Below are 57,423 nucleotides of genomic sequence, written 5' to 3' on the forward strand. Positions count from 1 at the left end.
ATATTAATTGGCGGGGATGCTCTCATTAGCCATATTTCTTCGAATCCCATATTAGAACCACCATATGAAGGACAAACAGAAAGGGCGCGCCCGTTATTACAATATAATCAAACATTAAAGCGTTTAAGTGAAATGAATATTTCGCGCATTTTATCAGGACATGGAGAAGATGTTCTAAATGTGAAACAACTTATTGAAACGAGATTACAAAAGCAAGAAACACGTGCGTTTAAAGTGCTTGAGTTATTAAAGGAAAAACCAATGACAGCATTTGAAGTATGTGTAAAACTATTTCCGGTATTATATAAGGAGCAATTGCCGCTTACTATTTCAGAAACTGTTGGACAATTAGACTTTTTAGCATATAATCAACAAGTGATGATTGATGAATCTTCGCAACAATTGATTTATTATGCAAAGTAGGTGACAGCAATGACGGGACGTTTACGAGATAAAGTAATCGTCATTACAGGTGCTTCTAGTGGAATTGGAGAGCAAGTTGCAATGCAAGTTGCAGAGCAGGGGGCGACTCCAGTATTAATGGCTAGAACAGAAGAGAAATTAAAAGCGTTAGCAGAGAAAATTAAAGAAACTTATAATACGCCTTGCTATTATTATGTATTAGATGTAAGTGAAGAGATGGAAGTACAATCTGTTTTTTCAAAGGTATTACAAGAAGTGGGACGTATTGATATATTAGTAAACAATGCGGGATTTGGTATTTTTAAAACATTTGAAGATGCGTCAATGGATGAAGTGAAAGATATGTTCCAAGTAAATGTATTTGGATTAGTAGCTTGTACGAAAGCGGTACTACCCTATATGGTGAAAAGGAACGAAGGACATATTATTAATATTGCTTCACTTGCTGGGAAAATTGCAACTCCAAAATCGAGTGCGTATGCAGCGACGAAACATGCAGTATTAGGATTTACGAATAGTTTACGCATGGAGTTGTCTAGTACAAATATTTTCGTAACAGCGATTAATCCAGGTCCGATAGATACAAACTTTTTTGAAATAGCGGATCAATCCGGTACATATGTGAAAAATATGGGACGGTACATGTTAAAACCAACATATGTAGCAGAGCAGATCGTAAAATCGATGCAAACGAAAAAGCGTGAAGTAAACTTACCGAAGTGGATGGGCATTGGTCCGAAACTTTATGCACTATTCCCAGGTTTATTTGAGCGTGTTGCAGGTAAATCATTAAATAAAAAATAGGAGATTTCCATATGGAAATCTCCTATTTTTTATTTTCCAGTCACATAATCGTAAACGATATCCTCAACTGCCTCGTATACATCAATTTCAGTATTTGAATGAATTATCGTTTAAATATGTTTAATTAGCATTTCCTGATCCTCATTTGACATAGGATTACATTGATATTGTTGAAAACTTTTTATGATCATTTTCTCAATTAATTTTTCATTCATGTTTTTCCCCGCCTGTATGTACGTATGTATTGTTTTATTGTACTTGAAGTGAAATGAAAAAACTACTATACATTGTTATTGTATAAAAATCCGGTTTTGTATATTGTTTTTCTAGTAAAATTAAGTTTTTTAAGTTTGTAAAATTTATAAATATTTAATTGACTCTATAAATATACAATATTATAATCATACTTAATTTAAAGAATCGATATGAGGAGGAGCATATGAAAGTCGCGATTATTGGAGCAACTGGGTATGGAGGTATTGAGTTAATTCGGTTATTAGAGCAACATCCATATTTTTCGATAGCATCTCTTCATTCTTTTTCGCAAGTTGGCGAGTCTATAACAAATGTATATCCGCATTTTCAAAATGTTCTTGTTCATACGTTACAAGAAATTAATGCGGAGGAAATAAAGAAGAAAGCGGAAATTGTATTTTTAGCAACCCCAGCAGGAGTATCAGCAGAGTTAACTCCAAAATTATTAGCAGTAGGTTTAAAAGTAATTGACCTATCTGGAGACTTTCGTATGAAAGATCCTTTCATATATGAACAGTGGTATAAAAGGGCAGCTGCAAAAGAAGAAGTTCTTAGTGAAGCTGTATATGGGTTAAGTGAATGGAAAAGGTCCGAGATTCAAAATACAAATTTAATTGCAAACCCAGGATGTTTTGCTACAGCCGCATTATTAGCGATATTGCCGTTAGTACGTAGCGGCATGATTGAAGAAGATTCCATTATTATTGATGCGAAATCAGGAGTATCTGGAGCTGGAAAAACGCCAACAACAATGACTCACTTTCCTGAGTTATACGATAACTTGCACATTTATAAAGTAAATGAGCATCAACACGTTCCTGAGATTGAGCAAATGCTTGCAGAGTGGAATAGGAAAACGAAGCCAATCACGTTTAGTACACATTTAATACCGATATCACGGGGGATTATGGTTACCCTTTATGCGAAAGTAAAACGAGAAATGGAAATAGAACAACTTCAAAAATTATATGAAGAAACGTATGAACAATCGGCTTTTATTCGAATTCGCACGCAAGGAGAGTTTCCAAGTCCGAAAGAAGTGAGGGGCTCAAATTATTGTGATATGGGGATAGCTTACGATGAAAGAACAGGAAGAGTGACAGTCGTTTCTGTTATAGACAATATGATGAAAGGTGCGGCTGGGCAAGCGATTCAAAATGCAAACATAGTTGCGGGACTAGAAGAAACAACAGGCTTACAACATATGCCGCTTTATCTATAAGGGGGACATGATGATTAAAGTAGAGTCTATAACAAAATTGGAAAATGGTTCAATTGTAACGCCAAAAGGCTTTTTGGCAATCGGTACTGCAAATGGTTTAAAAAAAGAACAAAGAGATTTAGGTGTGATCATTTGTGAAGTGCCAGCATCATGTGCCGCTGTCTATACAACGAATCAAATACAAGCAGCCCCGCTGCAAGTAACGAAAGACAGTATAGCAGCTGAGGGGAAATTAAAAGCGATTATCGTCAATAGTGGAAATGCAAATGCTTGTACAGGAATGAAAGGCTTACAAGATGCCTACGAGATGCGTGCATTAGGGGCGGAACATTTTGGAGTGAAAGAAAATTACGTTGCAGTAGCTTCAACAGGTGTAATTGGTGTTCCTTTACCGATGGATATAATCCGAAAGGGAGTTGCAAATCTTATCCCGACGAAGGAAGTAAGTGAAGCTCATTCTTTTTCTGAAGCGATTTTAACGACGGATCTTATAACGAAAGAAACGTGCTATGAGATGATGATTGATGGGAAGAAAGTGGTGCTTGCTGGTGTTGCTAAAGGTTCAGGGATGATTCATCCGAATATGGCAACGATGCTGAGTTTTATTACGACAGACGCTCATATAGAGCATGATGTATTGCAAATAGCATTATCACAAATAACGAATCATACATTTAATCAAATTACGGTGGATGGAGATACTTCTACGAATGATATGGTCATCGTTATGGCAAGTGGATTATCAGAAACGAAACCAATCAATATGGAACATGCAGATTGGGAAACTTTCGTATTTGCTTTACAGAAGGTATGTGAAGATTTAGCAAAAAAAATTGCACAAGATGGTGAAGGTGCTACGAAGTTAATAGAAGTAAATGTGCTAGGAGCTCGAACGAATGAAGAGGCAAAGAAAATTGCAAAGCAAATAGTCGGTTCGAGTCTTGTGAAAACAGCAATACATGGTGAAGACCCAAATTGGGGGCGAATTATTAGCAGTATGGGACAAAGTGAAGTAGTGATTAATCCAAATACAATTGATATTACTCTTCAATCTATCGCTGTGTTAAAAAATAGTGAACCTCAAATGTTTTCTGAAGAGGAAATGAAAAAGAAATTAAAAGAACATGAAATTATGATTGATGTGTATTTACATTTAGGAGAAGAAACCGGATCAGCTTGGGGCTGTGACTTAAGCTATGAATATGTGAAAATAAACGCTTGTTATCGTACATAAGGAGAGGGAAGATGAGCGATTATATTGTAGTGAAATGCGGCGGTAGTATGTTGGATCAATTAAATGATGTGTTTTTTGATTGTATAAAGAAATTGCAACAGAAGTATAAAGTAGTGATTGTCCATGGTGGCGGCCCAGAAATTGATGCGCAATTAAAAGATTGTAACATCAAAGTAGAAAAAAGAGATGGGTTACGAATAACACCAAAAGAAGTTATGGATATTGTTCAAATGGTGCTATGCGGAAGTACGAATAAAAAATTTGTAATGAAGTTGCAAAGGCATAATTTACTTGCGGTAGGTTGTTCAGGGTGTGACGGCAATTTACTTCAAGTTCAACCTGTCAGTGAAGAAATAGGATATGTGGGAGAAGTAAGTTATGTCGAAACAGCCTTACTAAAAGGATTGATAAATTTGAATTATATTCCTGTTATTGCTCCAATCGGGATAAATGATAATGAGATTTATAACATAAATGCGGATACCGCTGCAGCTGGAATTGCGTCCGCGTTATCCGCAAAAGAACTCATTTTTATTACGGATGTAGATGGGATATTACATGAAGGAAAATTAGTAAAGAAAACGGATGAATTTGAAATTGTTACTTTAATAGAAAAAGGAGTTATTACAGGCGGGATGATTCCGAAAGTACAGGCGGCACTAGCTTCATTAAAAATGGGAGTGCAAAAGATAAGTATTGTGAACGGTACAAAAGATTTTACTGAAGTTACGGGAGAGTGTATCGGAACGACGGTAACGAAAGGGGTAAGTATCGTATGACAAGTCATCTTTTTCAAACATATGGGAGAAGAAATATTGAGTTTGTAAAGGGAAGTGGAACGAAAGTTATTGATAAAAATGGTAAGCAATATTTAGATTTTACATCAGGAATTGGCGTATGTAATTTAGGGCATTGTCACCCTACTGTTATGAAAGCTGTACAAGAGCAACTTCATGATATATGGCATATATCTAACCTGTTTACAAACAGCTTACAAGAAGAAGTAGCGTCATTATTAACAGAAAATATAGCGTTAGATTCTGTTTTTTTCTGTAATAGCGGGGCAGAGGCGAATGAGGCTGCGTTGAAGCTGGCTCGTAAGCATACTGGAAAATCTCTCGTCGTAACATGCCAGCAGTCTTTTCACGGTAGAACATTCGCAACGATGAGTGCGACGGGGCAAAATAAAGTGAAAGAAGGATTTGGTCCACTCCTTCCGTCTTTTTTACATATCCCTTTTAACGACGTGAAGGTGTTAGAGGAAGTAATGAATGAAGAAGTAGCGGCGGTAATGGTAGAAGTTGTTCAAGGAGAGGGAGGAGTCATACCTGCTAATCTATCTTTTTTGGAAGAGATTGAAACATTATGTAATAAGTTCGGCTCCTTATTTATTATAGACGAAGTACAAACGGGGATAGGAAGAACAGGAACACTATTTGCTTACGAACAAATGGGAATAAAACCTGATATCGTTACCGTTGCAAAGGCACTAGGAAATGGTATTCCTGTTGGAGCGATGATCGGCCGTAAGGAACTCGGAACGTCGTTCACTGCAGGGTCACACGGTTCAACGTTTGGCGGGAATTATATTGCGATGGCTGCAGCGAAAGAAGTATTGCAAGTAAGTAAGAGACCATCGTTTTTAAAAGAAGTAAAGGAAAAGGGCGAATACGTATTAGAGAAGTTGCGAGAGGAATTACGACATGTCGACTGTATTCAAAATATACGTGGTAAGGGGCTTATGATTGGGATTGAGTGTAAGCATGAAGTTGCAAGTTTTATAGAACAACTAGAGAAAGAGGGACTTCTCGTATTACAAGCAGGATCTAATGTGATAAGACTATTACCACCACTTATTGTAACGAATGAAGAGTTAGAACAGGTAGTATATATGATAAAAAAAGTAGTTTGTACAAAAAACGTATCAATCATATAAGGGGGAAATTCCATGTCAACTGTACAAGTACCGAAATTAAATACGAAAGATCTGTTAACATTAGAAGAACTGACGCAAGAAGAAATCATTTCTTTAATTGAGTTCGCTATATATTTAAAAAAGAATAAGCAAGAGCCTTTATTACAAGGAAAAATATTAGGGCTTATCTTTGATAAACATTCAACTCGTACTCGCGTATCTTTTGAAGCAGGAATGGTACAGCTCGGAGGACATGGCATGTTTTTAAGTGGGAAAGAGATGCAAATTGGAAGAGGGGAGAGCGTTTCAGATACTGCGAAAGTATTATCTCATTATATTGACGGGATCATGATACGTACATTCTCACATGCCGATGTAGAAGAGCTTGCAAAAGAATCGAGCATTCCTGTTATTAATGGATTAACGGACGATCACCATCCTTGTCAGGCGTTGGCAGATTTAATGACAATATATGAAGAAACAAATACATTTAAAGGAATAAAATTGGCTTATGTAGGTGATGGGAATAACGTATGTCATTCATTGTTGTTAGCGAGTGCAAAAGTTGGAATGAATATGACTGTTGCAACGCCTGTAGGGTATGAACCGAATGAGGAAATTGTAAAAAAAGCGTTAGCGATTGCTGAAGAAACAGGAGCTGAAATTGAAATTTTGCATAACGCTGAATTAGCAGTGAGTAAAGCAGATTTCATTTATACTGACGTTTGGATGAGCATGGGGCAAGAGGGAGAAGAAGAGAAATATACTTTATTTCAACCGTACCAAATTAATACCGAACTTGTTATGCATGCGAAGCAAACGTATCGTTTCTTACACTGTTTACCTGCCCATCGTGAAGAGGAAGTAACAGGAGAAATTATAGATGGACCGCAGTCTATCGTATTTGAGCAAGCGGGTAATCGATTGCATGCGCAAAAAGCATTATTAGTAAGTTTATTTAAAAATGTAGAAGAGCTTTCCTAAATGATGTGCACCCCAATTGTTAAGCACGAATAACAATTGGAGGTGTGCTTTTTAGAGTGAAATGTCGTATGTATATTTGGTTAACCATCTCTATATCATTTATAATAAAAAGAGTAAACTAAATTTGTTTTTCATATCATGTAAGGACATACTAGATAGAAAAAATATAGTTAAAGAGATGATGAATTTGAAAACAACTAAGAAAACATATTCGTTTTTTCAGCGGATGTGGAGAATATTAAAGTTTCAATATTATAAGTTGCTTCGATCACCAGAAGGAGCAAAGAAAGTATCATTAGGTTTTGCGATTGGTTTTGGTTTAGAGATGTTGGTTATATATACGGCATCGCTCGTATACGTAATATTTTATCCGATCGTCCGATTAGCAAAGGGATCTTTTCCTGCTGCGGTTATTGGCAATATTATTGGGAAAATATCGTTTCTACCGATATTTTTATTTCCATTTGCTTATGCGTTAGGAAAAATGATATACCCATTTCATGTACAAAAAATACATCATGAACCATTTACGATATCTGACTTGTTTTCGAGTCATATTTTTACGATATTAAAGGGTTTAGTGCAGAGTGAAGTGTATGTATTAATTGGAATGACGATTTTAGGAGTGGTGTTTGGGGGAATTTCATATTTCGTTGTGCATTATTTATATGAAAAGAACCGTAAGCTACGTTTGAAGAACAGAAAGAAACGAGTGAGAGAACCACTCGTGCAAATATAAAGAGTGTCACATTCATTTTCTCCTTTGAATATGTTTAAGAAAAAGGGGGAGAGAATGAATGTATTATTATTACGTACCGCAAGTATACCCATATGTAAATTATTATCCGGTTTATGATATGAGTAGACAATACGAATTATATCGACAACAACAATTACAGCAATTACCACAAATACCACAACAACAGCCTACGCAAGAACAAAAACCATATTTAACGACATGGCCATATTCAAATGTATACTATGGTAATTATTACGAATCATAAAGCTGCTTCTATGTAGAAGCAGCTTTATGCGTTTGTTTTCAAAATTAAATTTTGAATGGTTTGAAGAGAGTGAATGAGCTTTTCGCGCTCTTCCTCAGATAATGTTTGGAAATTTTCTTTTAATTTGTCTAAAATGAATTGTTGATATTGATTTACTAACAATTTCCCTTCAGCTGTTAGGGAAATTAAAATGACCCGTCGATCTTTTTCGCTATAATGACGCTCTATTAATTCTTCTTGAATCAGTTTGTTTAATAGAGGTGTCATGTTAGGCCGTGAAATCGCTAGCCGCTTGCCGATTTCGGAAACTGCTAATGTGCCATTTTCATGCAGAAGTAGCAATACTTGTGTATGTGATGGCGGCATATGTCTTTGAGAAGAAAATTCTCCAGGAAGCATAAATTTGCGATAAAAAAGAGGCACTAGCGAAAGAAGATGATCAACAATACGTTCCCACTCGCGTGATTCCATATAAAGGCCCCCTTCCACTATCATTGTAACAAAAAAGACATGTTATAAAAATAGAATTGTTTCATGGAAATTTTAATATTTGTAGGCCAACACTTTTTTTGTAAATGAATCGGCAATAATCGCGTAGCCATCATCATTTGGGTGTACTTGGTCAAAGAGTAAATCTTTTTTATCATTTGATATTAATTTACGAATTGGTAAAACGATAGATGGTTGATTTGCTTTTGAAATGGAATAAACGGATTCATTCCAGCCATCTAAAAACATATCTGCATAACTGGCGATGGAGTCATCGAGTTGTAACGGATTATAGAGTTCTGAGAGAATGAGTAAAGCGTTCGGATTTTGATCTCGAACTGTCTTTACAATATTTTTTATATCCGCTTCAAAATGAGCTTTTTCTTTATTTAACATTTTAATACCATCTATAACACCGACATCACGATTTAAACGGAATAAATTATTTCCTCCAATATTAATTGTAATGATATTTGCTGCTCTAATTTTTTGCTTTACATCTTCTGATTGCACTTTTTTAGCGAGACGATCTGTTGTAAGACCGTTTATCCCAAGGTTTTCTACTGTAATTGGTTTATGAATTTGTGCTTCTATTTGTCTAGAAGCTAATTCAGAAAATCCCCCTTGTGTCGATCCATATCCTTTGGCGAGAGAATCACCTAGTACGAGATGGTAAAAGGAATCGTTTGTTTGCTTATCAATCCAACTTGGAGTAGATGTTTTTTCTGTATTTTTTTCGGGTTCATTTTGTTTTGTCTCATCGTTCTTTTCAAAATAAGAATAAGAAATGATTAGAAGGAGGAGACAAACAATTGTTAAGATGACTTTTTTCATAAATTCATCCTCCTTGTAATTGGTAATTGTATCATATTCAGCAGTATTAACAATGTAAGGGCATATTATATGTTTATGAAAAGTTTACAACAACTTTACAGAAAATTTGTAGAAGTATGTCAAAAAATATTGACGATATGAAAGTACATTATATATGATAATGTCAGATAAGGTGAAATTTTAATGAGTAGGGCTTTATTTCCCACTAATTAAAGTTTCACTAATCGGGCGTTTAAGGGGACTACTCATTAGCGCAGGATGAAATGAAAATCTTGTCTCTAATAGAAGAAAAAAGGTATGTGGTTAGAGGCAAATAGAGGTTTATTTCATTATTTTTGGTAATTGTATAAGGGGGATTTTTTGTGAAAAAGTCAAAAAAAATGCTAGCTGGAGCAACTCTTGCTATAGGTGTAATAGCGCCGCAAGTATTGCCAACAACAGCTCATGCGGATGAGCAAACTGGGGAGAGTACGGTTAACTTACGAATTCTAGAAACATCAGATATTCACGTTAACTTAATGAATTACGATTATTATCAAACGAAAACAGATAATAAAGTAGGTCTCGTGCAAACGGCAACACTTGTTAATAAAGCACGTGAAGAAGCAAAGAACTCTGTCCTATTTGATGATGGGGATGCATTGCAAGGGACACCACTTGGAGATTATGTAGCGAATAAAATAAATGATCCGAAGAAGCCTGTGGATCCTAGTTATACACATCCATTATATCGTTTAATGAATTTAATGAAGTATGACGTCATCTCTCTTGGGAATCATGAATTTAACTACGGTTTAGACTATTTAAACAAAGTAATTAGTAAAACAGAGTTCCCGGTTATTAACTCGAACGTCTATAGAGATGATAAAGATACTAATGAAGAGAACGACCAAAATTACTTTAAACCATATCATGTTTTTGAAAAAGAAGTAGAAGATGAATCAGGACAAAAACAAAAAGTGAAAATTGGCGTAATGGGATTTGTTCCACCTCAAGTTATGAACTGGGATAAAGCAAATTTAGAAGGAAAAGTGAAAGCGAAAGATATAGTTGAAACAGCGAAGAAAATGGTGCCAAAAATGAAAGCAGAAGGTGCAGATGTTATCGTTGCACTAGCGCATTCGGGCGTTGATAAGAGTGGATACAACGTTGGCATGGAAAACGCTTCGTATTATTTAACAGAAGTTCCTGGTGTAGATGCAGTATTAATGGGACATTCACATACTGAAGTGAAGGATGTATTTAATGGTGTTCCAGTTGTAATGCCTGGTGTCTTTGGAAGTAACTTAGGTATTATTGATATGCAATTGAAAAAGGTAAACGGAAAATGGGAAATACAAAAAGAGCAATCGAAGCCGCAACTTCGTCCGATTGCTGATAGTAAAGGGAACCCATTAGTACAATCTGATCAAGAATTAGTTAATGAAATTAAAGATGATCATCAAGCGACAATTGATTATGTGAATACAGCTGTAGGAAAAACGACAGCGCCAATTAATAGTTATTTCTCATTAGTACAAGATGATCCTTCTGTACAACTTGTGACAAATGCACAAAAATGGTATGTAGAAAAGTTATTTGCTGAAAATGGACAGTATAGCAAATATAAAGGAATTCCAGTTTTATCTGCAGGCGCACCATTTAAAGCAGGTGGCCGAAACGGTGCTACATATTATACGGATATTCCAGCTGGAACGTTAGCGATTAAAAACGTTGCAGATTTATACGTATATCCAAATACGTTATATGCTGTAAAAGTAAATGGGGCACAAGTGAAAGAATGGCTTGAAATGTCTGCAGGTCAGTTTAACCAAATTAATCCAAAGAAAACAGAAGAACAGCCGTTAGTAAATATAAGCTATCCTACATATAACTTCGATATTTTAGATGGCTTAAAATACGAAATTGATGTAACACAACCAACGAAATACGATAAAGATGGAAAAGTTGTAAATGCAAATACGAATCGTATTATAAATATGACATATGAAGGTAAGCCAGTAGCTGACAATCAAGAGTTCATCGTCGCTACAAATAACTATCGCGGAAGTAGCCAAACGTTCCCAGGTGTAAGTAAAGGCGAAGTTGTATACCAATCACAAGATGAAACACGTCAAATCATTGTGAAGTATATGCAAGAAACACCAGTTATTAATCCAGCAGCAGATAAAAATTGGACGTTTAAACCGATTGTTGCAGATAAATTACATACAACATTCGATTCTTCACCAAATGCACAAAAGTATATAAAGAAAGATGGGAAAATATCATATGTTGGACCATCTGAAAATGAATTTGCTAAATATGCAATTGATATAACGAAGAAGAACGATGATGATAAGGAAACTGGTGGAGAGAATCCAACGACACCGCCAACAGGTGAAGGAAATAATGGAGGAAATCCAACGACACCACCAACAGGTGAAGGGAATAATGGAGGAAATCCAACGACACCACCAACAGGTGAAGGAAATAATGGAGGAAATCCAACGACACCACCAACAGATGAAGGTAGTAATGGAGAAAATCCAACGACACCACCAACAAATGAAGCAAATAATGCAGGATCTGGACAAACTACAACGGATAATCAAAACTCAAAAGAAACAACAACTGTAAGTGAAAATAAAGAAGACCGTGATTTACCGAAAACAGGTACAAGTGTTGCTTCTACAATTAGAGCAGGCTTGGCGTTTGTTGGAGCGGGATTACTTCTGTTATTTAGAAGAAAGAAAGCAAATAGATAGTGGAGAAATATAAAAAGGATTACCGATTCAGGTAATCCTTTTTAATATATTATGAAAGTGTTACAGCTTTTTCTTTCTTCCATGAAAGGCCAAATCCAGTGAAACCAACAATAATTGTTAAGACTGGGCAAGCTAAACAGAAAATTGCGAATGGAAGGTAATCAAATGTCGGAACGCCAAGGACGTTCGATAAGAATACACCACTTACTCCCCATGGTACGAGCGGGTTAATAACTGTACCTGCATCTTCTAGTACTCGTGATAAATTCCGACGTTCTAAACCGACTTCATCGTATTTATTAGCAAATGCTTGTCCTGTTAAAACGATGGATAAGTACTGCTCACCAAGTAAGAAGTTTACACCAATTGCAGTTGAAGCAGTAGAAATAATTAAACGTGTGCTATTTTTTACGAAGCTAGAGATGATATTCATGAGCTGCGTAATAATACCCATTCCTTGTAATAATCCTCCCATACAAAGAGCCAGGAAAATAAGTGCAATCGACATCATCATACTTTGTAGACCACCGCGAGATAGTAAGCTATCAATGTCTTTAATACCAGTTTTAGAAACGTATCCGTCTTGCATAATTTTCATTAAATCAGCTAAAGAAGTGCTAGGTTTAAAAATAAAGAGAATAATAATTCCTACCACAATTCCTGCAAGTAATGTTGGAACTGCTGGAACTTTTTTAAATGCGAATAGGAACAGTAATAAAATTGGAATTAGTGTAACGATAGAAATCGTCGTATTTTTCTCTAAAGTGCTAATAAAGTTTGTGAAGTCAACGTCTCCGCTAATACCGCCTCCTAAAATGAAAAATGCGATAAAAGCAATAATGAAAGCTGGAACTGTTGTCCAAAGCATGTTACGAATATGCTCAAATAAATCTACACCCGTTACAGCAGGAGCTAAGTTTGTTGTATCAGATAAAGGAGACATTTTATCTCCAAAGAATGCACCAGAAATAATTGCACCAGCGATTAGAGCTGGATCGTATCCGAGAGCACTACCCATACCCATAAAGGCAAGTCCTACAGTTGCGGCAGTTGTAAAGGCACTACCGATACTTGTTCCAACAATTGCACAAACAACAAAAACAGTTGGAACGAAAATCTTTGGAGATACAAGCTGGAAGCCGTATACCATTAAAGTTGGAATTGTTCCAGCAGCGATCCAAACACTAATTAATACGCCTACAAGCAAGAAAATAAAAATAGATGGAATACCAGCTGAAATACTACTGATCATCCCTTTTTCCATAGTAGACCAAGAGATTTTTTTCATAAATCCAAATGCTAATAAAAGAACGATACCAAATAAAATTGGGATGTGTGGTGAAACTTCTAATTGAATAACACTAAAGCCAATACAGAAAAAGATAAATAATGTTAAAAGAACAGATTCAATTTTTGAAACCATTGTTTTCCCCTCCTAAGTAATTTAAAATAGCTCTTTTTTATATAAAATTCGCCAATATTGTGTATTTCCTTCTAAAATTTAGAATTTTGTGACAAATTATCGGTAATTGTTGGTCCTTCAATATGATACGGAAATGATTGGATAAAAAAACGTCCCTGCATATAATTATGCAGGGACGAAGATATCGCGGTACCACCCTAGCTTGTGAAATGAATGTATCACAAAATAAAGGGTCGTATGATATGCGCTAATAAAATAAAAACGCCCCTGCAATATATGCAGGGACGAAAAATTCGCGGTACCACCCTAAATTGTGAAACAGTTTCGTTTCACCACTCTTTAGATATAACGGTCTATAACCGTCTTTCACTACTCCTTACGTTTCGCAAAAGAAGCTCCAGGGGGTAATTCATAATTCGCTCTGTACTGGTTCGCACCGACCACCAGCTCTCTGAAATCAGAAATCGAAATACTACTAAATCCTATCAATGCCGATTCATATGATGTTAGTTAAATTTTTATCACATTTTCATCTTATATGTCAATAAAAATGTTCAATATTTTTTTAGGGAAATAAAGGTTAAATGTTTTTAATGTTCTAAATTTGTACGTTATAATGAATTTGAAAGGGGAGGAAAGAGTGAAGAAAAAAATAATTCTTTTTACCACCTTACTAGTCATTGGCGGAAGTGCTGGAATTTACACAGCTTTTGCAGCTGAATCAGAGCAGGCGAAACAAAAGCAAATACAGCAGTTAGAAGTGAAGAAAGCGAAAGAAACGGAAGAGAAGAAGTCGATGGAAAAAGCAGCTGAGAAACTAGGAGTTTCTACTGAAGGGAAAACAAAAGAAGAGGTTACGAAAGAAGTAAATACCGCAAGATTTGAGAAGCGCCATGATTTATTAATTGAACATGCAAAACAACTTGGAATTGATACAGAAGGAAAAAAAGATGAAGAGATTATTTTAGAAATCGGAAAGGTACAACACGGAAAGTAGAACAACTTATCGTATGATAAGTTGTTCTTTTTTAAGAACTATTTGATTTAAAAATAATTGACAGTCATTTAAATTTAATGTTAACTTTATTTATAAATTAGTTAACATTAGGGGTGACAATTGTGACTGTTAATAGTAATACGACTGAAAAATCGTCTTATACATATGAAGAATTATCGGAGAAAAATAAAGCTTATGTATGGCATCCGTTTACACAAATGAAAGATTATTTAGAAGAAGACCCTGTCATTATTGAACGTGGAGAGGGAAGAAAGCTATACGATGTAAATGGAAATGAATATTGGGATGGTGTTTCATCTATTTGGTTAAATGTTCACGGACATCAAGTACCAGAATTAGATGAAGCAATTCGTGAGCAATTAAATAAAATTGCCCATTCTACTATGTTAGGACTTGCTAACGTTCCATCTATTTTATTAGCAGAAAAAATAATTGAAGTTGTGCCAGAAGGTTTGAAGAAAGTATTCTATTCAGACTCCGGTTCTAGCGCCGTTGAAATTGCAATTAAGATGGCCTTTCAATATTGGCAGCATAAAGGAAAACCGAAGAAACAAAGATTTGTTACATTAAAAGAAGCGTATCACGGTGATACAATTGGAGCTGTTTCAGTAGGAGCGATAGACTTGTTTCACCAAGTGTATAGTTCACTTTTATTTGAGGCAATTAAAATGCCGTATCCATATACATATCGTTCTCCTTATGGAAATAATAAGGAGGAAATTGTGAAAAAACATATAGAAGAAATGGAAGAGCTGCTGAAAGAAAAGCATGAAGAAATTGCGGCGATTATTGTAGAGCCTTTAATGCAAGGTGCTGGCGGTATGATTACAATGCCAAAAGGATACTTAAGAGGGCTCCGTAATTTATGTACAAAATATAATGTTTTATTTATTACAGATGAGGTAGCGACTGGATTTGGGCGTACAGGGAAAATGTTTGCATGTGAACATGAAAATGTAACGCCGGACATTTTAACAGCCGGAAAAGGTTTAACAGGTGGATATTTACCAGTTGCAATCACCGTAACGACAGATGAAATTTATAATGCCTTTTTAGGAGACTATGAAGAACAAAAAACATTTTTCCACGGTCATAGTTATACAGGGAATCCGTTAGGGTGTGCGGTAGCCGTTGCGAATCTAGAGCTATACGAGAAAACAAATTTAATAGAAGAAGTGGCAAGTAAGACAGAATATGTAGCGACGCAATTAGAATCGCTCTTTGCGTATAAACATGTAGGGGATATTCGTCAGTGCGGGTTAATGGTTGGAATTGAACTTGTGAAGAATAAAGAAACGAAAGAAGCGTTTGAATGGACAGAGAGAGTCGGTGTTCAAGTATGTAAACGTTCAAGAGAGCTGGGCATGATTTTGCGACCACTCGGTAATACGATTGTATTTATGCCTCCTCTTGCTTCTACAATTGATGAGATTGATGATATGTTACGTATTTTGTATAAAGCAATCTCGGATGTTACGGAGGGAGAATAATGGGCGGTTTTTTTGTTACAGCAACGGATACTGAAGTGGGGAAAACTGTAGTTGCGGGTGCATTAGCAGGTGTATTTAGAGAATTGGGATATAACATCGGGGTATATAAACCGTTGCAAAGTGGACATGTTGCATCAAATCCAGAGGGAGATGCAGCAAGGTTAAAAGCATTATCGGGTGTACCAACAAAAGAAGATGAAATTTGCCCTTATTCTATTGAAGAACCTCTTGCTCCGAGACTTGCCATGAAAAGAGCTGGAAGAGTAGTACATTTAAAAGACATTATGGATCATTATAATGAACTATTGAAAGAGTTTAATAGCCTATTTGTAGAAGGAGCAGGTGGACTGGCTGTTCCATATACAGAAGACGCTTTAGTAATTGATTTCGCAAAGGAATTACAGCTTCCTCTTATTATAGTCGCACGCCCTACATTAGGAACAGTAAATCATACAGTTTTAACAATTGCTTATGCAAAGGCACAGGGCTTAACAGTAGCAGGTGTAATTTTATCCGGCTGCAAAGAATGTGAAATGGAAAGAGTACAAGAAAATAAAGAAATGATTGAAGAGCTAAGTGGGGTACCGGTTTTAGGTTTATTACCATTCTTTGAAGGTGCGTTTACAAAAGAAGAAGTCTTGGAATCTGCAAAAGAGTATATAATGATTTCAAAATTAGAGGAGTTCATCCGAAATGAATCAAACGTGGCGCACACATCTTCAATCTAAATTGCAACAATTAAATGAGCAAGGACAGTATCGCAATTTGCATGTAACAGAACAAGCAGAAGAGACATGGCTTATTCGAGATGAAAAAAGGATGCTAAATTTAGCGTCAAATAATTATTTAGGGTTAGCTGGAGATGAGAGGTTAAAAGAAGCTGCTATTGCATGCACAAGAAAATATGGAACTGGAGCGACAGCATCAAGGCTCGTTGTAGGAAATTATTCACTGTATGAAGAGGTTGAGAGAAGTATATGCGATTGGAAAGGCACTGAAAAAGCCTTAGTTGTAAATAGTGGATATACCGCAAATGTTGGAGTGATTTCTTCATTAGCCTGTCGTCACGATATTGTGTTTAGTGACAAATTAAATCACGCAAGCATCGTTGATGGGATTATATTAAGCGGAGCAGAGCATAAAAGGTATCGTCATAATGATTTAGATCACTTAGAGAAGCTGTTGCAAGTAGCACCGCCAAAAAAGAAAAAATTAATCGTAACAGATACTGTTTTTAGTATGGATGGTGATACTGCATATTTAAGAGATTTAGTGCAAATGAAAGAGAAATATGGAGCAATGATTATAGTCGATGAAGCACATGCGAGTGGAATATATGGAATTGATGGAGCAGGGTTGTCTCATATAGAAAAAGATATTGCTCAAAAAATTGATATACATATGGGGACGTTTAGCAAAGCTCTAGGGTGTTATGGTGCGTATTTGACAGGTGATGCAATGTATATAGAGTATTTACAAAATATGATGAGAAGCTTTATTTTTACAACAGCTTTACCACCAGGAACGTTAGGAGCAGTGCAAAAAGCAATTGAAATTGTGAAAGAAGATAATGAAAGAAGAGAGAGACTTATAGAGAATGGAGCATATTTTAGGACACATTTGCAAGAAGCTGGTTTTGATATTGGGAATAGCTCAACTCATATTGTACCGATTGTAGTCGGTTCAAATGAAGCAGCTTTACGGTTTAGTAGAAGGCTGCAAGAGGTAGGTATTGCAGCAATTGCAATTCGTCCACCAACGGTTCCAGTTAATAGTTCACGGGTCCGTTTTGCAGTTACGTCCCAACATACAATAGCTGATTTGAAATGGGCTATTCAGCATATTATACGCATTGGTAAAGAAGAGGGGTTTTTCGTATGAAAGAGCTAAAGGTTATTTTTATTCCTGGATGGGGAATGGAAGAAGGTGTTTGGACTTTAGTTCTGCCGTATTTTAAAGGATATTCTGTTCAATGTATCAATTGGCGTAATGTGAAAGAACAAAGTGAATTTGCGGGGCGAATAGTAGATGTAGCAAAAGATGAAAATGTAATTTTAGTTGGATGGTCACTAGGAGCGTTAGCAGCAGTTCAAGCTCATAAAAAGGTTAAGGCAAAAGGTATCGTACTAATTGGTGGTACTGCCAAATTTACAAATACGAGCGATTATACGAGTGGATGGAATACTCTGCATGTAGAACGGCTGAAAAAGAATTTAGCGAGAAAGAAAGAAGATACGCTCAAGCGGTTTTATGAAAATATGTTTACAAAAGATGAGCTGAAAGAGAATAAAAGGTTTGAAGATATGATAAAACGCTTTAAAGGTGATTCTATTCAGTCTTTGCAATTAGGTTTGGAGTATTTAATAGAAGCAGATATGAGAGAAGAACTGAAAGAAATTAAAGTCCCTATACTACTTATTCACGGAGAGCAGGATGTAATTTGTCCATTGTCTGCAGCGCGTAGTATGGCTGAGAATGAGACTGCCACGCTCAAGGTAGTAAGTGAGGCTGGACACGCATTATGCGTAACGAATTTCGAATATTGCGGAAATGAGATAATTCAATTTGTAGAGGGGATACGACATGATCAACAAAACGTTACTTCAAAAACGGTTTAACGCGGCATCTGTATCCTACGATCAATATGCAAATGTACAAAAAAAGATGGCACATTCATTACTTTCTACATTGAATCGGCGATATAGTGCAAATTCATCGATACGTATTTTAGAACTTGGATGCGGAACAGGATATGTTACAGAGCAATTATCAAACTTATTTCCGAAAGCACATATTACAGCCATTGATTTTGCTGAAAGTATGATTGCAGTTGCGAAAACTAGACAAAATGTGAAAAATGTAACGTTTTACTGTGAGGATATCGAAAGATTACGACTAGAAGAAACATATGATGTCATTATTTCAAATGCCACATTTCAATGGCTAAATGATTTAAAACAAGTGATAAGAAATTTATTTCATCATTTGTCTATAGATGGGATATTACTCTTTTCAACGTTTGGACAGGAAACATTTCAAGAATTGCATGCTTCGTTCCAGCGGGCGAAAGAAGAAAAAAATATACAAAATGAAACATCGATTGGGCAACTTTTTTATTCGAAAAATCAGTTGCGCCATATGTGTGAAATAGAAACAGGGGATGTGCATGTTTCTGAAACATGTTACATAGAGAGATTTACAGAAGTTAGGGAGTTTCTACACTCTATTCGAAAAGTAGGAGCGACCAATAGTAATGAAGAATCATATTGTCAAAGTCCCTCACTCTTTCGTGCGATGCTTCGCATATACGAAAGAGACTTCACGGAAAATGAAGGGATAATGGCGACGTATCATGCTTTATTTATGCATATAACAAAAGAGGGGAAGAGATGAAATGAAACAAGTACAAACAAAAAGGGATTGGAAAAAACTTGCACATGACGTAGTAGAAGAGAAAATGATTACGAAAGAGGATGCAATTGCAATATTAGAAGCTGATGATACAGAAGTGTTAGAAATTATGAATGCAGCTTACATCATTCGCCATCATCACTTTGGTAAGAAAGTAAAATTGAATATGATTATTAATACGAAATCTGGATTATGTCCTGAAGATTGCGGATATTGTTCACAGTCTATTATTTCAGAGGCGCCGATTGATAAATATGCATGGCTAACGCAGGAAAAGATTGTAGAAGGAGCACACGAAGCAATTCGCCGTAAAGCGGGTACATATTGTATTGTAGCATCTGGTCGTCGCCCGACGGATAAAGAGGTGAATCACGTAATTGGAGCAGTTAAGGAGATTCGTGAAACGACAGATTTGAAGATTTGTTGTTGTTTAGGTTTCTTAAACGAAGATCAAGCAGGACGTTTAGCAGAAGCGGGTGTACATCGTTATAACCACAACTTAAATACACATGCAAATAATTACGAAAGTATTTGCTCCACTCATACGTATGACGATCGTGTTGATACAGTTCAAAAAGCGAAACAAGCAGGCATTTCACCATGCTCTGGGGCAATTTTTGGAATGGGGGAGACAATAGAAGAACGTGCTGAAATTGCATTTGAATTACAACGTATAGATGCAGATTCAATTCCATGTAATTTCCTTGTTGCTGTAAAGGGTACGCCGCTTGAAGGACAAAAAGAATTAACGCCGATAGAATGTTTAAAAGTACTGGCGATGATGCGTTTTGTAAACCCAACGAAAGAAATTCGTATTTCAGGAGGACGTGAAATCAATTTACGCTCTGTGCAGCCAATCGGTTTATTTGCAGCAAATTCTATTTTTGTTGGAGATTACTTAACGACAGCTGGACAAGAACCGACTGCAGACTGGGGTATGATTGAAGATTTAGGGTTTGAGATTGAAGAATGTGCATTATAAGATAGATAAAAAGCAAACTTGTAAAAGAGTTTGCTTTTTTTGTAAATAAAATGTAATAAATAGTTGTGAAAGCTTGATACTATTGGTTTTTGAGCGAAAAATAGAATTTTGGTGGACGAATTTTCCAAGCCCCAATTGTACATAGTAAATATGTAATTTATATTGGGTTGGAGGATTTTACATGCACAAATATATATTAGCGATTATGACTTGTCTAATTTTACTAAAAGCAATAAGTGCTGATCCAGTTAAGGCTGCCGAAAATCCTGAACAAAAAGAAATGCAACAACGAATTGAACAACATTTTCGAACGAAAGCTGAACATTTTGGATTGAAAACAGAAGGGAAAGATTTAAAGGAAGTGCGAAAAGAAATTACTATTATAGAAGAAGCGAAGAAAAGAGAGAATGTATGGAGAACAGCACAAACGCTTCGTATACAAACAGAAGGAAAAACAATGGATGAATTAATAAAAGATGTACGGAAAAAAGTAAAAAAATAAAAAAGAGGACGCAGCCTCTTTTTTATTTTTTATGCCCAGTGTTTTGATAAATGAGCCATTTCAATCGCAGCAACGGCGGATTCATAGCCTTTATTACCTGCTTTCGTGCCCGCGCGTTCAATCGCTTGCTCGATCGTTTCAGTCGTTAATACACCGAAAATAACTGGGATGTCTGTTTGTAGTGATAAAGATGCAACTCCTTTTGCTACTTCATTACAAACGTAATCGTAATGTGTTGTAGCACCACGAATTACAGTACCTAACGTAATTACAGCATCATACTTTCCGCTATTAGCCATCTTTTTAGCGATTAAAGGAATTTCGAATGCGCCAGGAACCCAAGCAACATCGATATCAGTTTCTTCTACACCGTGACGCTTTAATCCATCTAAAGCTCCGCCGAGTAACTTACTTGTAATAAATTCATTAAAACGTCCAACAACAACCCCAACTTTTAATCCTGTACCAACTAAATGACCTTCGAATACCATAATAAACCTCTCCCTTAATTATAAGTTTAATAAATGTCCTAATTTGTTTACTTTCGTTTGTAAATACGTTTTATTCTCTTCTTTTGTTGGCATTTGCAATGGTACACGCTCGATTACTTCTAAATCGTAACCATGTAAGCCAGCAATTTTTCGTGGATTATTTGTTAATAATCGTAAATGTTGTAAACCTAAATCTTTTAAAATTTGAGCGCCAATACCGTAATCACGCAAATCAGCTGGGAACCCAAGTTTTTCGTTTGCTTCTACAGTATCGAATCCTTCTTCTTGTAACTTATAAGCGCGAAGCTTATTAAGAAGGCCAATGCCTCGTCCTTCTTGTCTCATATAGAGAAGAACGCCTTTTCCTTCACGCTCAATTTGAGCAAGTGCAGCATGGAGTTGTGGTCCGCAATCACAGCGGCACGAGCCAAATACATCTCCTGTTAAGCACTCTGAATGAACGCGTACAAGTACAGGCTCTTCTGTTGAAATATCACCTTTTACGAGTGCGATATGTTCTTTCGTATCTAATGAATTAGAATAGCCAATTGCATGGAAAGTACCGAAATCTGTAGGTAATGTAATTTCCACTTCTCGCGTCACTAGTATTTCATGGTGGCGGCGGTAAGCAATTAAATCTTCTATTGTAATCATTTTTATATCAAATTGTTTTGCACACTGTAGCAAATCGGGTACGCGTGCCATCGTACCGTCCTCATTAATAATCTCGCAAATGACTCCAGCTGGTTCTGCTCCGCAAAGTCTGGCTAAATCGACAGCAGCTTCTGTATGACCAGCTCGGCGTAGGACACCGCCTTCTTTCGCGATTAATGGAAAGATATGTCCAGGACGATTGAAATCAGCACCTTTTGATGCAGGGTTTAATAATTCTTGTATCGTAGTTGCCCGTTCGTGAGCGCTAATCCCTGTTGTTGTAGAAACATGATCAATACTCACTGTAAATGCAGTATGATGCGAATCTGTATTATGAGCTACCATTGGTTCTAATTGTAGACGTTCTGCGTATTCTTCCGTAATCGGTACACAAACGAGACCACGCCCATGTGTAATCATAAAGTTAATCGTTTCTGGCGTAATATACTCTGCTAAAGCGATAAAGTCGCCTTCATTTTCACGGTTTTCATCATCGCATACGATAACGACTTTTCCTTGTTTTAAATCTTCTAGAGCTTCTTCAATACGATGAAACATAATGCTTCCCCCTTATAGAAATCCGTTTTCTTGTAAAAAGCTTTCGCTCATTGAACCTGTTCGTTTTACAGGTTTAGAAATAAAGCGTTCGATATATTTACCGATCATGTCACACTCAATGTTTACGATGTCACCGGCATTCTTTGCTCCGATAATAGATTCACTTACTGTGTGCGGGATGAGTGAGATTGTGATGGAAGATTTGTCTATATCAAATATTGTTAAACTCGTTCCATCAACAGCAACGGATCCTTTATGCAAACAATAGCGCAGCAATTCATCAGCAATAGCTATTTTGTAATAGACGGCATTATAGTGTTGTTTTTTGTTTAATATCGTTCCGATGCCATCAATATGTCCTGAAACGAAATGTCCACCGAATCGTCCGTTTGCAGCTATCGCCCGCTCTAAATTTACTTTAGAGTGTTGTTTAAGCATGCGAAGTGATGTTGATTGCATCGTTTCAGGCATTGCGTCCACTGTGAATGAAGTTGTTGTGAAACTCGTTACAGTTAAGCAAATACCGTTAACCGCGATACTATCACCTAAGTGAACATCTGATAAAATATTATTTGCATGGATCGTTAACTTCATCGCTTCTCCGCTTTGTTGCATGTTTGCAATCGTTCCTAATTCTTCTACAATTCCTGTAAACATTCCGTCACCTCACTTCGGGCATTCGCAACGATTTTTATATCATCACCAACTTGTTTCATCTCTTGAATTTCCAAGGAAAGTGCATCATGTAATGCTGCGAAACCATTTCCCCCAAATAAAGTAGGGGCATCTTTCCCGCCAATTAATTTGGGGCTTATATAAGTTACAATTTCATTGAGATGCTTTGTTTGTAAGAAGCTTGCGTGAACTGTTTGACCACCTTCAACGAATAGAGAAAGAATTTGCTTCTCTCCAAGAAAGAAAAGGAGGTCCTTGATTTCTATATGTTTTGTTTTCATTTGGAATATAGCTATATTTTCAGATTCATAAGAAGCTATTTTCTCTTTATTTACATCCTTACCGACAATAATCCATGTCGGTGCTAAACCATCTGTTATGACATGAGAAGATGGTGGCGTTCGTAAATGGGTATCTAAAATAACACGAATAGGATGTTTACCCCCGTTAGGAATTCTTGTCGTTAAATGCGGATTATCAGCTATAACTGTATTCACTCCAACGAGAATCGCATCATGTGTATGACGATATTGGTGAACATCAGCTCGTGCTTCTTCACCTGTAATCCACTTACTTTCACCCGTGACAGTTGCTGTTTTTCCATCTAAGCTCATCGCTGTTTTTATTGTTACAAATGGACGCTTCGTTTTCATGTAGTGAAAAAAGAAACGATTTAATAAGGTGGCTTCTGTTTCAAGAACACCGGTAGCTACTTCGATGCCAGCTTCTTCTAATCTCCTTTTTCCAGTACCAGAAACGAGAGGATTGCAATCAAGAGTAGCAATTACAACCCGTTTGACTCCTTTTTTGATGAGCAATTCACAGCAAGGTGGTGTTTTTCCAAAATGGCTACACGGTTCAAGTGTTACATAAACGGTAGCTCCTTTTGCTTTTTCACCAGCCATATGAAGCGCGTGAACTTCTGCGTGTTCTTCACCAGCACGTAAATGAGCGCCAATACCGACGATGTTTCCTTCTTTTACAACAACAGCACCAACCATAGGGTTTGGACTTGTTTGTCCAGATGTCCCTTCTGCTAACTGTAGGGCAATCCTCATATATTCTTGATCTGTCATTCTTTTCACCTCTCCTGAAAAAATCAAAAAACCCCAAGGATTTTATATCCTTGGGGTTTGGGAGACGTGATTTCTAGAAATATAGTTCGAATACGAAAGTACAGGAAAGAAACCTAACGATGATTGGTATTTTTGCATAAGGAAAAAACCTAGCAAAAATATCGAATTTTTCAAACGCTAGTCGTATCTTTTTATTTCAGTATAGAAACATAAGTATACAAAATAAAACATATATAAAGATCCAAAACGAAACTTTAAAAATATGCATACTGAAATAAAAGTGTATTCGCTATATAAAATTACTAGAAAACATATCCTTCTCCCATCCAGACTATACTGTCGGCCCTAGAGTTTCACTAGATCCACCGTTTTCGAGTTGAAAACGGGTCACGGACTTAGAAGTTTGCACTTCATCACCGCCGGTTGGGAATTTCACCCGACCCCGAAGGATGTTGTTTGCTCAAATTATAGCACAAAAAAAATAAAAGGCTAGAAAAAAATATTCGAATGTGAAGAATTGTGTGAAAATATATGTAAGTTGGAATGAGGACAAAAGTACGAGGAATGTTGTAAGGAAAAGGGGGACGAGAGTTAATGAAAAGAAAAAACATGCACAAAAAAATGTGCATGTCACATGTAAAATTATTCTGCCTCTGGTGCTCTAACGACAGACTCGAATTTCCCTTTATGCGAAGCATCGCAATAAGGCATATTTTTTGATAAACCACAACGGCATAAAGAAAATGCCGGTTTTGCTGGGAATACATTCCCTTGTGAATCGACTAATTCCACGTCCCCTGTAACGCGAAAAGAGCCATTATCATTTACTTTAATTTGTACTTTCGCCAACGCTATCCCTCCTTCCCAAACGCTTAATTTCATCATATAATTAAGAGAAGTACTTGACAATATAAAGTGAAACTTTAATTAGTGGGGGAGGTATCCCCCACTAATTATTAGTTGAACCAATCGGGCTTTTAGGGGCAGTTAATCTCCTACCTAACTTCTTTGTTTTAGCTGAGTTTTGAGGTGGGAGTTTTACTGCCCGTTAATGCGGGGTAAAATGAGCACTTTCTTTGGGAGAGAAGAGAGTGTTATAATGTTTTTTATAACTGACTAGAGTAAGGTGACGAGAGATGGATAAACAATTACATACATTACGAAACATTGCAAATGAGCGCACGTGGGCATCATTTTTGAATGATAATCATCCATATAGTTTGTTACATTGGTCCATTGCAGGTGTAGGGCAAGAGGCAAAGGATGTTTGGTTACTTCAAGATGAAGTAACATTTCAAACGACAGAATTTCCAACGTTAGATGATGCAATGCAATGGATTTCTGTAAATATGGAACAAGTTACAGACGTTTTAGCGCAATAAAAAAACAGGCTTATGCAAGCCTGTTTTTTGTTTCTTTTACATATGAGTTTAAAAATTGATCAACGGCTGCTTCATACTCTTCTTTATTTTCGTTATAAGAGCAAGCGTGTGCACCGCGTTCTGCAATATAAAGTTGTTTATTGTTTTCTTTTGCTTCATATAGTGATTTCGTCATATCAGCTAAAATATAATCATCATCTTTACTATGAATAAAGAGGACGGGATTATTAATATTTTTTATACAATCGATTGGTGAAACTTCGCGAATCGTATAACCGTCACGTACTTTTAAAAAAGCATTTGCTAAAGGTAATAAAGGCCATTTAGGTAAATGGAATTCAACCTTTAAACGGTGTTGTAATTGCCCGTAGAAATCAGAAAAAGGACAATCTGCAATATAGAAATCAGCACCATCTTCTACAAGTCCTGCGTATTGAAGAAGTGTTGCAGCTCCCATAGATTCACCATGAATACCGAGTGTTATATTTGTTCCAAAGCGACTTTTTAGCCAGTCAACTACAGATTTTAAATCATGTTTTTCATAGTATCCATAGCTTGTTGTTTTTCCGCCAGTTTTACCATGACGACGATGATCATAAATAACGACATTATACCCTCTGTTTAAAAATAACCTTGCATATTTTACAGAGTTCATTTTATTTACAGTTACGCCGTGACAAAAAATCATAAACTTATTGGAATGACCAGCAGGAATGTAATATCCGTGAAGATCATATCCGAATTGCGAAGGAATATGAATTTCTTCTTTATGAAGAGCATCAAAATCCTCTAAACGAAAATGTTTTTTCGTTTCTCTTTCGAGTACTTCTTCCTCTGTTTTTTTCTTTAAGTACATCACTTTATTTGTAAAGAAAATCCCAAGGGCAGTTATCGCACCTAGTATAGTAAACAATGCTGCAAAAAAACGTTTCATACTTTACCTCATCCTCCAAATACCGTTACATGTGATACATTTACATTGTATCACAATGATAGAAAAGGGGAGAAATAGGAAATGGTGTATATACAAAAAATTACGCCAGCGATGAAAGAAACAATCCGAATGTTCATGTGTGAGAACTGGGGGAGTTCATTGATGGTTTCACGTGGTAAGGGGCATCAGTTAGAAGAGTTGCCAGGATTTGTTGCGCTCTTGGATGACAGAATAATCGGAATTATAACGTATGAAGTGACCGGAAATATGTGTGAAATTGTATCGTTAGATAGCTTTGAAGAAAGAAAAGGAATAGGGACGAAACTTGTAGATTGTGTATTACAATTTGCAGAAGAAGAACGGTGCGGGTGGGTTTGGCTCATAACAACAAATGATAATATGAATGCGTTACGTTTTTACCAAAAACGTAATTTTATGATGACTAATTTATATGTGAATGCAGTGGAAGAGGCACGAAAAATAAAGAAAGAAATTCCGCGTATCGGATATGATAACATCCCAATTTTACATGAAATACAGTTGGAGTATCGTTTAATAAATTGATGTAACAATTTTCAGAAATATAAGTTATTAACCTTGACGAATATTGTAATTTAGGTTACCGTAAAATTGTAATCTATTACCATATTAAGGGGTGACGATGTGGCAACTATACGTGATGTTGCAAAATTGGCAGGTGTTTCAGTCGCAACCGTTTCACGAGTTATTAATGAAAAAGGATACGTTCATGAGGACACAGTAAAACAAGTAAAGGAAGCAATTGAGGAATTACGTTATAGGCCAAATAATGCAGCAAAGCCATTATTTAAAGAGAATTCAACGATAATTGCATTACTTGTAGATAATCTATATGACCTATCAAACATCACTTTGCTACATTGTATTGAGGAAATAGCATATAAAGAAGGATATCAAATCATTGTTTGTAATATAGAGAATAAAGATAGATACATATATATGTTGAAGGAAAATAACGTTGCAGGTGTTATTTTAACAAGATCCGTTTTTAAAAGTATAGGAGAAATTCCACTTCCGTTTGTTGTGATTGATGAAAAAAAATCCCATGCAAATTATTATGAAAGTGGACAAAGAACGGTTTCTTTATTAAAAGAAAAAGGCTGTCAATTTCTTGCTTATTTCGATGAGGGAGAAGATAGTGAAGAAATGGAAGAGCGCATATCAGGATTTTTAGACGCTGTTTGGGAGGAAGGGATCTCTTATCGAGAAGTATGTGTACAAGGGTATACGAATAAACAGTTTATTACATTCTTACAAACTTACCCGTATATAGATGGAATTGTAACTTCAAGTGAAAAGGTTACTTTTGAGTTAATTCAAGCAGCGAAAAATTTCAATATCCGTATACCGGATAAGTTGAAAATTATTGGACCGAACGGGAGCATAGACAGTGAATGGATAGGCTCGTCACTCATGAAAATTGAAAGTTGCGCCGAAGAAAATGGGAAAATAGCTTTACAACAATTAAAAGAAAAAATAAAAAAGTAAAAGGTGCGTATAAAACGCACCTTTTATAATGTAATTGCGGCAATAAAGCCGAATATAAGTAACGGTATATTATAATGCAGAAAAGTTGGTACACATGTATCCCATATATGATGGTGTTGACCATCAGCATTTAAACCGGATGTTGGCCCAAGTGTACTATCTGATGCTGGAGATCCCGCATCGCCTAGCGCTCCAGCTGTACCGATAATTGCAATTGTGGCCATTGGACTAAATCCAAGCTGCATGCAAAGAGGCACAAAAATTGTTGTTAAAATAGGGATGGTTGAAAAGGATGAACCAATTCCCATCGTAACGAGAAGTCCAATCACAAGCATAAGAAATGCAGCGAGTGGTTTGTTATTTCCAATTATATGTGCACTCGTTTGCACAAGAGATTCAACATGTCCTGTTTTTCGAAGAACAGCGCCAAATCCAGCGGCAGCGATCATAACAAAACCGATAAAGGACATCATGCGCATTCCGCTTGTTAATATCGCATCTGCTTCTTTAAGAGGTAGACTACCACTTACTGATAAGACGATAATCCCCGCTAAAGCACCGAAAATCATTGATTCTGTTGCTAATTGAACAGTTAATGTGGCTATGATAGATAACAATCCGAAAGTAATGCTACGTTTTGTATAGGGAACGATTTCATTTGCAGTAGTATGAACTTGTTCTGTTTCATACGTACGAGGTTTCCGGTACGTAATGAATACCGCTACACATAATCCAATAATCATACCGATTGCTGGAATAGTCATTGCTTTTGGAATAAGTGCGACATCAAATGTAAGACCACTTTGCGCAGCATTTGTTTGCAATACGTCATGATAAATTTTTCCGAACCCTGCTGGAATCCACATATAAGGAGTAATCAATCCGAATGTAATAATACATGTAACAAGTCGGCGATCCACTTTCAGCTCATTTAATACTTTTAAAAGTGCTGGAATTAAGATAGGGATGAAAGCGATATGAACAGGAATCACATTTTGTGAGAAACAAGCCATCGTTAAAATGATGAATAAAATAAGTATTTTAGAATAAACTTGTTTTTTCGTGTCTTGTTCATTGCCAATCCATTTTAGTGCAGTTTGAATCATGGCATCTGGAAGTCCTGTTTTGGAAAGGGAAATAGCGAAACCGCCAAGCATTGCATAACTTAAAGCGATTGGAGCACTGTTTCCAAGTCCAGTTGTAAAAGTATTAATAGTTTCTGAAATACCGAGTCCACCGATAATTCCGCCTGTTAAAGCTCCAACAATGATGGCGACAATGACCTGGACACGTAACAAACTAAGCAATAGCATAACTGCTACTGCGACGAGTACAGCATTCATAATAAATGTAATCTCCCTAAAATTTTATTGTGCTAAGGCAAGTAAATATGAAGCACTTTGCTATATTTATACATAGTTGCGACATATTATTATAAATTGTTTTCTATGAAATGTAAAAGAGCCTTTTGTTACTAATGTTGAAAAGCTAGCTCTTGTTTAATTGATTGTAAAGAATTGGCGAATAATTCTGGTTCTTCTAAATCAGGAGAATGTGCTGAATTTGGGAACCAAATCATTTTTTTTATGGGGGCTTCTATCACATCACAATATTCCTGAACGAGAGCATAAGGAGTTTGATAATCATAGCGACCAGAAAAAAAATAAACCGGAATAGATAAGCTTGAAATAGAAGAAAAGAAATCGATTGTCAACATTTCTTCCCATAAAACGCCAGATTTTAAATTTCCTGCGAGAAACTTGAACCAATCTAATAGCGTATATTCAGGGGAAAAGAAGCCTTTTCGTATGAAAGAAAAGGAAGATCCGTTTTGGATTGCTCCACCGAATGTGCCAAGCCACTTTCTTTGAATAATAAGGCGTCTCGTATCTAAAAATGGTGGTTTGCCTAATTTTAAAAGGGACGCTAATGCTTTTTTATGATCATGTTTTTTTGCAGAACGAATTAAATGCTGATATAGCAATTCTTCGTTTTGTTTCATATGTACAATCTGCCCAATACCGATGTAAGCCTCGATATACTGTGGATATTGATGTGCTATGTTAAGCCCAATAATGCTTCCCCAAGAATGACCAGCGAGAAATAGTTTCTGTTTATTGAACTTTTTAAGTACATATTGAATCACTTCTTTTGCATCGGAAACGAATTGTTCGATTGTAAAATTTGCTCCGAAATCTTTCATTGAAAAGGATTTACCTGCCCCGCGCTGATCCCAATTAATAACGATGAAGTGTTTCTCCAATTCTTTTTGAAAATGACGAATAAATCCAATTTGTGCCATGCCAGGTCCGCCATGACAGCATAATAAAATTGGCTGCTCTATGTTTTGCCCGCGCATAAGGAGAGTTTGTTTTCGATTATGAATCATAACGCTTTCCATTGTAGCAATACTATTAGGAATGAGTTGTTTATTTTCATTATAAAACTGTGGGGTATAGCTACGAAAAAGCATATGGAAAACCTCCTTTTCTGAAATCGCATGAATCGCACAGGCTATTCGTTTTGCATATACTGTTAGAAAATCATTGTAACATACCATACTAGTGTCATTTCAACACGGGAGGAGGGAAATTGTGACGATTGGAGAAATTATAGATTGCTTAAATAGACGTGAATCCATCGCTATTATAGCAAAACGTCTTGAAATAAGCCCATATACATTATCAAAGAAATTAAGATTGATTGGATACGAATATGATGGAGAACAGAAGAAACGTATTTTTGTAGGAGATGGAGAAGAACCGCGTCACTTACAACTCCAAGAAGCGACAGCCCTTCAATATGCGACAACGGATTATCAATTATTAATTTATGAGCAATTACAAAGTATTTATGAGTTATTAAGAAAGAGAGAAGAAGTAATTGTGCCCATTATGAGTATAAGTACAGAAAAAAAGAAACGTACCTTTTCTATTAATAAAGAAATATTAGCAAAACTAGACGTTATATCAGAAGCGAAAGGAATTCAAAAATCTAAACTTGTAGAAGAGGCGTTACAACAATTTTTACAACAATATGATTTTAACAAAACATCACATTTTGATAACTAAAGAAAAGGATACTATGTTCATTGTAAGAACGAGTATCCTTTTTAGGTTTTACTAATGTTGTGGATTAAGTATAAGTGCGTATCCTTTACGATAAAAATCTGGGTCGCATATTAGGGAAATACTTAATTTATCTTTTGAATTCTTCCATCAATAACTGGCTGAATTGGTTCTTTTAATTGTTTTACATAATCGACTAGCGCTTCAAAGTCGTTTGGACCAGTTTCTGAATTCTTCCCATTTTTAAATGATACGAATCCGTCACCGCCAGAAGCTAAGAAAGCATTCGCAACTACGCTATACGTTTTAGATGGAGATAACTCTTCGCCATTTGTTAAGCGTATATTCGTAACCTTTTCACCGCTTGGTTTATTTGCATTCCACGTATATTGAATACCTGAAATTTGAAGCATTCTTGTTGTTCCTTTTTGCCATTGTTGATTTAAAATGTCGCGAATATCTTGACCTGTTAAATCTACTTTAATCAATTGGTTTCCAAAAGGCTGAATGCCATATAATTCGCCCCAAGTAATATCGCCAGCATCTAAGTCATTACGAATGCCACCAGGATTCATAAGTGCGATTTGAGCTTGCATCGTTTGACGCTGTGCGTCGGCAATTACATTCCCAAGAGTAGATTCACCAGCATCATTTTGTTTACGGTCGATAGGTGCTGTAGATTTTCCTACAACTTCATTTACAAGTGGTGCGATTGTTTCTTTATATTGATCTATTTTTTGTTTTACTTGTTTATCAGGTTCTACACCTTCATGATATGTTGTAATCACTTCAGCTTTTTTCTTTACAATATCTTTTGTTTTACGATCAATTGTTACATCTACGTCTGAGAAAGCTGTTCCATAAGAGTTCGCTTGGACGACTAGTTTATTATTTACAGTACCATTTACATACGTGTGACTATGTCCACCGAAAATAACATCAACTTCCGAGTCTGTTTCATTTGCAATTCGAGTAAGGTCTCCATTTGTCACGCCAGACTCATCAGTTGTTCCGCCGACATGGGCAAGGACGACGATGGATTTAACACCGAGACGCTTTAATTGTTGCGTTGATTTATTAATTGCTTCTACTTCGTCAGTGATCTGTACATTTTTAAGCATAGTAGGCATCACGACATTTGGCGTATCAGTTGTAACAACGCCAATGAATCCTACAGGAACACCATCTACCATTTTTACAGTAAATGGTGGTAAAAATAAGCGACCAGTTGATTTGTTATAGAAGTTAGCAGCGACATAAGGGAAGTTAGCACCTTTGAAATTACCTGTTTTCTCGTGATATCCACCGTAAATGAGGCGTTTCATTTCATCGATACCTTCATCAAATTCATGGTTTCCGATTGTACCAACATCGAATTTTAAGTCATTTAAAAATTCAATTGTTGGTTCATCTTGTAACAACGCTGAAACTGGTGGACTAGCTCCGACAATATCGCCAGCATGTACGAGAAGTGTATTAGGGTTTTGTTTTTTACGTTCTTTTAAATAAGTAGCTAAGTACTCAGCGCCACCAGCTTCTTTGTTATTAATTTTTTTAACAGTATCTAGTTGTCCATGGAAATCATTAATACCAAGCATTTGTACGTCTACGTAGCGGTTTTGTTCAGTTGGAGTCTGGGATGGGAGAGCGGCAAATACGCTTGAAAAAGTAATGGTGCTTAAAACGGCAACAGCAGGAATGATTTTTTTCCACATAATTTAATTCTCCTTTTTTATAATCTGACATCATACGACATAATTTTAATAGATTCATAGGATTATATCTATATAAAAATTTAGTTTTTTCGAAAAATTAACATATTTACAAAAGGTGAATAATAGAGTAACGAACCTTTTTTATTGTCGAGTTCATGGTGTATCTACTATAATGGAGAAAAAAGTAAAAGGTGAGTAGCATGAAGAAAAAGAAACAAAGACAAATGCAAAGACAATCGCAAGTGAATAATCCAGAGAAAGAGTTGCTTACATTAGGCGATCAATTAAATGATTCACTCATGCAGCAATTAAAGAATAAGAAGAAAGAATTGCAAGTGAGAGAAGAAGAAAAAGAGGCAGCTGAACTGGAAAGAAAGCGCCGAGAACAAAAAGAACGTGAAAAAAATAAATCATTTGAAGAACTGTTAAGTGAAAGTAGCCTTACTTGGAAAGACTTTAAATAATATAAAAAATGATCAGTGCATACCGCTGATCATTTTTTTGACGAGCTTGTAAGAAAAGGGGAGTTTTAATGAGAAAAATTGTAGTCGTTCCGCATGAAAATCATTGGAATGAAAAATTTCAAATAGAGGCCGAACGATTAAAATCGGCGATGCCAGAAATGGTGAAAGTCCATCATATTGGAAGTACATCAGTGCCAGGACTGGCAGCTAAACCAATTATAGATATGATTATGGAAGTAGAGTGTATCGACAGAGTAGATCATTGGAATGAACGTTTTGAAGAGCTTGGTTATATCGTAAAAGGGGAAAATGGTATTTCAAGACGTCGTTATTTTATTCATGGAACTGAGGAAAAACGCTCGTATCACTTACACGTTTTTGAAAAAGGAAATCCTGAGATAGTAAGGCATTTAGCGTTTCGTGATTATATGATGGCTCATTGTGAAGAAGCAGAGGCATATGCAACCTTAAAGAAAGAATTAGCCGAAAAATATACATATGATGGCACGTTATATACGGAAGGAAAAAATGAGTTTGTGCGTAGTGTTGATGAAAAAGCGAAAGAATGGAGAGAAGGAAATATGAATAATTGAGTTTACGTTTTAGTGTATAAAATTATTATGTAAACTGTACATATGTTTTGACTTTTTGGTTGAATCTTGTTGAAATAAAGTGGTGGCTTATAAAAAATGTAAGAATGAAAGGGAGACGACTGTGCACATTCCAACAACTACACTTCATAATGGCGTAAAAATGCCGATGATTGGTCTAGGCGTTTATAAAGCGAAAGAAGGCGATGAAGTAAAACAAGCAGTAAAAACAGCGTTAGAAGTTGGATATCGTTCGATTGATACAGCAACTGTATATGAAAATGAAAGCGGTGTCGGAGAAGCGGTTCGTGAATCAGGGATTCCGAGAGAAGACATATTTATTACAACAAAAGTTTGGAACGACGATCAAGGATACGAGGAAACACTTGAGGCGTTTGAAAAAAGCTTAAAGAAATTACAAATGGACTATGTAGATTTATATTTAATACATTGGCCAATAAGAGGGAAGTATGTCGATACGTACCGAGCGCTAGAAAAACTGTATGAAGAAGGTAAAGTGCGCGCGATTGGTGTTTCAAATTTTCATAAACATCATTTAGAACTGTTATTACCAAATTGTAAAGTGAAGCCGATGGTCAACCAAGTGGAACTTCATCCGATGTTAGCGCAATTTGAATTGCGTAATTTCTGTCAAGGTGAGCAAATTCAAATGGAAGCATGGAGCCCATTAATGAGAGGCGGGGAAGTATTCGAGAACCCGATTATTCAGGCCATTGCTACGAAATATGAAAAAACACCTGCGCAAGTTATATTAAGATGGGATATTCAGAGCGGGGTAGTGACGATTCCTAAATCTGTTACACCATCTCGCATTAAGGAGAATTTTTCTATCTTTGATTTTTCACTAACAGAAGAAGAGATGACTCAAATTAATACGTTAAATCGTAATTTACATGTAGGAACGAATCCGGATAAATATGATACGCTATAAAAAGACGCTACCAGTATGGTAGCGTCTTTTTAACGATGTAAAGCGTAAGTATCACATTTAGCAATTTGCTGAAGTTGTATATATTGAGCTGTTGTTAACTGTGTTTGTTTACTAGCCTGGGCATTTTCTTTCAATTGTTGGATAGAGCTTGCACCAGGTATAACAGCTGCAACAGTTTCGTTATGTAAGCAATATTGAATAGCTGTTCCTGTTAAAGAGCTTTCTCCGATTATTTCTTTTACATTCGCAAGTGTCGCATATAATTCATCGTAAGAATAAGAAAGATAATTCTTTTCTTTTACTCTTTCTATCTTTCTTGCATTATTATCAGTTAAAATTCCTTTTGCAAGTGGCCCACGAGCAATAATGCTAATTTGATGTTCACTTAGAAGTGGGAACCATTCTTCAGGGCGACGATTTAAAAGGCTATATTCCATTAGCACACTAACGATATTGGAACGTTTAGCATATTCACGGATAACATTTGGACGTATAGAAGAAATACCGTAATGACGAATAATACCTTCTTTTTTTAATTCTTCAAAGGCTTCAATTGTTTCATCTATTGGATCTTCAATCGTCCCGCCGTGAAGTTGATAAAGATCAATATAATCAGTTTGAAGTCTACGTAAACTTTCTTTCACTTCAGCCTTTATGTAATTTTTAGAAGGATCCCAAGACCACCCGTTTTTTTCTTCTGTCCATCGATTTCCAACTTTTGTTGTAAGAACAATTTGGTCTCGTTTCCCTTTTAAGGCTTTTCCAACAAATTCTTCGTTTAATCCATAATCATATAAATCCGCTGTATCAAAAAAATTGATTCCTAAATCGATTGCTTCATCGATAATACGCATAGCTTCTGTTTCAGATGTACCGAGAGACATACAGCCAAGTCCCATTTCTGTCACAAACAAATCTGAGTTTCCTAATTGACGTTTTTTCATAGGTCAACCTCCTTACCTTTATTGTACGCAAGGGAAAAGAGGTTGACAAACGTTTACTTTTTATTTGCTGTAATCCACTCTTGTACAGTTGTATACTCTTTTCCATATTGTTTTAGCTTATGGCGAATTTGCCATGCTTTTCCGACTAAAGTGACGCGATTTGGTAAAATATAAACTTTCATTTCTATCACGCTCCTTTCAATGTGGTAAAATGTATGAGGAAAGAATAGGAAATAGAACAGGGAGATGAAGTAGTATGAGTAATCTTGCAGAGAGAACAGTAAAAACTGAACCGATTTTTGATGGTAGAGTTATAAAAGTTCGTGTTGATGATGTAGTATTACCAAATGGAGCAATGAGTAAACGTGAAATTGTAAATCACCCTGGTGCAGTTGCTATTATTGCTATTACTGATGAGGGGAAAATTGTGCTTGTCGAGCAGTATCGTAAAGCGCTTGAAAAGGCGATTATAGAAATTCCGGCCGGCAAGTTAGAACCTGGTGAAAAACCTGAGGTGACAGCAGTTCGTGAATTAGAAGAGGAAACAGGATATGTATGTGAAAATATGGAGCTTATTACTTCTTTCTATACATCTCCAGGATTTGCAGATGAAATTTTATATGTATATAAAGCGACAGGTTTGACGAAAAAAGAAAATAAAGCCGAGTTAGATGAAGATGAATTCGTGGAATTGATGGAAGTATCGTTAGAAGAAGCGATTATTCTTATGAAAGATCTTCGTATTCATGATGCGAAGACGATGTTTGCAGTACAATATTTACAACTACAAAAATAAACACTCGCCAAAGGCGAGTGTTTTTTAATTGATTTTTGCGTATACTCGTGCATCACGTAAGCTACCATCTGGTGCTATGAAATCATTTTCCATTGTACCTTCTAGAATAAATTCTAAACGTTCTGCTAGGTTACATGCATTTGCATTTGTTGCATCAGTACGAATTTCAATTCTTCTAGCACTTAGCTTATCAAAGGCAAATTGAATGGCACCTTTAATGGCTTCAGTCATATAGCCTTGTTTTGTATAAGCACTATGCAGCCAGAAGTGAAGTGAAAACTTTGGAATATCCCAGTTTTCAGGCTTGAGCGTTATAGCTCCGATGAATGTACCAGATACTTTATCGTATAAGTGAAAATCAAGTGTTTCACGAAGTAAAAACTGCCCGTGAGCGTTACGAACGATTTCTTCAGCACTTTCTTCTGTTTCAGCGTTAATTGGCATCCACGGTACTAAGTCTTCTAGAGAAGCTTGGATTGCTTCATACACTTCTGCACCATCACCTGGAAATGGCTTACGAACTTGTAAGCGTTCAGTTTGAAATAATGTTGGAAAATCTAATAATAATGGTTTCAAGAGAAATCCCTCCTATTCTCTACTTTTTAGTTTAGCAAAGTAGAGCGGAATTTCAATGTTAATTCGTCATACTTTTTTCTTTCTTTCATACATTTTTAATAAGAGTGTGAACGGAGGGAAGAAAAATGTGGAGAAAAACTTGGCAAGACCGTGTAATGTCTCACATACAGGAAAACTCTTCATTATATATATTTAACGCTGTTTTATTATTGATGGGAGTAATATTTGGGGCCATTCTTGTAAATAGTTTACAATTAAATCAAAAACAAGATTTATCATTTTATTTACAACGTTTTTTTGGACAAGTTTCTAAAGGAGAATTTGCTGTTGCGAGCGAAATGTTTCGAGAAAGTTACTTTTCGCAATTAAAATACATTGGATTTATTTGGATTTTGGGGATTTCAATTATTGGATTGCCACTTATTTTTATTTTATTATTTGTAAAAGGAGTAGTTGTCGGATTTACAGTAGGTTTTTTAGTAAGTCAGCATGGATGGAATGGATTATTATTAGCATTCGTTTCTGTATTGCCACAAAATCTCATTATTATTCCAGTATTTCTCGTTATGACAACAATTGCCGCAAGCTTTTCCTTACGCATGATTAGACATCAATTTATTCGGAAAATAACCGAACCGCTATTACCATTATTAATTCGTTATACATGCTTCTTTCTTGTAATCGGAGTAGTGTTAGCTCTTGCTTCTAGTGTAGAAGCTTATGCATCACCAGTTTTAATGAAAGAAGTCGTTGAGGCTATTAATAAACAATAAATATTTTCTGAGAATAATTATCAATTTGTTTTTATTGTTTTTCTTTTGACAGAAGCCCTTCTTCTGATATAATGGTGTAAGAGTGGCGAGGAGGGAGTAGTACCGAATGGAAGAAAGAATTGAACGAATTAAGAAGCAATTACATGCAGCGAGCTACAAATTAACACCGCAACGTGAAGCAACAGTTCGTGTGCTGCTAGAAAATGAAGAAGATCATTTAAGCGCAGAAGATGTTTACCTCCTTGTAAAAGAAAAGTCGCCAGAGATCGGATTAGCAACCGTCTATCGAACTTTAGAACTATTATCTGAGTTAAAAGTTGTCGATAAGATTAACTTCGGAGACGGTGTTTCACGCTATGACTTACGCCAAGAAGGTGCGCAGCGTTTCCACCATCATTTGATTTGTACACAATGTGGTGCTGTACAAGAAATACAAGAAGATTTACTTGGTGAAGTGGAAAGGAAAGTAGAACATGACTGGAGCTTTAAGGTGAAGGATCATCGTTTAACATTCCATGGGATTTGTAAAAATTGTCAAGAAAATGAAACGGATGAAAAATAACCTTTTCCTATTTAACTAGGAAGAGGTTTTTTATTTGAATAAGGTATAAATTGGTGAAAGCTTGGCATATGTTGTAATAACTTATATTTTGGAGGAATTTACAATGCGCCGAGCTTTAAAATTAACTTTTGATGGGATAAAAGTATTTTTATTATTTACAAGTTGTACGATTTTGTTTTATTTCGCTATACTATGGATAAATGAAGAATATGAAAGCTATCATCGTTATGAAAAGCCAAAAGAAGAGACTGTAGAAAAAGTATCAGGGAATGAAGAGCCGGCAAAGGATGCTTTCGTAAATAGAATGATGTTTTTCTATGAAAATGGGGAGTAGTGTAGATTGGAAGATCAATTAAAAGATTTTATTCATTATATGGTTGTCGAAAAAGGGCTAGCGAAAAATACAGTAGTATCTTATGAACGTGATTTAAAAAGTTATGTAAAGTATTTGCAAAATGTAGAACAGGCGAAAAGCTTTCATGAAGTAACACGCTTGCACATTGTTAATTTTCTGCAGCACTTAAAAGAAAACGGAAAATCTTCGAAAACATTAGCACGTCATATTGCATCGATTCGTTCGTTTCACCAATTTTTACTTCGTGAACGGGCGGTAGAGCACGACCCATCCGTACATATTGAAACGCCGCAAGGAGAACGGAAATTACCGAAAGTACTATCAATCGATGAAGTAGAGGCGTTACTTCAGACACCAAAAATGACGAGTGCTTTTGGGGTTCGTGACAAAGCGATGCTAGAGTTATTGTATGCAACAGGACTTCGTGTTTCGGAATTAATTGCCTTAAATTTAGAAGATGTACATTTAACGATGGGATTTGTTCGTTGCATAGGGAAAGGGAATAAAGAAAGAATTATTCCACTAGGAAGTTTAGCGACGGAAGCGATTCAAAAGTATATTGAAAAGGGAAGAAGAGAATTGATGGGTAAAAAAGTAGTAGATGCACTCTTTTTAAACCATCATGGGAATCGATTATCAAGACAAGGATTTTGGAAAATTTTAAAACGATTGGCGAAAGAAGCAAATATTGAAAAAGAGCTTACACCGCATACGTTGCGCCATTCTTTTGCTACGCATTTATTAGAAAATGGAGCAGACTTGCGTGCTGTGCAAGAAATGCTTGGACATGCAGATATTTCAACGACGCAAATTTATACGCATGTTTCAAAAGCTAGATTAAAAGATGTATATAAACAGTTTCATCCGAGAGCATAGTTACTATGCTCTTTTTTCATAGATTCAAAAGGCTACAGTACTTCACAAAAACTTCACAAACATTTCGTACATTGTTTTCAGCAGAAGACTAGAATATTACAATGTATTTCCTCTATACTAAATAAGGTATGAAGGAGGAAATGATGATGAAAAAACTTATTATGACTTTATTTATCGCGATGCTAGCATTGGCTGGCTGTAATACAAACAAAGAAGAACCGAAAAAAGAACAGAAACTAGAAGCTGTAAAAGTAGCAGTTCAAACAAACCCGAAAGACATTAAACCTGGTGAAAAAACAGAAGTACAAGCACTTGTTACACAAGGAAAAGAAAAAGTAACAGATGCTGATGATGTAAAGTTTGAAATTTGGAAAGCTGGCGACGAAAAGCACGAGATGTTAGATGGTAAGCATAAAGGAAAAGGTGTTTATGCAGTAGAGAAAACGTTCGAGACGGATGGAGTATACCATATTATCGCTCACACAAATGCACGTGAAATGCATGTTATGCCAGAAGTAAAAGTGGCTGTAGGAAATGCGAAAGTAGAAGATGCGAAAAAAGAAAATAGTCATCACGGTGCAGGGCATGGCAATCATAAAAGCGATACAATGATCCATCTTATGGCTGGTGATATAAAAGCAAATGCTGAATCGACTATGAAAGTTCATTTAAAACAAAAAGAAGAAGCGTTAACTGGTGCTGAAGTACAACTTGAGATTTGGAAAGATGGTGTTGAAAAACACGAATTTATTCCAGCGAAAGAAGGAAATAAAGGAGAGTATGAAACGAAACATACTTTCAAAGAAAATGGTTCTTACAAAGTGAAAGTTCATGTTAAAAAAGGCGAACTACATGAACATAAAGAAGAAACAGTAGAAGTAAAATAAAAAGCAGCTCTTTAGAGCTGCTTTTTATTTTTATTCCGTAAACGTCCAATTGATGAGGGCTTATAATCAGTGGAGAAGAACTAAACTCCTACTAATCAAAGTTTCACTTTATATGAAGAAATAAATCATAAAATAATTAGCACTTATTTGCATAATGGATTACAATAGAAGTGTGAAGAAAATGAGAAATTCTACGAAAATGTATTAAAAAGAAAGCGTAAACATGTTATGATATCTGTATCAGATGTCTGACATCTGACTTAGAAAAAACTAGAAATGTTTTTGAGTCGTTTCGAAGTAAACGAAATAGGTTAGAGAATCAATTAAAGAAGTACTGTTTGACAATGAGAACGAAAGAGAATTCTTATGGAGAACAGTTTCACTTTATAGCGTTTTGAACATACTACAAGAAGTAGAACTGAACTTATAGGAGGTCGCAGTTATGAATAAATATAAACGTATATTCCTAGTCGTAATGGATTCTGTTGGAATCGGTGAAGCACCAGATGCTGAGCAATTTGGTGATTTAGGATCTGACACAATTGGTCACATTGCTGAACATATGAATGGGTTACAAATGCCTAACATGGTAAAATTAGGTCTTGGTAACATTCGTGAAATGAAAGGTATCTCTAAAGTAGAAAAACCACTTGGATATTATACAAAAATGGAAGAGAAATCTACTGGTAAAGATACAATGACAGGTCACTGGGAAATTATGGGTCTTTACATTGATACACCATTCCAAGTTTTCCCTGAAGGCTTCCCGAAAGAATTACTTGATGAATTAGAAGAAAAAACAGGTCGTAAAATCATCGGTAATAAACCAGCTTCTGGAACTGAGATTCTTGATGAGCTTGGTCAAGAGCAAATGGAAACAGGATCTTTAATCGTTTACACTTCTGCTGATAGCGTATTACAAATCGCAGCACACGAAGAAGTAGTGCCGCTTGATGAGTTATATAAAATTTGTAAAATTGCACGTGAATTAACATTAGATGAGAAATACATGGTAGGTCGCGTTATCGCTCGTCCATTCGTTGGTGAGCCTGGAAACTTTACACGTACACCAAACCGTCATGATTATGCATTAAAACCATTCGGCCGTACGGTAATGAATGAATTAAAAGATAGTGACTACGATGTTATTGCTATCGGTAAAATCTCTGACATATATGATGGTGAAGGTGTAACTGAGTCACTTCGTACGAAGTCTAATATGGATGGAATGGATAAGCTTGTAGATACATTAAATATGGACTTTACAGGTCTTAGCTTCTTGAACTTAGTTGACTTTGATGCATTATTTGGACACCGCCGTGATCCACAAGGGTACGGAGAAGCTCTGCAAGAGTATGATGCTCGTCTTCCAGAAGTATTCGAAAAACTAAAAGAAGATGATTTATTATTAATTACAGCAGACCACGGTAATGATCCAGTTCACCACGGTACTGATCATACACGTGAATATGTACCGTTATTAGCATATAGCCCAAGCATGAAAGATGGCGGACAAGAATTATCAATTCGCCAAACATTTGCTGATATTGGTGCAACGGTAGCAGAAAACTTCGGCGTGAAAATGCCAGAACACGGAACAAGCTTCTTAAACGAGCTAAAGAAATAGGGGGATAAACAAATGAATCGTGAACTTATTACAAAATCAGCTTCATACTTAAAAGAGAAATTTCAAGAAACGCCACAAGTAGGACTAATCCTTGGATCTGGACTAGGTGTATTAGCAAATGAAATCGAGAACGCAGTAACAGTACCTTACAGTGAAATCCCTGAATTCCCAGTATCAACTGTAGAAGGTCATGCAGGTCAACTAGTATTCGGTACACTTCAAGGTGTAACAGTAGTAGCAATGCAAGGACGTTTCCACTTCTATGAAGGATACGACATGCAAAAAGTAACATTCCCAGTTCGTGTTATGAAAGAACTAGGTGTAGAAACAGTTGTTGTAACAAATGCAGCTGGTGGTGTAAATACATCATTTGAGCCAGGCGATCTTATGTTAATTTCAGACCACATTAACTTCATGGGTACAAATCCATTAATCGGACCGAATGATTCTGAAATGGGCGTACGTTTCCCTGATATGTCTACATCATATACGACAGAACTTCGTGAAATGGCGAAACAAGTTGCAGCGGACTTAAATATTAAAGTACAAGAAGGTGTATACGTTGGAATGACAGGTCCTGTATATGAAACACCTGCTGAAATTCGTATGCTTCGTACACTTGGCGGAGATGCAGTTGGTATGTCAACAGTACCTGAAGTAATTGTAGCGCGTCATGCTGGTATGAAAGTACTTGGTATTTCTTGTATTTCAAATATGGCAGCTGGTATTTTAGATCAGCCACTTCATCACGATGAAGTAATCGAAACGACAGAACGTGTTAAAGCTAACTTCTTAGCATTAGTAAAAGCAATCGTAAAACAAATGAAGGGGTGACCTCACAATGAGAATGGTGGACCTAATTGCAAAAAAACGTGACGGACATGCATTAACGACAGAAGAAATTAACTTTATTGTTGAAGGATATACGAATGGTGATATTCCTGATTACCAAGTAAGTTCACTTGCAATGGCAATTTTCTTCCAAGATATGAACGATCAAGAACGTGCTGATTTAACTATGGCAATGGTAAATAGCGGTGATACAATCGACTTATCAGCTATTGAAGGGGTAAAAGTAGATAAGCACTCAACAGGTGGTGTTGGTGATACAACAACACTTGTGTTAGGTCCATTAGTAGCCGCTTTAGGTGTACCGGTTGCAAAAATGTCTGGACGTGGTCTAGGACATACTGGTGGTACAATTGATAAATTAGAAGCAGTTCCAGGATTCCATGTTGAAATCGAAAATGATGAATTCATGCGACTTGTAAATGAAAACAAAATCGCAGTTATTGGTCAAAGTGGAAACTTAACACCTGCGGATAAAAAGTTATATGCACTTCGTGATGTAACGGCAACAGTAAACTCAATTCCACTTATTGCAAGTTCGATTATGAGTAAAAAAATTGCTGCTGGTGCAGATGCAATTGTTCTTGATGTAAAAACTGGAGCAGGTGCATTTATGAAAACAGATGAAGATGCAAAACGTTTAGCAGAAGCAATGGTGCGCATTGGTAATAACGTTGGCCGTAATACGATGGCTGTTATTTCTGATATGAGTCAACCACTTGGTGAGGCGATTGGTAACGCACTTGAAGTACAAGAAGCAATTGATACATTACAAGGTAAAGGACCGAAAGATTTAGAAGAGTTATGTTTAACGCTTGGAAGTCAAATGGTATACCTTGCTGGACAAGCTTCATCTTTAGAAGATGCACGTGAGAAATTAATTGAAGTAATGAACAACGGTAAAGCGCTAGAATCATTTAAAACGTTCTTATCAGCGCAAGGCGGCGATGCTTCTGTTGTTGATGATCCTTCTAAATTACCACAAGCACAATTTAAAATTGAAGTAGAAGCGAAGGAAGACGGTTATGTATCAGAAATCGTTGCAGATGAAATCGGAACAGCAGCAATGCTTTTAGGAGCAGGACGTGCGACGAAGGAATCTGAAATTGATTTAGCAGTTGGCTTAATGCTTCGCAAAAAAGTAGGGGACAGCGTGAAAAAAGGTGAATCCCTTGTTACAATTTACGCAAACCGTGAAAATGTGGAAGATGTAAAAGCAAAAATTTATGAGAACATGAAGATTGCTAACGAACATGTAGATGCACCAACGTTAGTGCACGGCATCGTTACTGAATAATAAAAAAGGGCCAAGGAGTATTTCTCCTTGGCTTTTTTTGCTGTTTTTTGTTTATAATAATAATGGGTGAAATTATGATTAGAATTTGTGCAATAACAAAAACAGATGAAGTATTATATGATGTTTCGCTAGAAGAAACAACGAAAGACCATATTGTATGGTATTGGCTAGATTTATATAAGCCAACGAAAGAAGAGTATACATACATTTTGCAAGATCATTTTAAGTTCCATCCCCTTGCAATTGAAGACTGTATAGAATATGTACAGAGGCCAAAAGTTGATTTTTATGATGGATATAACTTTTTAGTTCTTCATGCATTTGGTGAGGATGGATTAGAACCGCACGAGATCGATTTATTTATTAGTGATCGTTTTATTGTTTCTTTCCACTTTTCTCATAACAATGCAATCGAAAGAGTATGGAAAACACTTGGAGAAAAGAAGCGTATTAAAAATAGTCCTTTACACGTAGCCCATACAATTATCGACCAAATTGTAGATGACTATTTTGCGCCTGTATATTACATTGAGGATCATTTAAATGCAATTGATGATAATTTAACGGGTGAGACAGCAGGAAGTGTATTAGAAGAAGTATTTGATATACGTGCAGATTTATCGAAGCTAAGGCGCACAATCATTCCGATGCGTGATTTATTGTATCGTATTTTAAATTCGACTCGTTTTTACGGTATAAGTGATCATGAGATTTACTTTAAAGATATACATGACCATTTGCTTAAACTAACAGAAATGATTGAGGCAAGCCGCGAGTTAACGGCAGATATTCGGGATAGCTATTTTTCATTAAACTCACATCATATGAATAACATTATGAAAACATTAACTGTATTCTCGACTATTTTCATGCCATTAACATTTATTGCGGGAGTATACGGAATGAACTTTACGCATATGCCAGAGCTTGGTGGACAATATAGTTATTTTATTTGTCTACTTCTAATGGCGCTAATTGGCGGTGGGATGATGGCTTGGTTTTATAAAAAAGGGTGGTTTAAGTAAAAAAACACCGAGGAAAATTCCTCGGTGTTTTTACTTAACCAATAGCATGTAATACAAACATGGCTAAGAATAAGCATGTAACGATATACATAGACGGTGCGACTTCTTTACGCTTTCCAAGAGCAATTTTTAAGATAGGATAAGCAATAAATCCGAACGCAATGCCATCAGCGATACTATATGTGAGCGGGATCATGACGATAATTAAGAACGCTGGAAATCCTTCTGAAAAATCGTTCAGAGGAATTTGTTGAATGCTTGTAATCATCAGGCCGCCAATAATAATTAAGATTGGTGCAATGGCACTATCAGGAATTAGTTTCACAAACGGAAGTGCAAACAGTGATGCGAAGAATAACAACCCTGTAACGATAGACGTCAGACCTGTCTTTCCGCCTGCAGTAATACCTGCAGCACTCTCTACTGTTGATACGGTAGGGCTTGTGCCAAATAGACCACATGTCATTGCTGAAATTGCATTGGCTTGGTAAGCACGTGGGAATTTACGGTCATCTTCTAATAAACCGTGCAGAAGTCCCATGTTCTCAAAAATAAGCACCATGCTTAAGGAGAATGTTGCAATCCAAAACGGTAAGGAAGAAAGTTTGCCAAATGACATAGCTCCAAACACATCGCCGTAATTAGCGAATGAGAATGAACTATTTCCGATTTGACTTGTATCAACAAGACCAAATAGCCATGCAATACCAGTTCCTATTGCAATCGTCCATAAAAAGCTTCCACGTACGTTACGAATAAATAGTACAAGTGCAACGATAAGAGTAAGTAGTGTCGCAAGAACGACAGGGTTACTTAATTTACCCATTGCAACAGCAGTATTTGGATTCGAAACGACTAAACCACCTTTTTGCAATCCGATAAATGCTAAAAATAATCCGATGCCGACAGTAATAGCTTCCTTTAATGACTTTGGAATCGATACTGAAAGCACGCGAGCGATTGGTGTAAACGCAGCAATTGCAAAAATAATACCAGAGATGAAGACAGCTGCTAATGCTTCCTGCCAAGCTAATCCGAGCGTATGCACAGCAGTGTACGTGAAGAATGCATTTACGCCCATACCAGGGACAAGAATAGCAGGTGCATTTGCCCAAAATGCCATGAGCAGACATCCGACAAATGAACTGAAAACAGTTGCTAAAATTCCAGCTTCAAGAGGAATGCCAGCATCCGATAAAATTGATGCATTTACAATCATAATATATACGATTGTGAAAAATGATGTAACTCCGGCTAAAACTTCTTGTTTTGGTGATGTTTCGTGTAAACCTAATTTAAATGTTCTTTCAAGTATTCCTTTCATGTTAAACCTTCTTTTTCATATCCCTCTCCCACCCGTGATATCTCTTTTGTAAGAGCTCACCGTCCTTTATTATATCAGAACATCATGTTTTTACAACAAGGAAAATGATAACGTTTACTTATAAAAGAAATTATTTATAAATACGTAAAAATGGCTCGTATTGTTGAAATGATTTCTAATTCTCCTGATTGAATGGGCGGAGCTGCTTGCGCATGTAAAGTAGCATAGGACGTCACTTCCCGTGGTAATTGGGCGGATTCTTCAACGAATGAGAGTGGAACTGGATTAATGTTTAAATTGTATGTACTCGCAATAGCACGAGCTTTTTCTACCGCTTGTTGCAGAGCTTGAATAAGAGCTTGCTCATAATATTTATTTGGATGAGATATTCGAAAACGTAACCCTTTTGCTAAGTTTGCTCCATTTGAAACGGCTATATCATATACTTCCCCTGCTTTTTGTACATTTAAAACGGTAATTTCATACAAATGTTCCACACGATATCCTTGTAGTAATGCTTTATCATTTACATATTCGTACTGGGGCGTAATCGTATATGAGATGGTTTCTATATTTTTGTCGGCAATACCTAGTTGTTTTAGTGCATCCAATAATTGTTTTGATTGCACTGCATTCTCTTCTTGTGCCTGTTTTACATTTTTATGATCTGTACGAATACCAATCGTTAATATAACAACATTTGGTTTTGCTTTTACAACGCCTTCACCTTGCACCGTAATGGTAGCTTCTTTACCAGTATTAGTTGTACGTACGTTGTGTAAATAAGGATTCATTCCACCTTGCATCTTCCATCACCATCCTTATTTATATGTATATGTGTGAACAAAAAAGAAATTTATATGAAAAAAGTTACATAAATGAGAATGTTGAGGGAAGAAAGCATATACAACATAGGTATTTATAGATTATAATATGTGTAAATATGATAAAAAAGGGACGAGGCTAGTGAACGAAAAAAGAGAAACACTGATTTTAGAGTTATCCGGATCATTCCGAAAGATGATACGTTTATTACAAAATGATATTAATACACGTTTTGCAGAACATATGCCATACAATGAATTTTCTGTATTACGCGCGTTATTTTTAAACAGTCCACAGATGGCTTCGCAAATTGCGAGTGAAGTAAACGTAACCTCTAGTCATATTACAGCTGTTACTGATCGTCTCGTACGAAAAGGGTTTGTAGAAAGAAAACGTTCAAATTCAGACCGTCGTATCGTGTACCTAGAAATTACAGAACACGGAAGAGAAGTAACTGAAAAACTTGAAGCTGTGCGTAAAGAATATTATAAAGAGAAATTTAAAGGTTGGAGCGACCAAGAAATCGAAATGGTGTTAGAGCTATTTGGCCGCGTATTATAATAAATGAGGATAGGAAGCGAAAGCTTTCCTATCCTTTTTCTTTTGAATAAAAACATTTTGAAACTCCAATACTTTAATTAAAAAGAATCGGAGTGAAAACTTATGAAACGTATTTGTACGCTTTTCATTATGATTGGAAGTTTTTTCTGCTTTAATCAATTCGCGGATGCCGCAACGCCTCTTCAAGTCGTTCAGAAAGAATTACAACATATTTCAAATAAGCAACCTGTTTTATATTCAAAACTATGGATTCGCTCTATGCAGAATGCTATTTTATTTCATCATAGTGATAACATTCGGCATGAAGATACGATCAGTAATGTAACAAAGTCTTCTCTTATAAAAGTAAAACAGCTTCCACTTCAGAAAGCATCGCAGTATATCCCGAGATTATCGCAATATATTTCTAAGTTTGAAGCTGAGAATGTGCAAGTGTATTATGTTGCAGCTCGTTATGAAGTGAAAAAAGAAAATCCGCATCAGTTAAATGGAATGAATTATTTTATGCAAGTGTTTATTCAACAAGGGGGAGAATGGAGAATTGCTGAAAGCATAGTCGCTCCAACAGATCAAATCGTGGCAAATGGTGACGGGTTTGGAACGAAGCAAGAAAAAGAGTATGGGAAAAGAAGAGAGAATGTGAAATAACCTCCTCATCAAGAGGAGGTTATTTTATTTGAAATTCCAAGAGACTTTCCATTTTAATATTTTAGGTAGGAAGAAATACGTAATGAAACTAGTTACTAAAAATCCGATGTAGAAACTAGCCAATGAATGAGTACTACTTAATGTTAAACCTCCAACGATTCCAATAGTTAAAATAGCACATAGGATAACTGCTTTTTGTAGTCTCGGGTATAATATGAAGTTACCATTTCGCTCATTGACTGAACGGGCATATAAATATATACCGAGTGGTAATAAAATAATAATATGGGCAATAGGTCCAATCAATGTTTTGGCTGAAGGAATGTATGAAAAATTTGGTTCATCATGACGAACACCTTTAGGATCGGTGTAAGCATTTTGTGGATTGTAATCAAATACAATATTAAATTCTTCTGCTGGGCTAGAAACACGTACCTTTTCCGTCATATTGTTTATTTTAGTATAAATCTTTTCCCCATCCGCGTTTGAATGAACACTAATCACCCCTACGATAAGAGATGGAAGTAAGAATGGAAAAACGATTATGATAGCAGTGATAATTCCCTGGGATACGATATTTCCAGCAAGTGTTCCTATACATAATGCAAGTGTATAAATAGCAATTAGCACAATTAACATATATAGAAAGTACGTATGGAATGGGGAAAAGATTTGATATTTATTATGAAAAGTTAACTTTTTCATAATAGCAAACAGCCCCCAGTTTAAAATGACAACAGCGGTGATATTACAGATTCCAAACAACCACTTTGTTATATAGAGGTGTGAACGTTTAAAGGGCATAGACCATAACAAGTCGCTAGAGTTATTTTGCCTTTCCCATCCAATTAAAGTACAGGCTAGAACGATAAGTATACTACCTAACAACATGACAGGTTCTAAAAGTGTTAAATTAAAGTGGTAATGATATATATAGTTCCACGCTTTGTTCATCTTTAAATATTGTTGTTGTTCAATAGAAGCCATATAGTACATATATGATAAAGTATAGAAACTGCTGAGCCACAATAGCCATACAACATATTTACTTTGTTGATACGTTCTTAGCCATAATGCTTTTTGAAACATAGGATTCCTCCTTTAAAAAACTTTATAATTTGTTAGTCGTGATAATATAACATAAGTAATGATTCCAGCTATAAAAAAACTGATATAGTAGCTAGGTAAGAAATTAAATTGATTCATTTTATAGCCACCTAATAGTGCAAAGTAAATGGTTGTCCCCCATATCCATATTTTTAAATGCTTTTGGAAAATAAATATCTTTTGACTGTTTTCATTGGGTGATCGTGAATATAAATATGCGCCGAGTAATAGGTTAACTATTGTATAAAAAATAGGGGCTAACATCGACTTAGCCGAATAATATTGATAAGATGCTGGATCTCTTAAAGTGGTTGGATCTTTTTCTTTCTTTCGTGATGCTGGATCATAGTCGTAAGTGATAGAAAACCGATATATTGGTGCAACTATATTTGTTTTTTGATTGATTTCATAAAGTTGTTGATATAAGTTATTATTTTTAGGAGCTATAGTATCTAAATGTTGTATTGTAAGGGTGTAAGCTAATGACATGAATGTAAGCCCCATTAGTAGCCACGGAATACAAAAAACGACTTGTGAAACGATGCTTCCAGTAAACGTACCGATGCATAATGCAGCCGTATATACTGCAACATAAGAAACAATTGCATAAAGAAAGTATCGATGAAACGGACTAAATGATTGATACTCAAAATGAATGGTTGTTCTATAAATAACGTACATAAGAATCCAGTTTACAAGGAGAGACCCTATAATCCAGAATGAACCAAAAGCCCATTTAGAAAAGAAAATATCTTTTCTTGTAAATGGCATTGCCATTAGGGTATTAGACTGTTTATTACGCTCCCATCCTATAAATAGACAAGCTAAGCAAATAATAAGAAAAGTTAGCCAAACATTATTACCTGTCTTTGACCAAAATTCATAATAGTAATAGAACGTTCCCTTTTCTTGCAATCTATAATAATTAGAAAGTTGTAGCTCGGCTGCTTTATAGTAGCCAAAAGATAACAAGTAAAGCGAACTAAAGAAGAATAGTAACACAGCATATTTCCCGCGTTTCCAATTCCACATCCACAACGCCTTATGAAACATACCCATCCTCCTCCAGTGTCGTAACGAAGACATCCTCAAGTGACATTGTTAATTCTTCAATGAGTATAGATTGCTCTTTATAAAACTTCTCTAGTGTTGTAGCTACATTTCCCTCGATTAAGATTGTATATACTTTTCCTGTTTGGTTTAATATTTTAATATTGCTTAAGTTTTCTAGTTTTTGGGGTAATGAACGTTCGTAAGCTACTTGTATTTTTGCAAATCGTGATTTTGCATCGTCTAGTGATGTAATAGAAGATATAGTATGCCCTTTTAATATAATGATTGTATCTGCAATTTGTTCTACTTCATCTAAATGGTGAGTTGAGATGAAAATCGTAATCTCTTTTTCTGCAACTTCTCCAACGAGAAACTGTAAAATCTGTCTTTTCACGATAGGATCAAGTCCGTTTGTCGGTTCATCTAAAATGATATATTCTGCTTTTGTAGAAACAGCTAAAATAATCGCAAGTAGTGCTTTCATTCCTTTTGAATAACTACGAATTCGTTTGTTTGGTAAGTTAAAACGTTCTAACAGTTCATAGAAATAGGCTTCATCAAATGCTGTGTAAACAGCTTTATAAAACTTTACAATTTCTTTTACTGTATATCCGTTCAGTATGTTAGTAGAATCCGGGACATATACGATTTTTTGTTTTGTGCCAGGATTCTTATGAATGTCAGTATCCTCATATGTAACAGTTCCTACATCAGGGTCTAAAATGCCGACCATCGTTCGTAATAAAGTTGTTTTCCCTGCGCCGTTTCTTCCAAGTAATCCGATGATACTTCCTCTTTGTAATGTGAAAGAAACATCATCTAAAATCGTTTGATTATCAATCGTTTTCTTCAAGTTTGTTACTTTCAACATCTGCATTTCCTCCAATCTCTTTATAGTATGAATCTATCCAATCATGAATTTTATCTTTCGTAACACCAAGATAAGAGGCTTCTAATAGTAATTGATGAAATTGCTTTTCAACCATAGCGATTTTCCTTTCGTCTAATGTTGGGGTAATCGATTGGGATACAAATGTTCCTTTTCCTCGTAATGTTTCAATAATCCCTTGTCGCTCTAACTCTTGATACGCTTTACTCACTGTATTTGGATTGATAACGAGTAAAGAAGCGAGTTCGCGTACAGAAGGAAGCTTGTCACTTGGAGCTAACATGTTTTTTAATACGAGTTCTTTTATATTCTGAACAATTTGTTCCCATATCGGAGTGTTGCTTCTTGGATCAAGTTGAATATGCAAGAGCAATGTCTCCTTTCTAGCATGTATTAGGTGTACTACTTCATGTAATACACTTAATACAATATAGGCGATGAATATATTTGTCAACCGAAAATATTAGAAAAATATGGTATTAAAAAATAATAAATTGGAAAAAATAGGTCTGATATAGAATGGAGGGTTAGTCATGAAGCGAGTTTTTGGAATACTTGTTTGTTTCATGTTATTGCTTTCTGGTACTTCAGTTAGTTTTGCACAATCTGAGAAGACGAAGCAGGAGAAAACAGAAGAAACAACGCCTAAGTTAGCAGAACAAGCATCATCAGCAATTGTAATTGAACAAGATACAGGTAAAGTTTTGTTTGATAAAAATCCAAATGAGAAGTTACCACCTGCTAGTATGACGAAGATTATGACAATGCTATTAATTATGGAACAAGTTGAAAAAGGAAAACTAAAACTGACCGATAAAGTTAGAGCGAGTGAACATGCAGCTTCAATGGGTGGATCACAAATCTTTTTAGAGCCTGGAGAAGAGATGACTGTAAATGAAATGCTAAAAGGTATTGCTATTGCATCTGGAAATGATGCATCTGTTGCAGTAGCGGAGCATATCGCTGGTTCAGAAGAAGGTTTTGTAAATATGATGAACAAAAAAGCAAAAGATTTAGGATTGAAAAACACTCATTTTCAAAACCCAACAGGTCTTCCGGCTAAAGACCATTATTCCACAGCAAATGATATGGCTATAATGGCAAAAGAATTGATGAAGTACCCACTTATTCGCAAATATACAGGTAAATACGAAGACTATTTACGTGAAGATACGGATAAGAAGTTTTGGCTCGTGAATACGAATAAGTTAGTACGTTTTTATCCTGGAGTAGATGGTGTGAAAACGGGCTTTACGACAGAAGCAAAATATTGTTTAACAGCATCGGCTGAAAAAAATGGCATGCGTGTTATTTCAGTTGTTATGGGAGCACCTACATCGAAAGAACGGAATAATCAAGTAACAAAGCTTCTTGACTATGCATTTGGACAATATATGACAAAGAAATTGTATACACGTGGCGAAAAAATTAAGACTGTACAAGTAGGAAAAGGGAAAAAAGAAAAAGTAGATTTAGTTGCGTCAGACAATGTGTCTCTTCTTATGAAGAAGGGCGAAAATATGGACAAAGTAAAGCAAGAAGTAATTGCTGAAAAGAAAGTGAAAGCGCCGATTAAAAAAGGTGACGCGCTTGGTACACTTGTTATAAAAAAAGATAAAGATGTTTTATTAAAACAAACAATTGTAGCAAAAGAAGATGTTGCTGCAGCGAGCTGGTGGGAGTTATTTAAAAGAAGTTTTGGGATGTTTTCAACATCAAAATAGCGGCAAACATTTTGCCGCTTTTCTATTCGTATGAAAGTAAATAATTGCCGAATGTTTTCACTTTATGGCGAAATAGTTCTTCTTTTGTCAGCAGGAAGGATTCTTATGTTGTATCACGAAAATCTTTATGTATGTAAATGAGTAAAGTTTGAGCATAAGGAGGAAATCGTGTGAGTCTTTCCATGCAATTAGAAGTAAAGCGTGACGTCCTATGTGTGAGACTAGCGGGTGAATTAGATCATCATACTGCTGAAGAGTTGCGAACGAAAGTAACAGATATGATTGAGACACATGGTGTTCATCATATTGTTTTGAGCCTAGAGAACTTATCGTTTATGGATAGTTCTGGTTTAGGTGTTATATTAGGCCGATATAAGCATGTAAAGGGATTAGGTGGAGAAATGGTTGTTTGTGCAATTTCACCGCCTGTTAAGCGTTTATTTGAAATGTCGGGCTTATTTAAAATTGTTCGCTTAGAAGAAAGTGAAGCGCATGCGCTCGCGACGTTGGGGGTGGCATAAATGAGAAATGAAATGAACCTTCAATTTTCAGCATTAAGTCAAAATGAATCATTCGCTCGCGTTACAGTAGCTGCTTTCATTGCGCAACTAGATCCAACGATGGAAGAACTTACGGAGATTAAAACAGTTGTGTCAGAAGCAGTTACGAACGCAATTATTCATGGATACGATGGAAATGCAGAAGGTGTTGTTTATATTTCTGTAATTTTGGAAGAAGCAATGGTGAAACTCACGATTCGAGATGAAGGGATTGGCATCTTTGATTTAGATGAAGCGAGACAACCCCTTTTTACAACTAAACCTGAATTAGAGCGTTCCGGAATGGGATTTACTATCATGGAAAATTTTATGGATGAAGTAGAAGTTATTTCAAACGAATCTTTCGGGACAACAATCCATTTGACAAAATACTTATCAAATAGTAACGCTCTATGCAATTAAGGAGAATAGCCTATGGACATAGAGGTCAAAAATGAGAAGAAGAAACCTCAGTTAAAGGACCACGAGCTAAAAGCGTTAATTCAACAAAGTCAAGATGGAAATCAACAAGCGAGAGATACAATCGTTCAAAGTAATATGCGTCTCGTATGGTCGGTTGTGCAGCGTTTTCTTAATCGAGGATACGAACCAGACGATTTATTTCAAATTGGATGTATTGGGCTCTTAAAATCGGTAGATAAATTTGATTTATCTTTCGACGTGAAATTTTCAACATATGCAGTTCCAATGATTATTGGAGAAATACAACGATTTTTACGTGATGATGGATCAGTGAAAGTAAGTAGATCTTTAAAAGAAACAGGAAATAAAATTCGAAAGATGAGAGACGAGCTTTCGAAAGAATTCGGAAGGGCACCAACGATTAACGAAGTAGCCGAAGCGTTAGAACTAACGCCAGAAGAAGTGGTTCTGGCGCAAGAAGCGAGTCGTGCTCCTTCATCCATACATGAAACGGTGTATGAAAACGATGGAGATCCAATCACTATTTTAGATCAAATTGCTGATCAATCTGAAACGAAATGGTTTGATAAAATTGCTTTAAAAGAAGCAATTAGAGAATTAGATGATCGAGAACGTTTAATTGTATATTTACGCTACTATAAAGACCAAACCCAATCAGAAGTAGCGGAGCGCATAGGTATTTCGCAAGTACAAGTTTCAAGACTTGAAAAGAAAATATTAAAACAGATGAAAGATCGAATAGATGAGTAGCTATCTATTCGATTTTTTTATGACTTTAATTTAGTAGGGATTGTAAACTTTCGTAAAAATTAACAGAATTTATTGATAATTTAGTAAATTTAAAATATAATCCGAGTATGAACTTGTCACAAAGGGGGAAGGAAATATGGAAACGAGGCAACAATGGGGAACGAGGGCCGGATTCATTTTCGCAGCGGTCGGCTCTGCCGTTGGATTAGGAAACATATGGCGTTTTCCTTATACAGCGTATGAAAATGGGGGAGGCGCATTCTTTTTACCGTACTTATTCGCATTATTAACGACTGGTATTTCATTATTGGCGTTTGAATTTGCTCTTGGGCATCGTCATCGTGGTTCAGCGCCACTTACATTCTTCCGTATTAGTCCGCGTGCTGAATTTATCGGATGGTGGCAAATGTGTGTAACGTTTATCGTTTCAACATATTATGCAGTAATTATTGCTTGGTCTATTTCCTATACGTACTTTGCAATTACTGGAGCATGGGGGAAAGACACGGAATCATTTTTATTTAAAGAGTATTTGCATGTTGCAGATAAGCCTGGACAGTTTGGAGGGCTCGTACCGGAAGTATTAATTCCATTAGCTTTCGTTTGGATTATCGTGCTCGGTGTAGCATTTAAAGGAGTTAAAAAAGGAATCGAAGTTGTTAATCGTATTTTCATCCCTTTATTAGTTGTTATGTTCCTTATTATCGTAGTTCGTGCAGTGACGATGGAAGGTGCAATGCAAGGGTTGGATGCATTCTTCAAACCAGATTGGAGTCGTATTTTTGATGGGAAAGTATGGCTTGCTGCTTATGGTCAAATTTTCTTTAGCTTATCTTTAGCATTTGGAATTATGATTACGTATTCTAGTTATTTACCGAAAAACTCAGATACAACAAATAATGCCTTTATTACTGGCTTTGCAAACTCAGGATTTGAATTGTTAGCTGGGATTGGGGTCTTTGCAGCTCTTGGATTTATGGCAAATAATATGGGAGTACCAGTTGATAAAGTAGCAAGTGCTGGTGTAGGACTTGCGTTCGTAGTATTCCCGCAAATCATTAATGAGTTACCGATGTCACCGTTATTTGGCGTATTATTTTTCTTATCATTAACGGTTGCTGGAATTACATCCCTCATTTCACTTGCGGAAGTATGTTTTGCTGCCGTATCTGAAAAGTTCAGCTTAAGTCGCCAAAAAACAATTGGAATTATGGGGACGCTTCTCGTACTAGTTTCTCTTGTTTTTGCAACACGTGGCGGGCTTATGTTCCTAGATGTTGTTGATTATTTCGCTAATAACTTCGGATTAATTTCAATTGCATTAGCGGAAGTGGTTACGATAGGGCTCATTCTACGCCGTTTACCAGTTTACCAAAATCATGCAAACTTCGTATCTGATATTAAGTTAGGGACGTTTTGGAGAGTAAGTTTACTCGTTATTACCCCGCTTATGTTAGGGTACATGTTAATTGATGGCACAATCCAAAATATTAAAAAGAACTACGGAGATTATCCAACGGAGTTTGTCGTAACATATGGTTGGTCAATTGCAGCAGCGTTCCTTATCGTTGCATTAATCATTAGTATAAAGAAATGGAATGCACAAATACATTCAGATTCTGCTAAGCTTGAAAAAGAATGGAAAGATCGGGGTGTTTCATAATGAGCGGATCAGCGATTATGATGATGGTGATTGGTATGGTAGTCATTTGGGGAGGACTCGCATTAAGTATTGCAAATTTATTTAAGAAAAAGGCATAAACTAAAAAACATCTGTACCGTTTCGGTACAGATGTTTTTTTATGAAAAAATTGTATTAGAAAAAAATTCAATAACCATACTACAACTACGAGGAAGAGTGAAGAGGTGAATAGAAATTGGAAAAAACAATTTATATTAAAATGCGTAATCGATTAAAAGTTTCTCCTACGTATGAAGTGAAACTACGTGATGTCGCTCAACTTGCCGGAGATACTGTGGTAGTTGAGTCGTTACAGGATGAGGTAGTTTACAAAATAACAGCGCATGATAAGACGCATGTTGTAATTGATGTTATGAAAATTATTGAGATTATTAGGCGAAAAGCGGCTCATATACAAATTAATTTACTCGGTTCTGGACAAACTCTTGTTGAAATTATATATGAAAAAAAGAAAGTACATCCGGTTT

General features: G+C 36.0%; 65 protein-coding genes, 1 pseudogene, 1 riboswitch and 1 other annotated feature (2 of these 68 only partly in view). Of the genes and pseudogenes, 44 read left to right on the forward strand and 22 right to left on the reverse strand.

What is annotated here, in order from left to right; all coding sequences use genetic code 11:
* Both QCI46_RS06645 and QCI46_RS06650 read left to right on the forward strand, forming a co-directional pair.
* Positions 1-423: the 3' portion of an MBL fold metallo-hydrolase gene (locus QCI46_RS06645; protein ID WP_064474854.1), read on the forward strand. 531 nt of this gene lie to the left of the window's left edge; only the last 423 of its 954 coding nucleotides appear in the window; its start codon lies off the left edge, out of view; its stop codon occupies positions 421-423.
* Between the two features lie 9 nt (positions 424-432).
* Positions 433-1,227, forward strand: a complete 795-nt coding sequence (locus tag QCI46_RS06650) for an SDR family oxidoreductase (RefSeq protein ID WP_353839831.1) — start codon at positions 433-435, stop codon at positions 1,225-1,227.
* Positions 1,228-1,256: 29 nt separating this feature from the next.
* Here the strand turns inward: QCI46_RS06650 and QCI46_RS06655 are convergent.
* Positions 1,257-1,442: pseudogene (locus tag QCI46_RS06655) on the reverse strand (YqzH family protein).
* A gap of 224 nt (positions 1,443-1,666) precedes the next feature.
* Between QCI46_RS06655 and argC the strand changes: the two are divergent.
* The 7 genes from argC (at position 1,667) to QCI46_RS06690 (ending at position 7,841) form a co-directional block, all read left to right on the forward strand.
* A complete protein-coding gene (gene argC, locus QCI46_RS06660; protein WP_353839832.1) occupies positions 1,667-2,704 on the forward strand; it encodes an N-acetyl-gamma-glutamyl-phosphate reductase in 1,038 nt (345 codons plus the stop codon).
* A 10-nt stretch (positions 2,705-2,714) separates the two neighbouring features.
* Positions 2,715-3,938, forward strand: a complete 1,224-nt coding sequence (gene argJ, locus QCI46_RS06665; protein WP_353841844.1) for a bifunctional glutamate N-acetyltransferase/amino-acid acetyltransferase ArgJ — start codon at positions 2,715-2,717, stop codon at positions 3,936-3,938.
* 11 nt (positions 3,939-3,949) lie between these two features.
* A complete protein-coding gene (gene argB / locus QCI46_RS06670; RefSeq protein ID WP_353839833.1) occupies positions 3,950-4,717 on the forward strand; it encodes an acetylglutamate kinase in 768 nt (255 codons plus the stop codon).
* Positions 4,714-5,874, forward strand: coding sequence for an acetylornithine transaminase (locus QCI46_RS06675; RefSeq protein ID WP_353839834.1), 1,161 nt, complete (start codon positions 4,714-4,716; stop codon positions 5,872-5,874). Before argB ends, QCI46_RS06675 begins: the two co-directional genes overlap by 4 nt.
* Before the next feature lie 12 nt (positions 5,875-5,886).
* Positions 5,887-6,837: an ornithine carbamoyltransferase gene (argF, locus tag QCI46_RS06680; RefSeq protein WP_353839835.1), complete on the forward strand. Its 951-nt coding sequence runs from the start codon at positions 5,887-5,889 to the stop codon at positions 6,835-6,837.
* 178 nt (positions 6,838-7,015) lie between these two features.
* Positions 7,016-7,576 (forward strand): DUF2062 domain-containing protein, encoded by a 561-nt coding sequence (locus tag QCI46_RS06685; RefSeq protein WP_033657731.1) that lies wholly within the window; start codon positions 7,016-7,018, stop codon positions 7,574-7,576.
* A 58-nt stretch (positions 7,577-7,634) separates the two neighbouring features.
* Positions 7,635-7,841, forward strand: a complete 207-nt coding sequence (locus tag QCI46_RS06690; RefSeq protein ID WP_000291951.1) for a hypothetical protein — start codon at positions 7,635-7,637, stop codon at positions 7,839-7,841.
* 24 nt (positions 7,842-7,865) lie between these two features.
* On the opposite strand, the gene QCI46_RS06695 is transcribed toward QCI46_RS06690, so the two are convergent.
* Positions 7,866-8,312, reverse strand: coding sequence for a MarR family winged helix-turn-helix transcriptional regulator (locus QCI46_RS06695; RefSeq protein ID WP_000445817.1), 447 nt, complete (start codon positions 8,310-8,312; stop codon positions 7,866-7,868).
* Positions 8,313-8,384: 72 nt separating this feature from the next.
* Complete coding sequence (locus QCI46_RS06700; protein WP_353839837.1) at positions 8,385-9,164, reverse strand: GDSL-type esterase/lipase family protein; 780 nt, start codon at positions 9,162-9,164, stop codon at positions 8,385-8,387.
* A 362-nt stretch (positions 9,165-9,526) separates the two neighbouring features.
* Here QCI46_RS06700 and cpdB point away from each other — a divergent pair, with 362 nt between their 5' ends.
* Entirely contained in the window at positions 9,527-11,911 is a 2,385-nt protein-coding gene (gene cpdB, locus QCI46_RS06705) for a bifunctional 2',3'-cyclic-nucleotide 2'-phosphodiesterase/3'-nucleotidase (RefSeq protein WP_483299012.1), read from the forward strand.
* A gap of 49 nt (positions 11,912-11,960) precedes the next feature.
* Here the strand turns inward: cpdB and nhaC are convergent, their stop codons facing one another.
* Positions 11,961-13,334, reverse strand: a complete 1,374-nt coding sequence (nhaC, locus tag QCI46_RS06710) for a Na+/H+ antiporter NhaC (protein ID WP_353839838.1) — start codon at positions 13,332-13,334, stop codon at positions 11,961-11,963.
* A gap of 277 nt (positions 13,335-13,611) precedes the next feature.
* Positions 13,612-13,832 (reverse strand) — a binding site (T-box leader).
* A 142-nt stretch (positions 13,833-13,974) separates the two neighbouring features.
* Between nhaC and QCI46_RS06715 the strand changes: the two genes are divergently transcribed.
* From QCI46_RS06715 to QCI46_RS06750, 8 genes are all read left to right on the forward strand, one after another.
* A complete protein-coding gene (locus QCI46_RS06715) occupies positions 13,975-14,331 on the forward strand; it encodes a hypothetical protein (protein WP_137011333.1) in 357 nt (118 codons plus the stop codon).
* A gap of 122 nt (positions 14,332-14,453) precedes the next feature.
* Entirely contained in the window at positions 14,454-15,842 is a 1,389-nt protein-coding gene (gene bioA, locus QCI46_RS06720) for an adenosylmethionine--8-amino-7-oxononanoate transaminase (protein ID WP_353839839.1), read from the forward strand.
* Positions 15,842-16,570 (forward strand): dethiobiotin synthase, encoded by a 729-nt coding sequence (gene bioD / locus QCI46_RS06725; RefSeq protein ID WP_097907239.1) that lies wholly within the window; start codon positions 15,842-15,844, stop codon positions 16,568-16,570. The genes bioA and bioD overlap by 1 nt, the downstream gene beginning before the upstream one ends.
* Positions 16,536-17,723 (forward strand): 8-amino-7-oxononanoate synthase, encoded by a 1,188-nt coding sequence (gene bioF / locus QCI46_RS06730; protein WP_353839840.1) that lies wholly within the window; start codon positions 16,536-16,538, stop codon positions 17,721-17,723. The genes bioD and bioF overlap by 35 nt, the downstream gene beginning before the upstream one ends.
* Positions 17,720-18,460, forward strand: coding sequence for an alpha/beta fold hydrolase (locus QCI46_RS06735; protein WP_353839841.1), 741 nt, complete (start codon positions 17,720-17,722; stop codon positions 18,458-18,460). The genes bioF and QCI46_RS06735 overlap by 4 nt, the downstream gene beginning before the upstream one ends.
* Positions 18,426-19,235, forward strand: a complete 810-nt coding sequence (gene bioC / locus QCI46_RS06740; protein WP_306007367.1) for a malonyl-ACP O-methyltransferase BioC — start codon at positions 18,426-18,428, stop codon at positions 19,233-19,235. Before QCI46_RS06735 ends, bioC begins: the two co-directional genes overlap by 35 nt.
* A gap of 1 nt (position 19,236) precedes the next feature.
* On the forward strand, positions 19,237-20,235 hold the full coding sequence (gene bioB / locus QCI46_RS06745; protein WP_000815838.1) for a biotin synthase: 999 nt from the start codon (positions 19,237-19,239) through the stop codon (positions 20,233-20,235).
* A 181-nt stretch (positions 20,236-20,416) separates the two neighbouring features.
* Positions 20,417-20,737, forward strand: a complete 321-nt coding sequence (locus tag QCI46_RS06750; RefSeq protein WP_000549778.1) for a hypothetical protein — start codon at positions 20,417-20,419, stop codon at positions 20,735-20,737.
* 29 nt (positions 20,738-20,766) lie between these two features.
* On the opposite strand, the gene ribH is transcribed toward QCI46_RS06750, so the two are convergent.
* From ribH to QCI46_RS06775, 5 genes are all read right to left on the reverse strand, one after another.
* Positions 20,767-21,228, reverse strand: a complete 462-nt coding sequence (gene ribH / locus QCI46_RS06755) for a 6,7-dimethyl-8-ribityllumazine synthase (protein ID WP_353839842.1) — start codon at positions 21,226-21,228, stop codon at positions 20,767-20,769.
* A gap of 18 nt (positions 21,229-21,246) precedes the next feature.
* The gene (ribBA, locus tag QCI46_RS06760) at positions 21,247-22,440 is read right to left on the reverse strand and encodes a bifunctional 3,4-dihydroxy-2-butanone 4-phosphate synthase/GTP cyclohydrolase II (RefSeq protein WP_353839843.1); all 1,194 of its coding nucleotides are present in this window, start codon (positions 22,438-22,440) and stop codon (positions 21,247-21,249) included.
* 12 nt (positions 22,441-22,452) lie between these two features.
* Entirely contained in the window at positions 22,453-23,097 is a 645-nt protein-coding gene (ribE, locus tag QCI46_RS06765) for a riboflavin synthase (RefSeq protein ID WP_353839844.1), read from the reverse strand.
* The gene (gene ribD / locus QCI46_RS06770; protein WP_000131997.1) at positions 23,079-24,191 is read right to left on the reverse strand and encodes a bifunctional diaminohydroxyphosphoribosylaminopyrimidine deaminase/5-amino-6-(5-phosphoribosylamino)uracil reductase RibD; all 1,113 of its coding nucleotides are present in this window, start codon (positions 24,189-24,191) and stop codon (positions 23,079-23,081) included. Before ribD ends, ribE begins: the two co-directional genes overlap by 19 nt.
* Before the next feature lie 310 nt (positions 24,192-24,501).
* A riboswitch (FMN riboswitch) is annotated at positions 24,502-24,645 on the reverse strand.
* Positions 24,646-24,833: 188 nt separating this feature from the next.
* Positions 24,834-25,040 carry a CDGSH iron-sulfur domain-containing protein gene (locus QCI46_RS06775; protein ID WP_001151582.1) on the reverse strand — a complete coding sequence of 69 codons (207 nt, stop codon included), beginning with the start codon at positions 25,038-25,040 and terminating at the stop codon, positions 24,834-24,836.
* A 287-nt stretch (positions 25,041-25,327) separates the two neighbouring features.
* On the opposite strand from QCI46_RS06775, the gene QCI46_RS06780 reads away from it, so the two are divergent.
* Positions 25,328-25,573 (forward strand): DUF2552 family protein, encoded by a 246-nt coding sequence (locus QCI46_RS06780; RefSeq protein ID WP_000360794.1) that lies wholly within the window; start codon positions 25,328-25,330, stop codon positions 25,571-25,573.
* 10 nt (positions 25,574-25,583) lie between these two features.
* Here the strand turns inward: QCI46_RS06780 and QCI46_RS06785 are convergent, their stop codons facing one another.
* A complete protein-coding gene (locus tag QCI46_RS06785; RefSeq protein ID WP_000819238.1) occupies positions 25,584-26,507 on the reverse strand; it encodes an alpha/beta hydrolase in 924 nt (307 codons plus the stop codon).
* An 81-nt stretch (positions 26,508-26,588) separates the two neighbouring features.
* Here QCI46_RS06785 and QCI46_RS06790 point away from each other — a divergent pair, with 81 nt between their 5' ends.
* Both QCI46_RS06790 and QCI46_RS06795 read left to right on the forward strand, forming a co-directional pair.
* A complete protein-coding gene (locus tag QCI46_RS06790; RefSeq protein WP_327959283.1) occupies positions 26,589-27,071 on the forward strand; it encodes a GNAT family N-acetyltransferase in 483 nt (160 codons plus the stop codon).
* 99 nt (positions 27,072-27,170) lie between these two features.
* On the forward strand, positions 27,171-28,034 hold the full coding sequence (locus QCI46_RS06795; RefSeq protein WP_327959284.1) for a LacI family DNA-binding transcriptional regulator: 864 nt from the start codon (positions 27,171-27,173) through the stop codon (positions 28,032-28,034).
* A 23-nt stretch (positions 28,035-28,057) separates the two neighbouring features.
* On the opposite strand, the gene QCI46_RS06800 is transcribed toward QCI46_RS06795, so the two are convergent.
* Together QCI46_RS06800 and QCI46_RS06805 are read right to left on the reverse strand one after the other, a co-directional pair.
* A complete protein-coding gene (locus tag QCI46_RS06800) occupies positions 28,058-29,377 on the reverse strand; it encodes a Na+/H+ antiporter family protein (protein ID WP_000994830.1) in 1,320 nt (439 codons plus the stop codon).
* Between the two features lie 131 nt (positions 29,378-29,508).
* Complete coding sequence (locus QCI46_RS06805) at positions 29,509-30,507, reverse strand: alpha/beta fold hydrolase (protein WP_353839845.1); 999 nt, start codon at positions 30,505-30,507, stop codon at positions 29,509-29,511.
* Between the two features lie 121 nt (positions 30,508-30,628).
* Here QCI46_RS06805 and QCI46_RS06810 point away from each other — a divergent pair, with 121 nt between their 5' ends.
* Positions 30,629-31,105: a ribbon-helix-helix domain-containing protein gene (locus QCI46_RS06810; RefSeq protein ID WP_060488345.1), complete on the forward strand. Its 477-nt coding sequence runs from the start codon at positions 30,629-30,631 to the stop codon at positions 31,103-31,105.
* A 122-nt stretch (positions 31,106-31,227) separates the two neighbouring features.
* Here the strand turns inward: QCI46_RS06810 and QCI46_RS06815 are convergent, their stop codons facing one another.
* Positions 31,228-32,817, reverse strand: a complete 1,590-nt coding sequence (locus QCI46_RS06815) for a bifunctional metallophosphatase/5'-nucleotidase (RefSeq protein WP_353839846.1) — start codon at positions 32,815-32,817, stop codon at positions 31,228-31,230.
* A 200-nt stretch (positions 32,818-33,017) separates the two neighbouring features.
* On the opposite strand from QCI46_RS06815, the gene QCI46_RS06820 reads away from it, so the two are divergent.
* The 3 genes from QCI46_RS06820 to QCI46_RS06830 all read left to right on the forward strand — a co-directional run bounded on the left by QCI46_RS06820 (position 33,018) and on the right by QCI46_RS06830 (position 34,823).
* Positions 33,018-33,281, forward strand: a complete 264-nt coding sequence (locus QCI46_RS06820; protein ID WP_060488347.1) for a YqkE family protein — start codon at positions 33,018-33,020, stop codon at positions 33,279-33,281.
* 68 nt (positions 33,282-33,349) lie between these two features.
* Positions 33,350-33,874 carry a GrpB family protein gene (locus QCI46_RS06825; protein ID WP_001227178.1) on the forward strand — a complete coding sequence of 175 codons (525 nt, stop codon included), beginning with the start codon at positions 33,350-33,352 and terminating at the stop codon, positions 33,872-33,874.
* Between the two features lie 121 nt (positions 33,875-33,995).
* Positions 33,996-34,823: an aldo/keto reductase gene (locus QCI46_RS06830; RefSeq protein WP_048546278.1), complete on the forward strand. Its 828-nt coding sequence runs from the start codon at positions 33,996-33,998 to the stop codon at positions 34,821-34,823.
* Between the two features lie 29 nt (positions 34,824-34,852).
* Here the strand turns inward: QCI46_RS06830 and lolS are convergent, their stop codons facing one another.
* Both lolS and mciZ read right to left on the reverse strand, forming a co-directional pair.
* Positions 34,853-35,767 carry an aldo/keto reductase gene (gene lolS / locus QCI46_RS06835; RefSeq protein WP_000747222.1) on the reverse strand — a complete coding sequence of 305 codons (915 nt, stop codon included), beginning with the start codon at positions 35,765-35,767 and terminating at the stop codon, positions 34,853-34,855.
* A gap of 53 nt (positions 35,768-35,820) precedes the next feature.
* Positions 35,821-35,949 carry a Z-ring formation inhibitor MciZ gene (mciZ, locus tag QCI46_RS06840; RefSeq protein WP_000870295.1) on the reverse strand — a complete coding sequence of 43 codons (129 nt, stop codon included), beginning with the start codon at positions 35,947-35,949 and terminating at the stop codon, positions 35,821-35,823.
* Between the two features lie 74 nt (positions 35,950-36,023).
* Here mciZ and QCI46_RS06845 point away from each other — a divergent pair, with 74 nt between their 5' ends.
* Positions 36,024-36,563 (forward strand): NUDIX domain-containing protein, encoded by a 540-nt coding sequence (locus tag QCI46_RS06845; protein ID WP_000067040.1) that lies wholly within the window; start codon positions 36,024-36,026, stop codon positions 36,561-36,563.
* A gap of 24 nt (positions 36,564-36,587) precedes the next feature.
* Here QCI46_RS06845 and QCI46_RS06850 read toward each other — a convergent pair whose 3' ends face one another.
* Positions 36,588-37,139, reverse strand: coding sequence for a GNAT family N-acetyltransferase (locus tag QCI46_RS06850; protein ID WP_000803489.1), 552 nt, complete (start codon positions 37,137-37,139; stop codon positions 36,588-36,590).
* Between the two features lie 155 nt (positions 37,140-37,294).
* Here QCI46_RS06850 and spoIIM point away from each other — a divergent pair, with 155 nt between their 5' ends.
* The 9 genes from spoIIM (at position 37,295) to corA (ending at position 45,390) form a co-directional block, all read left to right on the forward strand.
* Positions 37,295-37,912: a stage II sporulation protein M gene (gene spoIIM / locus QCI46_RS06855; protein ID WP_223261357.1), complete on the forward strand. Its 618-nt coding sequence runs from the start codon at positions 37,295-37,297 to the stop codon at positions 37,910-37,912.
* 106 nt (positions 37,913-38,018) lie between these two features.
* Positions 38,019-38,474, forward strand: coding sequence for a ferric iron uptake transcriptional regulator (fur, locus tag QCI46_RS06860; protein ID WP_000392655.1), 456 nt, complete (start codon positions 38,019-38,021; stop codon positions 38,472-38,474).
* A gap of 103 nt (positions 38,475-38,577) precedes the next feature.
* Positions 38,578-38,808: a YqzK family protein gene (locus QCI46_RS06865; protein WP_001250432.1), complete on the forward strand. Its 231-nt coding sequence runs from the start codon at positions 38,578-38,580 to the stop codon at positions 38,806-38,808.
* A 6-nt stretch (positions 38,809-38,814) separates the two neighbouring features.
* Positions 38,815-39,705, forward strand: a complete 891-nt coding sequence (xerD, locus tag QCI46_RS06870) for a site-specific tyrosine recombinase XerD (RefSeq protein ID WP_000390083.1) — start codon at positions 38,815-38,817, stop codon at positions 39,703-39,705.
* 143 nt (positions 39,706-39,848) lie between these two features.
* On the forward strand, positions 39,849-40,592 hold the full coding sequence (locus tag QCI46_RS06875; RefSeq protein ID WP_116867837.1) for a FixH family protein: 744 nt from the start codon (positions 39,849-39,851) through the stop codon (positions 40,590-40,592).
* Between the two features lie 442 nt (positions 40,593-41,034).
* Positions 41,035-42,219, forward strand: coding sequence for a phosphopentomutase (gene deoB / locus QCI46_RS06880; protein ID WP_048546267.1), 1,185 nt, complete (start codon positions 41,035-41,037; stop codon positions 42,217-42,219).
* Positions 42,220-42,231: 12 nt separating this feature from the next.
* Positions 42,232-43,053 (forward strand): purine-nucleoside phosphorylase, encoded by an 822-nt coding sequence (locus QCI46_RS06885; RefSeq protein WP_353839847.1) that lies wholly within the window; start codon positions 42,232-42,234, stop codon positions 43,051-43,053.
* Between the two features lie 7 nt (positions 43,054-43,060).
* Complete coding sequence (locus tag QCI46_RS06890; protein WP_001243077.1) at positions 43,061-44,365, forward strand: pyrimidine-nucleoside phosphorylase; 1,305 nt, start codon at positions 43,061-43,063, stop codon at positions 44,363-44,365.
* 62 nt (positions 44,366-44,427) lie between these two features.
* Positions 44,428-45,390 (forward strand): magnesium/cobalt transporter CorA, encoded by a 963-nt coding sequence (gene corA / locus QCI46_RS06895; RefSeq protein ID WP_002008459.1) that lies wholly within the window; start codon positions 44,428-44,430, stop codon positions 45,388-45,390.
* Positions 45,391-45,424: 34 nt separating this feature from the next.
* On the opposite strand, the gene QCI46_RS06900 is transcribed toward corA, so the two are convergent.
* Positions 45,425-46,714, reverse strand: coding sequence for an NCS2 family permease (locus tag QCI46_RS06900; RefSeq protein WP_000676236.1), 1,290 nt, complete (start codon positions 46,712-46,714; stop codon positions 45,425-45,427).
* Between the two features lie 134 nt (positions 46,715-46,848).
* Positions 46,849-47,520, reverse strand: coding sequence for an SIMPL domain-containing protein (locus tag QCI46_RS06905; protein ID WP_075308152.1), 672 nt, complete (start codon positions 47,518-47,520; stop codon positions 46,849-46,851).
* 160 nt (positions 47,521-47,680) lie between these two features.
* Here QCI46_RS06905 and QCI46_RS06910 point away from each other — a divergent pair, with 160 nt between their 5' ends.
* Together QCI46_RS06910 and QCI46_RS06915 are read left to right on the forward strand one after the other, a co-directional pair.
* Positions 47,681-48,100 carry a MarR family winged helix-turn-helix transcriptional regulator gene (locus QCI46_RS06910; protein ID WP_001003311.1) on the forward strand — a complete coding sequence of 140 codons (420 nt, stop codon included), beginning with the start codon at positions 47,681-47,683 and terminating at the stop codon, positions 48,098-48,100.
* A 102-nt stretch (positions 48,101-48,202) separates the two neighbouring features.
* Positions 48,203-48,748 carry a hypothetical protein gene (locus QCI46_RS06915; RefSeq protein ID WP_353839848.1) on the forward strand — a complete coding sequence of 182 codons (546 nt, stop codon included), beginning with the start codon at positions 48,203-48,205 and terminating at the stop codon, positions 48,746-48,748.
* A gap of 24 nt (positions 48,749-48,772) precedes the next feature.
* Here QCI46_RS06915 and QCI46_RS06920 read toward each other — a convergent pair whose 3' ends face one another.
* Genes QCI46_RS06920 through QCI46_RS06935 form a run of 4 tightly spaced genes read right to left on the reverse strand, consistent with a single transcriptional unit; the run spans position 48,773 to position 52,164 of the window.
* On the reverse strand, positions 48,773-49,837 hold the full coding sequence (locus tag QCI46_RS06920) for an ABC transporter permease (RefSeq protein ID WP_353839849.1): 1,065 nt from the start codon (positions 49,835-49,837) through the stop codon (positions 48,773-48,775).
* A gap of 12 nt (positions 49,838-49,849) precedes the next feature.
* Positions 49,850-50,908 carry an ABC transporter permease subunit gene (locus QCI46_RS06925; protein ID WP_353839850.1) on the reverse strand — a complete coding sequence of 353 codons (1,059 nt, stop codon included), beginning with the start codon at positions 50,906-50,908 and terminating at the stop codon, positions 49,850-49,852.
* The gene (locus QCI46_RS06930; protein ID WP_353839851.1) at positions 50,898-51,779 is read right to left on the reverse strand and encodes an ABC transporter ATP-binding protein; all 882 of its coding nucleotides are present in this window, start codon (positions 51,777-51,779) and stop codon (positions 50,898-50,900) included. Before QCI46_RS06930 ends, QCI46_RS06925 begins: the two co-directional genes overlap by 11 nt.
* On the reverse strand, positions 51,745-52,164 hold the full coding sequence (locus QCI46_RS06935) for a GntR family transcriptional regulator (protein WP_000548038.1): 420 nt from the start codon (positions 52,162-52,164) through the stop codon (positions 51,745-51,747). The genes QCI46_RS06930 and QCI46_RS06935 overlap by 35 nt, the downstream gene beginning before the upstream one ends.
* 166 nt (positions 52,165-52,330) lie before the next feature.
* Between QCI46_RS06935 and dacF the strand changes: the two genes are divergently transcribed.
* The 7 genes from dacF to spoVAA all read left to right on the forward strand — a co-directional run.
* A complete protein-coding gene (gene dacF / locus QCI46_RS06940) occupies positions 52,331-53,521 on the forward strand; it encodes a serine-type D-Ala-D-Ala carboxypeptidase DacF (protein WP_000831992.1) in 1,191 nt (396 codons plus the stop codon).
* A 170-nt stretch (positions 53,522-53,691) separates the two neighbouring features.
* On the forward strand, positions 53,692-54,042 hold the full coding sequence (gene spoIIAA / locus QCI46_RS06945) for an anti-sigma F factor antagonist (RefSeq protein WP_000059133.1): 351 nt from the start codon (positions 53,692-53,694) through the stop codon (positions 54,040-54,042).
* Positions 54,043-54,483, forward strand: coding sequence for an anti-sigma F factor (spoIIAB, locus tag QCI46_RS06950; protein ID WP_048546248.1), 441 nt, complete (start codon positions 54,043-54,045; stop codon positions 54,481-54,483).
* Between the two features lie 12 nt (positions 54,484-54,495).
* Complete coding sequence (gene sigF / locus QCI46_RS06955; protein ID WP_353839852.1) at positions 54,496-55,254, forward strand: RNA polymerase sporulation sigma factor SigF; 759 nt, start codon at positions 54,496-54,498, stop codon at positions 55,252-55,254.
* Between the two features lie 136 nt (positions 55,255-55,390).
* On the forward strand, positions 55,391-56,917 hold the full coding sequence (locus QCI46_RS06960) for a sodium-dependent transporter (RefSeq protein WP_353839853.1): 1,527 nt from the start codon (positions 55,391-55,393) through the stop codon (positions 56,915-56,917).
* Positions 56,917-57,015: a methionine/alanine import family NSS transporter small subunit gene (locus QCI46_RS06965; protein ID WP_000016829.1), complete on the forward strand. Its 99-nt coding sequence runs from the start codon at positions 56,917-56,919 to the stop codon at positions 57,013-57,015. The genes QCI46_RS06960 and QCI46_RS06965 overlap by 1 nt, the downstream gene beginning before the upstream one ends.
* Positions 57,016-57,131: 116 nt before the next feature.
* Positions 57,132-57,423, forward strand: the 5' portion of a protein-coding gene (gene spoVAA / locus QCI46_RS06970) for a stage V sporulation protein SpoVAA (protein WP_098857181.1). It continues 329 nt past the right edge of the window; 292 of the gene's 621 nt are visible here — the first part of the coding sequence; its start codon is at positions 57,132-57,134; the stop codon falls past the right edge of the window.

Source organism: Bacillus cereus group sp. RP32 (assembly GCF_040459735.1).
Taxonomy (GTDB): domain Bacteria; phylum Bacillota; class Bacilli; order Bacillales; family Bacillaceae_G; genus Bacillus_A; species Bacillus_A wiedmannii.

Coding starts and splice junctions, on each gene's coding strand:
- QCI46_RS06650 (WP_353839831.1), top strand. CDS start 433: ATGACGGGACGTTTACGAGATAAAGTAATCGTCATTACAGGTGCTTCT.
- QCI46_RS06700 (WP_353839837.1), bottom strand. CDS start 9,164: ATGAAAAAAGTCATCTTAACAATTGTTTGTCTCCTCCTTCTAATCATT.
- spoIIAB (WP_048546248.1), top strand. CDS start 54,043: ATGAGAAATGAAATGAACCTTCAATTTTCAGCATTAAGTCAAAATGAA.
- QCI46_RS06925 (WP_353839850.1), bottom strand. CDS start 50,908: ATGTTTCATAAGGCGTTGTGGATGTGGAATTGGAAACGCGGGAAATAT.
- bioB (WP_000815838.1), top strand. CDS start 19,237: ATGAAACAAGTACAAACAAAAAGGGATTGGAAAAAACTTGCACATGAC.
- bioF (WP_353839840.1), top strand. CDS start 16,536: ATGAATCAAACGTGGCGCACACATCTTCAATCTAAATTGCAACAATTA.
- QCI46_RS06800 (WP_000994830.1), bottom strand. CDS start 29,377: ATGAATGCTGTACTCGTCGCAGTAGCAGTTATGCTATTGCTTAGTTTG.
- dacF (WP_000831992.1), top strand. CDS start 52,331: ATGAAGCGAGTTTTTGGAATACTTGTTTGTTTCATGTTATTGCTTTCT.
- ribD (WP_000131997.1), bottom strand. CDS start 24,191: ATGACAGATCAAGAATATATGAGGATTGCCCTACAGTTAGCAGAAGGG.
- QCI46_RS06890 (WP_001243077.1), top strand. CDS start 43,061: ATGAGAATGGTGGACCTAATTGCAAAAAAACGTGACGGACATGCATTA.
- deoB (WP_048546267.1), top strand. CDS start 41,035: ATGAATAAATATAAACGTATATTCCTAGTCGTAATGGATTCTGTTGGA.
- argC (WP_353839832.1), top strand. CDS start 1,667: ATGAAAGTCGCGATTATTGGAGCAACTGGGTATGGAGGTATTGAGTTA.
- QCI46_RS06750 (WP_000549778.1), top strand. CDS start 20,417: ATGCACAAATATATATTAGCGATTATGACTTGTCTAATTTTACTAAAA.
- argB (WP_353839833.1), top strand. CDS start 3,950: ATGAGCGATTATATTGTAGTGAAATGCGGCGGTAGTATGTTGGATCAA.
- mciZ (WP_000870295.1), bottom strand. CDS start 35,949: ATGAAAGTTTATATTTTACCAAATCGCGTCACTTTAGTCGGAAAAGCA.
- QCI46_RS06675 (WP_353839834.1), top strand. CDS start 4,714: ATGACAAGTCATCTTTTTCAAACATATGGGAGAAGAAATATTGAGTTT.
- QCI46_RS06920 (WP_353839849.1), bottom strand. CDS start 49,837: ATGTTTCAAAAAGCATTATGGCTAAGAACGTATCAACAAAGTAAATAT.
- QCI46_RS06780 (WP_000360794.1), top strand. CDS start 25,328: ATGGATAAACAATTACATACATTACGAAACATTGCAAATGAGCGCACG.
- QCI46_RS06875 (WP_116867837.1), top strand. CDS start 39,849: ATGATGAAAAAACTTATTATGACTTTATTTATCGCGATGCTAGCATTG.
- QCI46_RS06785 (WP_000819238.1), bottom strand. CDS start 26,507: ATGAAACGTTTTTTTGCAGCATTGTTTACTATACTAGGTGCGATAACT.
- QCI46_RS06845 (WP_000067040.1), top strand. CDS start 36,024: ATGAGTAATCTTGCAGAGAGAACAGTAAAAACTGAACCGATTTTTGAT.
- bioD (WP_097907239.1), top strand. CDS start 15,842: ATGGGCGGTTTTTTTGTTACAGCAACGGATACTGAAGTGGGGAAAACT.
- ribBA (WP_353839843.1), bottom strand. CDS start 22,440: ATGTTTCATCGTATTGAAGAAGCTCTAGAAGATTTAAAACAAGGAAAA.
- QCI46_RS06695 (WP_000445817.1), bottom strand. CDS start 8,312: ATGGAATCACGCGAGTGGGAACGTATTGTTGATCATCTTCTTTCGCTA.
- argJ (WP_353841844.1), top strand. CDS start 2,715: ATGATTAAAGTAGAGTCTATAACAAAATTGGAAAATGGTTCAATTGTA.
- ribE (WP_353839844.1), bottom strand. CDS start 23,097: ATGTTTACAGGAATTGTAGAAGAATTAGGAACGATTGCAAACATGCAA.
- QCI46_RS06820 (WP_060488347.1), top strand. CDS start 33,018: ATGAAGAAAAAGAAACAAAGACAAATGCAAAGACAATCGCAAGTGAAT.
- QCI46_RS06825 (WP_001227178.1), top strand. CDS start 33,350: ATGAGAAAAATTGTAGTCGTTCCGCATGAAAATCATTGGAATGAAAAA.
- QCI46_RS06865 (WP_001250432.1), top strand. CDS start 38,578: ATGCGCCGAGCTTTAAAATTAACTTTTGATGGGATAAAAGTATTTTTA.
- corA (WP_002008459.1), top strand. CDS start 44,428: ATGGGTGAAATTATGATTAGAATTTGTGCAATAACAAAAACAGATGAA.
- QCI46_RS06815 (WP_353839846.1), bottom strand. CDS start 32,817: ATGTGGAAAAAAATCATTCCTGCTGTTGCCGTTTTAAGCACCATTACT.
- QCI46_RS06960 (WP_353839853.1), top strand. CDS start 55,391: ATGGAAACGAGGCAACAATGGGGAACGAGGGCCGGATTCATTTTCGCA.
- nhaC (WP_353839838.1), bottom strand. CDS start 13,334: ATGGTTTCAAAAATTGAATCTGTTCTTTTAACATTATTTATCTTTTTC.
- QCI46_RS06790 (WP_327959283.1), top strand. CDS start 26,589: ATGGTGTATATACAAAAAATTACGCCAGCGATGAAAGAAACAATCCGA.
- QCI46_RS06685 (WP_033657731.1), top strand. CDS start 7,016: ATGATGAATTTGAAAACAACTAAGAAAACATATTCGTTTTTTCAGCGG.
- QCI46_RS06690 (WP_000291951.1), top strand. CDS start 7,635: ATGTATTATTATTACGTACCGCAAGTATACCCATATGTAAATTATTAT.
- QCI46_RS06915 (WP_353839848.1), top strand. CDS start 48,203: ATGAAACGTATTTGTACGCTTTTCATTATGATTGGAAGTTTTTTCTGC.
- argF (WP_353839835.1), top strand. CDS start 5,887: ATGTCAACTGTACAAGTACCGAAATTAAATACGAAAGATCTGTTAACA.
- QCI46_RS06900 (WP_000676236.1), bottom strand. CDS start 46,714: ATGAAAGGAATACTTGAAAGAACATTTAAATTAGGTTTACACGAAACA.
- QCI46_RS06905 (WP_075308152.1), bottom strand. CDS start 47,520: ATGCAAGGTGGAATGAATCCTTATTTACACAACGTACGTACAACTAAT.
- QCI46_RS06885 (WP_353839847.1), top strand. CDS start 42,232: ATGAATCGTGAACTTATTACAAAATCAGCTTCATACTTAAAAGAGAAA.
- QCI46_RS06965 (WP_000016829.1), top strand. CDS start 56,917: ATGAGCGGATCAGCGATTATGATGATGGTGATTGGTATGGTAGTCATT.
- ribH (WP_353839842.1), bottom strand. CDS start 21,228: ATGGTATTCGAAGGTCATTTAGTTGGTACAGGATTAAAAGTTGGGGTT.
- lolS (WP_000747222.1), bottom strand. CDS start 35,767: ATGAAAAAACGTCAATTAGGAAACTCAGATTTGTTTGTGACAGAAATG.
- QCI46_RS06930 (WP_353839851.1), bottom strand. CDS start 51,779: ATGTTGAAAGTAACAAACTTGAAGAAAACGATTGATAATCAAACGATT.
- fur (WP_000392655.1), top strand. CDS start 38,019: ATGGAAGAAAGAATTGAACGAATTAAGAAGCAATTACATGCAGCGAGC.
- bioC (WP_306007367.1), top strand. CDS start 18,426: ATGATCAACAAAACGTTACTTCAAAAACGGTTTAACGCGGCATCTGTA.
- spoIIM (WP_223261357.1), top strand. CDS start 37,295: ATGTCTCACATACAGGAAAACTCTTCATTATATATATTTAACGCTGTT.
- sigF (WP_353839852.1), top strand. CDS start 54,496: ATGGACATAGAGGTCAAAAATGAGAAGAAGAAACCTCAGTTAAAGGAC.
- QCI46_RS06805 (WP_353839845.1), bottom strand. CDS start 30,507: ATGCTTTTTCGTAGCTATACCCCACAGTTTTATAATGAAAATAAACAA.
- QCI46_RS06735 (WP_353839841.1), top strand. CDS start 17,720: ATGAAAGAGCTAAAGGTTATTTTTATTCCTGGATGGGGAATGGAAGAA.